Origin of the sequence: Nocardia sp. AB354 (assembly GCF_049538315.1) — a bacterium.
Taxonomy (GTDB): domain Bacteria; phylum Actinomycetota; class Actinomycetes; order Mycobacteriales; family Mycobacteriaceae; genus Nocardia; species Nocardia nova.
Window position 1 is genome coordinate 111,375 of record NZ_JBMVFU010000015.1, and the last position, 57,671, is coordinate 169,045.

The 57,671-nt window shown below is 67.8% G+C and carries 42 protein-coding genes, 1 tRNA gene and 3 pseudogenes (1 of these 46 only partly in view); 25 read left to right on the forward strand and 21 right to left on the reverse strand.

Annotation, left to right across the window (positions count from 1 at the left end):
• Positions 1-174: 174 nt before the first annotated feature.
• From ACPCUW_RS21860 to ACPCUW_RS21900, 9 genes are all read right to left on the reverse strand, one after another.
• On the reverse strand, positions 175-1,818 hold the full coding sequence (locus ACPCUW_RS21860) for a flavin-containing monooxygenase (RefSeq protein WP_423426761.1): 1,644 nt from the start codon (positions 1,816-1,818) through the stop codon (positions 175-177).
• Between the two features lie 255 nt (positions 1,819-2,073).
• Positions 2,074-3,243, reverse strand: a complete 1,170-nt coding sequence (locus ACPCUW_RS21865) for a cytochrome P450 (protein WP_423426763.1) — start codon at positions 3,241-3,243, stop codon at positions 2,074-2,076.
• A gap of 416 nt (positions 3,244-3,659) precedes the next feature.
• Positions 3,660-4,676, reverse strand: coding sequence for an LLM class flavin-dependent oxidoreductase (locus tag ACPCUW_RS21870; protein ID WP_423426765.1), 1,017 nt, complete (start codon positions 4,674-4,676; stop codon positions 3,660-3,662).
• Positions 4,677-4,765: 89 nt separating this feature from the next.
• Entirely contained in the window at positions 4,766-5,707 is a 942-nt protein-coding gene (locus ACPCUW_RS21875; protein WP_423426767.1) for a PIG-L deacetylase family protein, read from the reverse strand.
• A gap of 30 nt (positions 5,708-5,737) precedes the next feature.
• On the reverse strand, positions 5,738-6,184 hold the full coding sequence (locus ACPCUW_RS21880) for a hypothetical protein (protein ID WP_423426768.1): 447 nt from the start codon (positions 6,182-6,184) through the stop codon (positions 5,738-5,740).
• A gap of 93 nt (positions 6,185-6,277) precedes the next feature.
• The gene (locus ACPCUW_RS21885; protein WP_423426770.1) at positions 6,278-7,543 is read right to left on the reverse strand and encodes a cytochrome P450 family protein; all 1,266 of its coding nucleotides are present in this window, start codon (positions 7,541-7,543) and stop codon (positions 6,278-6,280) included.
• A gap of 302 nt (positions 7,544-7,845) precedes the next feature.
• Complete coding sequence (locus ACPCUW_RS21890) at positions 7,846-8,262, reverse strand: hypothetical protein (RefSeq protein ID WP_423426772.1); 417 nt, start codon at positions 8,260-8,262, stop codon at positions 7,846-7,848.
• Positions 8,263-8,325: 63 nt separating this feature from the next.
• The gene (locus ACPCUW_RS21895; protein ID WP_423426774.1) at positions 8,326-8,757 is read right to left on the reverse strand and encodes a pyridoxamine 5'-phosphate oxidase family protein; all 432 of its coding nucleotides are present in this window, start codon (positions 8,755-8,757) and stop codon (positions 8,326-8,328) included.
• Between the two features lie 28 nt (positions 8,758-8,785).
• Positions 8,786-9,679 (reverse strand): alpha/beta fold hydrolase, encoded by an 894-nt coding sequence (locus ACPCUW_RS21900; RefSeq protein WP_423426775.1) that lies wholly within the window; start codon positions 9,677-9,679, stop codon positions 8,786-8,788.
• Between the two features lie 378 nt (positions 9,680-10,057).
• Here ACPCUW_RS21900 and ACPCUW_RS21905 point away from each other — a divergent pair.
• The 9 genes and pseudogenes from ACPCUW_RS21905 to ACPCUW_RS21945 all read left to right on the forward strand — a co-directional run.
• A tRNA-Pro gene (locus ACPCUW_RS21905) sits at positions 10,058-10,131 on the forward strand.
• A 1,232-nt stretch (positions 10,132-11,363) separates the two neighbouring features.
• Positions 11,364-13,640, forward strand: a complete 2,277-nt coding sequence (locus ACPCUW_RS21910; RefSeq protein WP_423426777.1) for an ATP-binding protein — start codon at positions 11,364-11,366, stop codon at positions 13,638-13,640.
• Positions 13,641-13,722: 82 nt separating this feature from the next.
• On the forward strand, positions 13,723-14,931 hold the full coding sequence (locus tag ACPCUW_RS21915) for a PucR family transcriptional regulator (protein ID WP_423426779.1): 1,209 nt from the start codon (positions 13,723-13,725) through the stop codon (positions 14,929-14,931).
• Between the two features lie 190 nt (positions 14,932-15,121).
• Positions 15,122-15,820, forward strand: coding sequence for a cutinase family protein (locus ACPCUW_RS21920; RefSeq protein ID WP_423426780.1), 699 nt, complete (start codon positions 15,122-15,124; stop codon positions 15,818-15,820).
• Between the two features lie 502 nt (positions 15,821-16,322).
• Positions 16,323-16,529, forward strand: a complete 207-nt coding sequence (locus tag ACPCUW_RS21925) for a VOC family protein (protein ID WP_423426781.1) — start codon at positions 16,323-16,325, stop codon at positions 16,527-16,529.
• Positions 16,530-16,563: 34 nt separating this feature from the next.
• Entirely contained in the window at positions 16,564-16,863 is a 300-nt protein-coding gene (locus ACPCUW_RS21930; RefSeq protein WP_063016039.1) for an ArsR/SmtB family transcription factor, read from the forward strand.
• 111 nt (positions 16,864-16,974) lie between these two features.
• The gene (locus ACPCUW_RS21935) at positions 16,975-18,810 is read left to right on the forward strand and encodes a phosphoenolpyruvate carboxykinase (GTP) (protein ID WP_423426782.1); all 1,836 of its coding nucleotides are present in this window, start codon (positions 16,975-16,977) and stop codon (positions 18,808-18,810) included.
• Positions 18,807-20,426, forward strand: a complete 1,620-nt coding sequence (locus ACPCUW_RS21940; protein ID WP_423426784.1) for a SulP family inorganic anion transporter — start codon at positions 18,807-18,809, stop codon at positions 20,424-20,426. The genes ACPCUW_RS21935 and ACPCUW_RS21940 overlap by 4 nt, the downstream gene beginning before the upstream one ends.
• Before the next feature lie 163 nt (positions 20,427-20,589).
• Positions 20,590-20,940: pseudogene (locus ACPCUW_RS21945) on the forward strand (class I SAM-dependent methyltransferase); the annotation flags it as partial.
• 423 nt (positions 20,941-21,363) lie between these two features.
• On the opposite strand, the gene ACPCUW_RS21950 reads toward ACPCUW_RS21945, so the two are convergent.
• The 4 genes from ACPCUW_RS21950 to ACPCUW_RS21965 form a co-directional block, all read right to left on the reverse strand.
• On the reverse strand, positions 21,364-21,786 hold the full coding sequence (locus tag ACPCUW_RS21950; protein ID WP_063016037.1) for a DUF7144 family membrane protein: 423 nt from the start codon (positions 21,784-21,786) through the stop codon (positions 21,364-21,366).
• Positions 21,787-22,071: 285 nt separating this feature from the next.
• On the reverse strand, positions 22,072-23,442 hold the full coding sequence (locus ACPCUW_RS21955; protein ID WP_423426785.1) for a hypothetical protein: 1,371 nt from the start codon (positions 23,440-23,442) through the stop codon (positions 22,072-22,074).
• A gap of 180 nt (positions 23,443-23,622) precedes the next feature.
• Positions 23,623-23,994, reverse strand: a complete 372-nt coding sequence (locus ACPCUW_RS21960; RefSeq protein WP_104393830.1) for an ArsR/SmtB family transcription factor — start codon at positions 23,992-23,994, stop codon at positions 23,623-23,625.
• An 8-nt stretch (positions 23,995-24,002) separates the two neighbouring features.
• On the reverse strand, positions 24,003-25,247 hold the full coding sequence (locus ACPCUW_RS21965; RefSeq protein ID WP_423426846.1) for an MFS transporter: 1,245 nt from the start codon (positions 25,245-25,247) through the stop codon (positions 24,003-24,005).
• A 195-nt stretch (positions 25,248-25,442) separates the two neighbouring features.
• On the opposite strand from ACPCUW_RS21965, the gene ACPCUW_RS21970 reads away from it, so the two are divergent.
• The 4 genes from ACPCUW_RS21970 (at position 25,443) to ACPCUW_RS21985 (ending at position 29,089) form a co-directional block, all read left to right on the forward strand.
• A complete protein-coding gene (locus tag ACPCUW_RS21970) occupies positions 25,443-26,810 on the forward strand; it encodes a DUF2254 domain-containing protein (RefSeq protein WP_423426787.1) in 1,368 nt (455 codons plus the stop codon).
• A 135-nt stretch (positions 26,811-26,945) separates the two neighbouring features.
• Entirely contained in the window at positions 26,946-27,527 is a 582-nt protein-coding gene (locus ACPCUW_RS21975) for a dihydrofolate reductase family protein (protein WP_064907216.1), read from the forward strand.
• Positions 27,528-27,537: 10 nt separating this feature from the next.
• Positions 27,538-27,882 (forward strand): YciI family protein, encoded by a 345-nt coding sequence (locus ACPCUW_RS21980; RefSeq protein WP_063025817.1) that lies wholly within the window; start codon positions 27,538-27,540, stop codon positions 27,880-27,882.
• Between the two features lie 4 nt (positions 27,883-27,886).
• Entirely contained in the window at positions 27,887-29,089 is a 1,203-nt protein-coding gene (locus tag ACPCUW_RS21985; RefSeq protein WP_423426789.1) for an RNA polymerase sigma factor, read from the forward strand.
• Positions 29,090-29,093: 4 nt separating this feature from the next.
• Here ACPCUW_RS21985 and ACPCUW_RS21990 read toward each other — a convergent pair whose 3' ends face one another.
• Positions 29,094-29,903, reverse strand: coding sequence for a class I SAM-dependent methyltransferase (locus ACPCUW_RS21990; RefSeq protein WP_423426791.1), 810 nt, complete (start codon positions 29,901-29,903; stop codon positions 29,094-29,096).
• 132 nt (positions 29,904-30,035) lie between these two features.
• Here ACPCUW_RS21990 and ACPCUW_RS21995 point away from each other — a divergent pair, with 132 nt between their 5' ends.
• The gene (locus ACPCUW_RS21995; protein WP_423426793.1) at positions 30,036-30,677 is read left to right on the forward strand and encodes a winged helix-turn-helix transcriptional regulator; all 642 of its coding nucleotides are present in this window, start codon (positions 30,036-30,038) and stop codon (positions 30,675-30,677) included.
• Positions 30,678-30,776: 99 nt separating this feature from the next.
• Here the strand turns inward: ACPCUW_RS21995 and ACPCUW_RS22000 are convergent, their stop codons facing one another.
• Positions 30,777-31,808, reverse strand: coding sequence for an alpha/beta fold hydrolase (locus ACPCUW_RS22000; protein WP_423426847.1), 1,032 nt, complete (start codon positions 31,806-31,808; stop codon positions 30,777-30,779).
• Positions 31,809-31,936: 128 nt separating this feature from the next.
• A complete protein-coding gene (locus ACPCUW_RS22005) occupies positions 31,937-34,648 on the reverse strand; it encodes an ATP-binding protein (RefSeq protein WP_423426795.1) in 2,712 nt (903 codons plus the stop codon).
• A 451-nt stretch (positions 34,649-35,099) separates the two neighbouring features.
• Here ACPCUW_RS22005 and abc-f point away from each other — a divergent pair, with 451 nt between their 5' ends.
• From abc-f to ACPCUW_RS22020, 3 genes are all read left to right on the forward strand, one after another.
• Positions 35,100-36,755 (forward strand): ribosomal protection-like ABC-F family protein, encoded by a 1,656-nt coding sequence (gene abc-f / locus ACPCUW_RS22010; RefSeq protein WP_305781033.1) that lies wholly within the window; start codon positions 35,100-35,102, stop codon positions 36,753-36,755.
• A 507-nt stretch (positions 36,756-37,262) separates the two neighbouring features.
• Positions 37,263-38,903, forward strand: coding sequence for an MFS transporter (locus ACPCUW_RS22015; protein WP_423426797.1), 1,641 nt, complete (start codon positions 37,263-37,265; stop codon positions 38,901-38,903).
• On the forward strand, positions 38,900-39,598 hold the full coding sequence (locus ACPCUW_RS22020) for a TetR/AcrR family transcriptional regulator (RefSeq protein WP_063018788.1): 699 nt from the start codon (positions 38,900-38,902) through the stop codon (positions 39,596-39,598). The genes ACPCUW_RS22015 and ACPCUW_RS22020 overlap by 4 nt, the downstream gene beginning before the upstream one ends.
• On the opposite strand, the gene ACPCUW_RS22025 is transcribed toward ACPCUW_RS22020, so the two are convergent.
• Positions 39,584-40,138 carry a nuclear transport factor 2 family protein gene (locus ACPCUW_RS22025; protein WP_423426799.1) on the reverse strand — a complete coding sequence of 185 codons (555 nt, stop codon included), beginning with the start codon at positions 40,136-40,138 and terminating at the stop codon, positions 39,584-39,586. The two genes, ACPCUW_RS22020 and ACPCUW_RS22025, sit on opposite strands and share 15 nt — an antisense overlap.
• A 391-nt stretch (positions 40,139-40,529) precedes the next feature.
• Here ACPCUW_RS22025 and ACPCUW_RS22030 point away from each other — a divergent pair, with 391 nt between their 5' ends.
• The 7 genes from ACPCUW_RS22030 to ACPCUW_RS22060 are packed head-to-tail and all read left to right on the forward strand — an operon-like array spanning position 40,530 to position 54,099.
• Positions 40,530-46,829 (forward strand): SDR family NAD(P)-dependent oxidoreductase, encoded by a 6,300-nt coding sequence (locus ACPCUW_RS22030; RefSeq protein ID WP_423426801.1) that lies wholly within the window; start codon positions 40,530-40,532, stop codon positions 46,827-46,829.
• An 8-nt stretch (positions 46,830-46,837) separates the two neighbouring features.
• Positions 46,838-48,208 (forward strand): aminotransferase class I/II-fold pyridoxal phosphate-dependent enzyme, encoded by a 1,371-nt coding sequence (locus tag ACPCUW_RS22035; RefSeq protein WP_305781030.1) that lies wholly within the window; start codon positions 46,838-46,840, stop codon positions 48,206-48,208.
• Positions 48,205-50,214, forward strand: a complete 2,010-nt coding sequence (locus tag ACPCUW_RS22040) for a CRTAC1 family protein (RefSeq protein ID WP_423426803.1) — start codon at positions 48,205-48,207, stop codon at positions 50,212-50,214. Before ACPCUW_RS22035 ends, ACPCUW_RS22040 begins: the two co-directional genes overlap by 4 nt.
• Positions 50,211-51,251, forward strand: a complete 1,041-nt coding sequence (locus ACPCUW_RS22045; RefSeq protein WP_104364348.1) for an RnfABCDGE type electron transport complex subunit D — start codon at positions 50,211-50,213, stop codon at positions 51,249-51,251. The genes ACPCUW_RS22040 and ACPCUW_RS22045 overlap by 4 nt, the downstream gene beginning before the upstream one ends.
• A 37-nt stretch (positions 51,252-51,288) precedes the next feature.
• Positions 51,289-52,260 (forward strand): DUF1702 family protein, encoded by a 972-nt coding sequence (locus ACPCUW_RS22050; protein ID WP_064908460.1) that lies wholly within the window; start codon positions 51,289-51,291, stop codon positions 52,258-52,260.
• A complete protein-coding gene (locus ACPCUW_RS22055; RefSeq protein ID WP_169812476.1) occupies positions 52,257-53,057 on the forward strand; it encodes an SDR family oxidoreductase in 801 nt (266 codons plus the stop codon). The genes ACPCUW_RS22050 and ACPCUW_RS22055 overlap by 4 nt, the downstream gene beginning before the upstream one ends.
• Positions 53,058-53,085: 28 nt before the next feature.
• A complete protein-coding gene (locus ACPCUW_RS22060) occupies positions 53,086-54,099 on the forward strand; it encodes a hypothetical protein (protein WP_423426806.1) in 1,014 nt (337 codons plus the stop codon).
• Positions 54,100-54,170: 71 nt separating this feature from the next.
• Here the strand turns inward: ACPCUW_RS22060 and ACPCUW_RS22065 are convergent.
• From ACPCUW_RS22065 to ACPCUW_RS22080, 4 genes and pseudogenes are all read right to left on the reverse strand, one after another.
• A pseudogene (locus ACPCUW_RS22065) lies at positions 54,171-54,281 on the reverse strand (IS30 family transposase); the annotation flags it as partial.
• Between the two features lie 59 nt (positions 54,282-54,340).
• Positions 54,341-54,643 (reverse strand): annotated as a pseudogene (locus tag ACPCUW_RS22070) (IS30 family transposase); the annotation flags it as partial.
• Positions 54,644-54,720: 77 nt separating this feature from the next.
• Positions 54,721-55,155: a protease inhibitor I42 family protein gene (locus tag ACPCUW_RS22075; RefSeq protein WP_146098785.1), complete on the reverse strand. Its 435-nt coding sequence runs from the start codon at positions 55,153-55,155 to the stop codon at positions 54,721-54,723.
• 47 nt (positions 55,156-55,202) lie between these two features.
• Positions 55,203-56,009 carry an SAM-dependent methyltransferase gene (locus ACPCUW_RS22080; RefSeq protein WP_423426809.1) on the reverse strand — a complete coding sequence of 269 codons (807 nt, stop codon included), beginning with the start codon at positions 56,007-56,009 and terminating at the stop codon, positions 55,203-55,205.
• Between the two features lie 116 nt (positions 56,010-56,125).
• Here ACPCUW_RS22080 and ACPCUW_RS22085 point away from each other — a divergent pair, with 116 nt between their 5' ends.
• A protein-coding gene (locus ACPCUW_RS22085; RefSeq protein ID WP_063018168.1) for a putative bifunctional diguanylate cyclase/phosphodiesterase crosses the window boundary here: on the forward strand, positions 56,126-57,671 show its 5' portion. The gene runs 623 nt beyond the window's last position; 1,546 of the gene's 2,169 nt are visible here — the first part of the coding sequence; it begins with the start codon at positions 56,126-56,128; its stop codon lies beyond the right edge, outside the window.

A 57,671-nucleotide genomic window follows, 5' to 3' on the forward strand; every position in this document is an offset into this window, starting at 1 on the left:
TTCCCGCTGTTCGGCGGCGCGGCAATTCGTCATATGTCGTGGCGGCAGTGACACATTCTCGTGCGGCTTGGGCCGTGGACCGATCAACCGCCACGTGCTCGGCGCCCGCACCGTATCCGCCCCCACCGCCACAGGGGCACGCGGTGCCGTGTCCCTGCACCGGCAGTACCTTGCTCACCGGGTCAGAGTGAAACCGTCGTAGTCGTCGGCGGCGACATGGTCGCACTTTTCGCGATACGCTCCCACGCCGCCGATGTAGGCGTACATCACCCTCGGTTTGCCCGGCACATTCGATCCCACATACCAGGAGTCCACCTTGGGATAGAGCGTCATATTGCCGACTTCGTCGACGTGCCGAGTCCATTCCTGCTCCGCCTCGGCCTCGGCCTCGATGGTTGTGATGCCTTTGGATCGCAACGCGTCGATCGCGGCCGCCACCCAGTCGACGTGCTGCTCGATCGACACCATCATGTTCGACAGGACAGACGGGCTACCCGGGCCGGCGATCACGAACAGATTCGGGAAGCCTGCCACGGCAAGACCGAGGTAGGTGACGGGCCCGGCGGCCCACTTCTTCCGCAGCGACGCGTCATTCCGGCCGCGAATATCGATCGCGTTGAGCGCGCCGGTCATGGCGTCGTATCCGGTGGCATAGATGATGTCGTCGAACTCGAAACTCTCCTGCGTCGTCACGAGACCGGATTCGGTAACCCTGGTCAGCGGGGTCGCGCGAACATCCACGAGCCGGACATTGGGACGATTGAAGGTCTCGTAATAGTCGGTCCCCAGGACCGGACGCTTGACGCCGAAGAGGCCGGTGGGCTGAAGGAGCCGGGCGACAGCGGGATCTGACACGGTCTCGGCGATCCGGTCGCGGATGAACTGGGCTGCGGTCTCGTTGGCGGCTTCGTCGGCGAGCAGGTCCGTGAATCCGACCAGCATGCTGACCAGTTCGCTGTTCTTGTCTTCCCATACCCTGCGATAGAAGGCTGTTCGCTCTTCCTCGCTCACCTCGAGAGCGCCCTTGGTGGCCTCAGGCTGGGCGATTCCGAAGGACGATTCCCGGTTGGCCTTGCGCACTTCGCGATAGCGCGACTTGATCCGGGTCTGGAATTCGGGATCGATCGGGTGATTGCCGGCGGGAAGAACATAGTTCGGGGTCCGCTGAAACACAGTGAGGTGCTGGGCTGTTTCGGCGACGAGCGGAATGACCTGCACCCCAGAGGAACCGGTGCCGATCACGGCGACCCTCCGGCCGGTGAAATCGACCTCCTGCTCGGGCCATTCGCCGGTGTGGAAACTGCGGCCCCGGAACGTCTCGATGCCGGGAATCTCCACCATCTTCGGCACCGACAGGCAGCCCGTCGCCATGATGGCGAACCTCGCTGAGACGACCTCGCCCCGATCGGTCGTGATGCGCCACCGCGCGGTGGACTCGTCGTAGACCGCGGCGGTGACCCGGGTCCGCAATTGCACGTCCTTGCGCAGATCGAAACGGTCCGCGACGTGATTGATGTAGCGGAGCAACTCTGGTTGCGGCGGCAGCTTCTCCGTCCACTCCCACTCCTGCTCGAGCTCCGGGTCGAAGGAGTAGTTGTAGTACATACTCTTCACATCGACGCGTGCGCCCGGATAGCGGTTCCGGTACCAGGTGCCACCGAGTCCGCCGCCTGCTTCGTATACCTGCACCGAAAGCCCGAGCTCGCGCAGTTTGTGCAGCATATGAAGCCCGGCGAATCCGGCTCCGACGACGACCGCGTCAATCTCGCGGGCCTGTTGCCCGGTCGAGATTTCGGAATGCTGCGAGGTCGTTGTCATTGTGGGATCTGCCTTTCGATGAGTAGCCATGGGAGGCTCTGACAGCGGTGCGGTCGGACGGTGCACACCTTCTCCAGACCGCTACAAGCTGCAGATTATCCGAACATCTACGCGACCACTTGTTTTTCGGCGCAGAACAACATGAATTCGATTGCTGCGCAATACAACCACGATTGCGTTACCTGCATGCTGTTGCGGCACAGAGAGTGCCGATACTGACACATCGAATAACCATGCAGGACAACGTTCGACCCCTCAGGCCAAACGCATCGGCGGGCAGGCCGGAAACCGAACCGGTAGCGACGCCAAGGCACGATGGAACTGACCGGGCCGCCAATCCAGTTGCCGCACAGGTTTTTGCGGACGGATATCCGGCAAAGCGTCGAGGAGTACGTCGATGCACTGCGAGGCGATCGTCAGGGCGAGCGACTGCGCCGGGCAGGTATGGGGACCGGCCCCCCATGCCAGGTGCGACCGGTTGCCTTTGCGGTCGCCGCTCACAGCGGGGTCGTTGTTGCAGGCGGCCAGGCTGATCACCACCGGTTCATCGGCAGGCAGCCACACATCGCGGACGAGTTGGGGCTGTTTGGGGTAGCTCACGCACCAGTTCGCCAGCGGCGGGTCCTCGAACAACACGGCATCGATGGCATCCCGGGTAGTCATGGCGCCGCTGAGGACCTCGCCACCGTATTGGTCGTCGGTCATCAACAGCAGCAACGCGTTGAGGATCAGATTGCAGGTCGGCTCCGTGCCCATCGAGAACAGCAGCGCCGACTGGTTCACCATCTCCATGAGATCGAGCTTGTCCGGATGCCTCAGCAACTCCGAGGTCAGATCGTCGCCGGGTTCGACCTGCTTCTGGCGGACCACTCCGATCAGAGCCTCGACGAATCGCTGCTGTCCTTCCTCGGCGCCTACCCCCTCCAGCATCGCGGCCATCCCCTGATAAGCCTCGGCCGCGGCGCCTTCGGGGAAACCCATCAGTTCACTGAGGACACGAAAGGTCAGTGGATAGGCGTAGTCCATCCGCAAATCCGCGGTACCGCGCTCACAGAAGCTGTTGATCAGCGACTCGGCGGCCCGCGCAACCGAGCCGTGCATCTTGTGCAGGTTGACGGTTTCCAACGCCGCGAAGATGGTCCGCCGGTATCGCTCGTGTTCGGCGCCCGCGGTTCGCAGCGCATTCTGGCGGTAGCCCAGCATCGGCAGTAGCGGGCAGTCCGACGAGACGTTCTTCTCCCATCGGCGAGAATCGGCCGGGAAATGGTGCTCGTCGTTGAGGAGCTGCACCGCCACCTGGTAGCCGATCACCAACGTCGCAGGCACACCCGAAGCGAGCTCGACCGGTACCAGCGGGCCGTGTCGTCGCATGTCTTCGTAGGCCCGGTGCGGATCGGCCGCGAACGAGGGGGCATCCAACCGCACGCGTGAGCCACCGGATTCCCCGGAACCGTACGCGATCCGAGATGCACCCGGGTCTATGTCGTTCAACGCGTTCCCCTCTCGCGCGGTGCGGGAACGTGTCCCCTTCCGCCTGCTGCGAGACGGCCTGCCATTCGTGGTGTGGGCACGCCAGGTGACCCTACCGTAAATCGTTGCAGTCCAACGTCTTCAGAGAAAACCAGCACGGTAGCTTACTTCCGGACCGATGCACGGTCCCGAATACGGAATCCGCGCCGCAAACGCCGGATGCCGCGGCATCGGATTCCGCTCCCACCACTGATACTGCTGGTTGCCACCCCCCTGCCGATCTCAAAAGGAGCCCACAGAGCCCGAACCCGAGGAACCGGAAACGAGCGCGGAGCAGTCAACTGGACGCAGACGATCCGCTGGCTGGGCTGCTACGGGGTTTGCCTGTGACAGAGCGCGAGAAAGGCATCGGCCAGCAGCTTGAACGACTCGCCCCGGTCGCTCGGGCGGTAGAGGTCGGTCTTGATCAGAAGTTCATCCGCTCGAGTGGCCTCTGCCAAGTCCTGCAAGCGCGTCACCACAGTCGACGGCGATCCGACGAAGACGCCCTCCAGTTCGTCCGCGGCCGCTCGCCGGGTCGCATACCCATAGCGTTCGGCGGTCTGCGGGCTGGGTAAACGTATCGGCTGTCCCTCTTTTCGCCGTGCGGTCTTCATCCTCAATGGTCCGGAAAGCCACTGCGCGCGCTCGTCGGTTTCGGCGGCGATCACTGCCACGCTGATCATGGTCCGCGGCGCCGGGCACAATGTCGACGGCTGAAAAGCTTGCCGGTAGACGTGGGTGGCCGCGATCGTGTCGTGCGGTTGAAGGTGGTGGGCCGCGGCGAAAGGAAGACCGAGAGCACCCGCGACCCGCGCGGTGTAGTCGCTGCTTCCGAGCAGCCAGATTTCGGGCCGGTTTCCTTCGGCCGGCACTGCCGCGGCGCGGTCCTCGCTCTGTTCGTCGAACAGCTCCAGCAGCTCCCGGATCTGGTCTTCGAAGGGCGTGGCTGCCCGATCGTGGGGGCTGCGGATGCGGTCGGTGACCTCGCGCGGCCCACCCAGGGCCCGTCCGAGTCCGAGGTCGATCCGCGCAGGGTGGAAGGCCTCCAGCGTGCCGAATTGTTCTGCGATCACGATGGGCGAGTGGTTCGGTGTCATGACACCACCGGCTCCTACCCGCATGTGGTGGGTCAGCGATGCGACGCGGTCGATGACGACTGCCGGTGCGGCACTTGCTACTCCGCGCATTCCGTGGTGCTCGGGTATCCAAAACCGGTGGTAGCCGAGACCGTCGACGAACTGTGCCAGCTCGACGCACTCACGCAGCGCCTGGCTCGCGTTCGATCCTTGCACGATCGGCGCAGTATCCAGGACCGAAAACCTAAGCGCGCTCGTCTGTTTCGTCATGAGGGGTACCCTTCCGCCGTGCGACCCGCAAACTCGACACCTCTCGACTGGCCTCGGCCCGGTCAGCGTGTCGGTTCCTTGTTCGGCGCTCAGATGAGCCCGGCGAAGAGATCGTCTTCCGGTGTCGGCGCCCCGGTGACATCGAATGCGCGAATGTACTCTTCCACGGCGAAGACGGTGGGCCAGAGTTCCTCCGGAACTTTCGCGGTCGTGGAGGTATGGATCTGGCTGGCATGGGAAAACAGTGCCGACCGCTTCCTGGACACGACCGAGCGGATGTCGACGCGCGCGGCCACGTGTTCATCGATACCGTCGGTGACCGCGCGCCGGCTGCGGTCGGGTTCGGGATAGTCGATTCCCGCCTCGCGCAGAGCATTTCGCAACCGCGTCCAATACAGGGTCCCGTGCGCCGCGTAATACAACTTCGCCGCCACGCCACCCGCGCGAACGGCAGCTTCTGTCGCGCGCGCGGTATGAATGTGGTCCACATGCCGGGTGCCGGTCGGCTCGTGAGTGACGACAACCTGCGGGCGGTGTTTTTCGACGAGCGCGCCCAACTCCTCGGCGACGGTCTGCAGTGGTATGTCAGCGAAGACGGTGCACGCCGGACGCACCTGATCGATCGAGCCCGAATCGTGGTGAGAAAGAAGTTCGAGTGTGCCGACACCGAGATGCGCACACGCTGTCCGCAACTCCACAAGACGTGTTCGGGCAACCCGCTCCGCATTGTGGCCCGCGGAGCCAGGTTTCGCACCGTCGATTCCGTCACCGTACTCGCCGTTCGTGCAGGTGACCAGAACGGTACGCACCCCCCGCCGTGCATACAGGCTCAAAACGCCTCCCGCGCTGGTGGATTCGTCATCCGGGTGGGCCATGACCGCCATCAAAGTCGGGGCTGAAGCTGAGCCGGACGTCATCGAAGGTCCTTTCCGTCGTTCACCCGCCGCGGGAAACGACTGTGGGTCGGCATCGGCCTTGCGATCATTGTTGCTTACGCCCAGACGGCGACCTACGACACCAGGAATCGACATTAACCTCCAAAGTTCATGTCTCACAAGACTCTAGGCAGCCCTGCCAGCAGGTGGAGAGGCCTCGGCCACAGCTCTGAGCTGTACGTGCGGCGAGACTGCGGTGGTCGACCAAGCGAACTTCCGCAGACGGATCGCGTCGCCCGACTTCCACGGCAGCTGACGTTCAGCGAGGTCGTTGAATTGGCGAGCATTGTGCTCAGGGTCGTCGTCGGCGGGCCAGGTGGCGAGCATGACGCGGAGGCGTTGCCGGCGGCACATCAGCGCCGGTGATGGCGTGCAGGTGTCATGGTCAACGACATGGACCATAACCGTCTGGCCTGCCGTATCGAATACCTCGGCCACGGCCAAGCTACCCAAGAGCTCGACGAAGTCGCGATGCTCGCCGTAGCGAGTGGGCAGCGGGTCGAAAATGACGTCGACCGCCTCACCGAGCGTTCGTGAGACCGGTTGCGTCACAGGCCGCGTGGTGCCCGTCACTCTCCTGGCACCCTCACGGGTGAGTGGTACATCGCTGGGGCCGAGCCGGAATGGGATTGCCGCGATGTACCACTCGTCGTGTCGACGGCCGGGTCAGGCCATGACGGAGACGCGGTCCGTGTCGGTCACGGGCCCGGTGCGAGATTGCGTGTGTGCGGCCAGCCGGACCGGCAGGCTGGTCAAGCCGTGAATCAGCAGGCTCTTTCGCCAGGTCAGGTTACTGAATTCGCCGTCGAGCGACAGATCCGGGAACGTGGCCAGCAGCCTCGAGATCGCGGTCGTGGCCTCCATTCGTGCCAGGGCGGCACCGAGACAGTGATGGATGCCGTGTCCGAAGGCGATGTGCCGGTTCCCGGGTCGTTCGAGGTCGATGCGGTCCGGCTCGGCGAACCGGGCGGGGTCGCGGTTGGCGGCGGCGAGCGAGATGAGGATGAATTCGTCCACGTCGATGTGCCGATCGCCCAACGTGATCGGGGCGGTGGTGTAGCGGGCCGTGGCCAAGTGCAGCGACCCCTGGCAGCGCAGGATCTCCTCGACGTAGGCGGGTATCGCCTCGGGGTCCGCGCGCAACCGCTCGGCGATCGCGGGCTCGCGCAGTAGCTCGAGTACCGAGTTGCCGATCAGATTGACCGTGGTCTCATGCCCCGCTATCAGCAGCAGGAGCAGCATGGCGATGAGTTCCTGCTGGTCCAGCCGGTCCTCATGGTCTTTCGCGATGATCAGGTGGGACAGCAGGTCGTCACGGGGGTCGTCGGTGCGTTCGGCGATCAACTTCGTCAGGTAGGTGAAGTATGTGACCCCGGCGGCGGCGCGTTCCTCGTTCGTGGCCGTGTCGCCGACGACCACGGCGGTCCACGAGCGGAAGTCTGCCTTGTCGTCGTCGGGCACCCCGAGCAGCTCGCAGATTACCGCGATCGGCAGCCGGAACGCGTAGCTGTCGATGAGGTCGACAGTCGTTCGCGCGCTGATGTCGGCGAGCAGGGTGTCGGCGATCGAGGTGATTCTCGGTTGCAGATCGCGGATGGCGGGGCCCGCGAACGCCTTCGCCACGAGGCGGCGCAGACGCGTGTGCTGTGGCGGATCGGCGAACAGCATGTTGTCGCCGATGGCGGTGTTGAACATCTCGGCCGCACCGTTTTTGGCCAGCACGGCCTGTCCCTCGGGCGACCCGATGCGCTTGCTGATGGTCGGCTCCGCCAAGGCTTGCCTGGCCACGTCGTGATCGACGATCAACCAGCCGACCACACCGTCCAATCGAATGCGATGCAGGGGACCGCGCTCGCGCAGCGCCCGATAGGTCGCATGCGGATCCTGGTAGAACTCGTCTGTCAGTTCGAGGATCTCCATCTCGGCTGTCACCGGCCACCACCGGCCGACGAAACCATGGCCGAGCTCGAACATAGGTAATGCACTGTCCCTCAGTCCTTTCGACGAACATTCTGACTTGCGGCCGATGCGGTCCGGAACGAGTAATCGATCAGGGGTGCATCGGTGAGAGGTCGAGCAGTTTCGATCGGGTGAAACAGGGAGGCCCCCGCCACGAATTAGCCATGGCTACCGTTCAGTAAACATCTGAGTGCCCGAGTGGCTTCCGCGTGAACATCGCATCGAAATGCGCTGCTCGCACGCCAGGGCTGGTCGGAAGTCGTTGAAGCGGAGTCTTATTCGGAACCGGAGAGCGAAACAGATGGTAGCCCGGCGTCATCGGCGAACGCTTCCGTGCCGCTCCCTTCTATCAGCACGGTGTGATCACGACTTCGTGGCGAAACATCACGACGCCCGCAGTCGCCGGCGTTCGACACGGTGGATGACGGTGGTATGCGGGCGTCGACGAATTCGGCGGCAATAGTTCGGTCGGACAGCTTGATTCGCTTGGCCGAGTTCTCCAGTGCCGCTACCGCTGCCTCGGTCAGGCGGCGGACGATACCGCCCGCGCCGCGCAGTCGTCGAGGCCGACGGCCTGTCCGGCGGCAAGAAGAATCATGTGGCCGGCCACCGAATTCTCGCGCGTCGCCTGCGCCGTCGCCGAGTCGATCCTTCACGACCCACCGGCGGACCGAGAACGAACGGGCGACCACCGCCGGCTGAACCTGCTCATGTCGAGCAAACTACTTCGCCGACCGGACGCCCGAACAGTGCTGTCAGAGATCGCCCGAGTAGTCCTGGCTGATCCAGCGGTCGGGGCGGATGGTGAACAGTACGGAGTCGTTGCCGTCCATCCGGTCCGCGAAGGCGCGGCCCTCCTCCGGACCGAGATAGCGGCTGGCGATGCTCACCCGCGCCTCCCGGGGCGAGGGGGTGGCGGCCTCCACGACCGTGCCCTCGACGATGACGTACTGATAGGGCAACTCTTCGCGCTGCACCGTCAGTGTCACCACGCCGGCTTCCCGCACCAGCCTGGCCTTGCGGCGCGCCGCGCCGGTGTTGATGCGAATATTGCCGCCCGGGGTGTAGTCGTACCAGATCGGCGCGGTGGCGGGCGGACGCCCGTCGCCAGCCGCGACCGACAGCACTCCGATGTGCTTGCCCGCCAGGAATTCTTGACGCTCGGCTTCCGAGAAAGGTTTCGGCATAAGACGTCGAACGGAGCAGGCTGCGCCGTTATTCCGGTCGAACGCGCGAATCCCACTGGGCGAGGACGGTCCGTAAGGTCGCCACCAGCGCAAGCGGTTGATCCATCATCGGGTGATGACCGGCCTCGGCCAATTCGACCACCATCGCGGGCCGCCCGAACAAGCTCGCGATCTCCAGCGCCCGCTCCCGGGTCACCACACCGCGTTCGCATCGGATGTACAGCACGGATGCGTCCACGACCCGCAGCGAGCCCAGCGGTGGGATACGCCCGTCCTCGAGGCGCTTGCGCAACATCTCGGGATCGAACTTCCAGCCCCACCCGGCACCGGTGTCTCGCACCGATTCCTCCGCCACGTGCCGCGCGACGTAAGGAAGCAGAACCGCCTGATCCGGAATGGTTCGAAACCGGCCACAGATCTCGTCCCGCGTCGGGTACGTCTTCGGCCGGTGGAGCAACTGCCGGACGATCGACTCTTGCGACGGCTCCTGAAACGGAGAATCGATGACGACCAGACCCGCGAGCGATTCCCGATGCCGCGCAGCCGCCACGGCGCTCACTCGCCCACCCATGCTGTGCCCGATGACGTACGGCCGTCCGGCTATCCCGCCGGCCTCGGCAGCGGCTATCACCTCGTCCGCCCAGCCCTCGATCGGATATCGGGATCGCACGGCGCTGTCACCGTGCCCGGACAAATCCAGCGCCACCACACGATGCGTACCCGCCAACAGCGGAGCGATGTGGTCCCACCAGCCCGAATGCGCCGATCCGCCGTGCACCAGCACCACACCGGCCGTCCCCGCCCGGCCCCAGCACCGCAGATGAACGACACCGCCCCCGACGTCGACCTCACGATGTTCGGGGAGTTCCGCAATGGCCCGCGTAAACCATCCCGGTGCCGCGACACCCGCCGTCACTACCATCGCCGCCTCCTTCGCCCGGGCCCGCTCCTCGGACCATATCGGCAGGCGTATGTAGCGGTGGCGCCACCGGTGGTGCAACAAGGTTTTGCTCGATCCCGAGCACAATATCCGCCACGTCCGAGACGGATCGGCGCTGACATGCGATCGCTGCAGGAGCGATCCCGAGCCGCAGCAACAGCAAACTGCGGCAGTTTGTCCTGCAACTCAACTTCTCTGTGCCGCAGTACAATCGGAAACCGAACCAGCAGTGCGGCGTCGAACGTGCATCAGGGACCGCGCCCTGCCTGCGGCCCCGGGCCGGATTGCCCACAAGCAGCCGATTTGCTCCAACAAGGGGGTAGTGAGGTAATCTCTTCGAGCACCCGCAAGCGGGAGCAACGGGCTGTGGCGCAGCTTGGTAGCGCACTTGACTGGGGGTCAAGTGGTCGCAGGTTCAAATCCTGTCAGCCCGACCGAGAAAATCCCCTCCGACCAGGGTCGGAGGGGATTTTCTGTTTCGGTTGAGAGTCATTGTCGACCGCCAGTGTGCCCAGAGTGTGCCAACGCGCAGAATGCTGCGTGCGAACTTCGCAAGGGTGCCACCGTCCCGTGGCTGGTGGGCTCGTCCCACGGTTCCTTCGGTGCATCGAACCTCTTTCGCGCGGACCACTCGGAGTCGCCACAGGCGTCGTCGACCGCCGTGCTGACCACTCAGCGGAACGTTGTGGCGTCACCCAGACGGAAAATTTCGCCTCGCGCGGCCTGCCGCACCGAGCGGTGGTGGCTCGTCTGGCCGGCGCCAGCCGAGTCGGACGGCGGCCACAAGTCAGCGGCGGCAGGGTCGCTTTTCGCCGATGCGCCGGCACGATGACGAGCCGAACCAACTTGCCGCTCTTCCGAAGTCGCCGTGTGGCGGCCTGGAAGTTCGTTCCACGAGCGTCGCGGGGGGCTGCCGTGGGCTACTGGTTCGTGGCCATGGTCTTTCTCTGGCGTGGGGTGGGTGGTCTGCCTCTGAGCGCCGAGGCGGCTAGGTTCGGTCTGCGCTTCGCTCGGGACGAGGCCGTGGTAGCGGGGCGGATCGTCGCCGTCGAGCGTAGTCACCGGACGGTTCCCGACAGCGATGGCACCGAAACGACCGTGGAGTTTTCGTCTCCGGTGGCCGCCTTCCGCACCGTCGACGGCCGGGAAATGCGGGAGTCGGCCATCGTCGCGCGAGCGCGCACGATGGCCGGCCACTACGAGGACCGGTTCGTCGCCGTCTCGCAGCGTGGCCAGTGGCAGGGCCGGACGTGGACGCCGGGTGGGCCGTCCGGGTCAGGTATCTACCGGACACGCCGGAGCGGTTCCGCATCGAGGGCAAGCCCGGCACTCATCTCCTCTGGTTCCTGCCGTTGTCGCCGGCCCTCCTGATCACAGTCATCGGGTGCACCCTTCTGGCCGTCGAATTCTTTTGTCCCTGAACACATTTGGCGCGCCACCGCTACCGAGGCTCCGGCGTCCAGTCCTGCCGGCGCGGCAGCCACCAGTAGTCGCCGCGTCCCAATGCCGAAGCGACGCGCTCGGCCTCCACGCACACCATGTCGGCCTCCGCAGGCGTGAGGGGACCGCAGTCGACCTGCCCGAATCATGGGCACGGTGACAAAGGTGCTCAGTAGGATTGCCGAGAGCTGACAATGCGGGTGCTGGGACGAAAGTGGACGACCGGATGGTGCGTACCGGGCTGGTGTCGGAGTTGACCAGCTATGTCGGGCGGCGCGGCGAGTCCGCGGATGTGCGGCGGTTGCTCGGGTCGGCGCGTCTGGTCTCGCTGACCGGGCCGGGCGGGGTGGGCAAGACGCGGCTGGCGTTCCGGGTCGCCTCGGATACCGCACGCGCGTATCGCGACGGGGTGTATTTCGTCGAACTGGCCGAGATGCGCGAACCGGCGCTGCTGGCCGACGTCGTCGCCGACCGACTCGATCTGCAGCTCCGCTCCGAACAGCCGGCGATCGACCGGGTGCTGGGCTATCTGCGCGAGCGCGAGGTCCTGCTCGTGCTGGACAACTGCGAGCACGTCCTCGGCGCGTGCGCGGAATTCGTCGCGGCGCTGCTCACCCAGTGCGGCAAGGTCACGGTCCTGACGACGAGCAGGCAGTCGCTGGCGGTCCCCGGGGAGAGGACGTTGCGGGTGCCGCCGCTGCCGGTACCACCGGATACGGCGGAACCGTCGGAACTGCTGCGGTACGACAGCAGCCGCCTTTTCGCCGATCGGGCCGCCGCGGCGCGGTCCGATTTCGACGTCACCGCGCACAACGCCGCCGATGTGGCACGACTGTGCCGCCAGTTGGACGGAGTGCCGTTGGCTATCGAGTTGGCCGCGGCGCGCATGCGTTCGCTGCCACTGCACCAGATCTGCCGGCGCTTGGACCGGAGGCTGGCGCTGCTGACCACCGGTTCACCGGTCTCGCCCGAACGACAGCAGACCCTGCGCGCCACGATCGTCTGGAGTTACGAGTTGTGTTCGCGCGCCGAACAACTCGTCTGGTGCCGGGCGTCGGTGTTCACCGGATCGTTCGACCTCGAGGCGGCGGAATTCGTCTGCGGCGGTAACGGTGTCGACCCTGCCGCCGTGCTCGACGTGATCGACGCGCTGGTCGACAAGTCCGTACTGGAGCGAGACGGCACCGACGACGCCCGGTACCGGATGCTGGAGACCCTCCGGGAGTTCGGGCAGGAAGAACTCCACGCGGCTGCCGACGACAACCGGATCGCCCGCAGACATCGCGACTGGTTCGACCGGCTCACGGCGCGGGCGGATGCCGAGTGGATCGGTCCCGCCCAGTCGTCGTGGGTGTGGCGGCTGCGGCGCGACCACGCGAATCTGCGCGCGGCGCTGGAGTGGTCGCTCACCGAGCCCGGTGAGGCCGATATCGCCCTGCCGATGACTCAGCGGATCGTCGAATACTGGACGTTGCGGGGCGCGAACCGCGAGGCGCGCACCCGGCTCGACCGCGCCCTCGCCGCCACCTCGCCGGACCATCCCGCCCGCGCCTACGGACTGGCGACCAGCGCTCAGTTCTCGGCATGGCTGTCGGATATCCCCGGCACGCTGCGCAGGCTCGATGAAGCCGACAAGATCGCCGCCGACCGCGGCGACCGGTTGGCCGCCGCGTGGTCCGATGTGGTGCGCGCGCAAGTGGCGAAGATCCGCCTCGAGGACCGGCTCTCGGCCGATCTGGCCGGTGCGGCGGTGCCGGTTTTCCACGCCCACGGCGACCGGCGAAACGAACTGCGCGCCCGGTTGCACCACGGCATCGCCAACACCGCTAGCTCTCCCGCGGAAGGTCTACGCCTGCTGCGGGAAATGACGGCGCGCAGTGACGAACTGGGCGACACCTACTACCGCGATATGGCGCTGTTCGGCATCGCCATGATCGAGGTGATGTCCGGCTGCCTGGACGCCGCCGAATCCGCTGCCCGCACCGCGCTGGCCTCGACTCGATTGCGCGACAGTCGTTTCGGCGACGCCTACCATCTGGAGACGCTGGCCTGGTGCGCGGCCCGGCGCGGCGAAGGCGAACGGGCGGCGACATTGTTCGGTGCCGCCGCGACAGCGTGGAACCTGCTGGGCTCCGACCCGGCCGCGATCATGCCGCGGCCGCACGAGAGATTCCGGGAGCTGGCCACCACCGCGCTGGGCGCCGACGCATTCGACAGCGCGCATGCCGCCGGGCGCGCCATGCCCCGCGAGCGGGCGCGTCGCTACGCCCTGCGCGAAGATGCCGAGGACGTCGCGATCCAGGAGCCGCAGTCACCGCTGACGGCGCGCGAGCTGGAAGTCGCCCAGCTGGTCGCCCAGGGGCTGACCAACCGCGAGATCGCTGTTCGGCTGGTCATCGCCCCACGCACCGCCGATACCCACGTTCGCCACATCCTCACCAAACTCGGCTTCGGCAAACGGGCGCAGATCGCCGCGTGGATGGCCGCCCGAGCACACCCGTAAGGCGCGATATACGTCGTTTCGCCGATGCGGGCAAACCCGCACGCCGTGCACGCTGGCACTCCCGGCAGATGGGAGTGAGCCAATGTCCGAACCGACCACCGACCACCTCGTTCGACCGCGACAGAGCGTCCGCACCGTGGCGAACCGTCCGGCTCCGGTCGCACCGGTGGATGCTCGCGACACGGCGCGAGCGATGATCGGCCGGCTCCTGGCCCGCGTCGCGGCAGACACGGCGCCGGCCGGCGCCGAGCGGGACTGCCTGCGGCTGGCGATCGAGATCCTGCACGCGCCCTCTCCTCGCGACGCCTCCGCGCGACTCGACGACGCCGCGCAGACCTGGGCACGCGACGGGGTGTCGATCGTCGTCGTCGGCGCCCTGCATGCCGCGCTACGGGAGGTGCTGAACCGGCTCGGCCGGGCAGATATGGCATCGGCTCGCCGGCACTACGACATCGCCGCCGCCAGGCTGGTCGGGGAGCTGCTGAACACCATGAGCACCACGATCATCGGCGCCTGCGTTCACCAGTTCGACCGAGCCGAGGACGGCCACCCCGCGTCGTACGAGGCCGCGCTCTCGGCTTTGCTGGAGGGGCAACCCGTGTCCGAGATCGAGCATCGGTACGGCGTGAGCATCTCCGAGCGCTATCGAGTCCTCGCGCTGGCGACACAGCCGGACCGACACTCCGGTGAAGACGACATCATCGGCAAAGACCTTCGAGCGCAACGGCTTCGACACGCGCTGTCGGCCCGGACCGGCCACGCGACGCTGTCGAAGTTGTCGGCGACCGGCGGCACGGCCCTGATCCCCGCGACGGAGGTGGCCGCAACCGGCGTCGAGCACCTGGTCGCCGAAATCGGCCGGGCAGCACACCTTTCGATCTCCGCCACGGTGGTGGAGGCATCCATCGCCGATATCGCCGCCGCCGCCGAGCGGGCGCACGAACTGCTGGACATCGCGCAACGGCTGGAGCTGCCCGCCGGGCTGTACGGATTCGACGAGCTCGCACTGGAATACCAGCTCACCCGGCCCGGACCGGCGGTGGCGCACCTCCGGGCTCTGCTCGCACCGCTCGACGACCACCCCGAACTGCTGGCGACATTGCGCTGCCACATCGCCACCGGCCTCAACCGGCGCCGCACCGGGAAGACGCTGAACCTGCACCCCAACACCGTGGACTACCGGCTGCGACGCATCGCCGAACTCACCGGCTTTCACGCGCACCGCTATCCGGACCTGTGGTACCTGCGGTCCGCGCTGGTCGTGCACAGCGTCCGGTCGGCCCGACCCTGAGACCGCGCTTGCGAGCCCGGCTGCTCGGTAGTTGCGGCCCCCTGTGCACCCGACCAGCGATGCCGGAGGGTCTTGGTGAAAATAACGGAGACCGTCGCCTCGGCTCTCCTGACCTCGCCGGCGGTTCTAGCGTCCGACCAGCATCGGTACCGCTCAGGTATCGGGTTGATCAGCAGAGGAGACCGCACAGATGGGACTGTTCGACAGGGAGAGGCCGCGCCACGTCCGCGAGATAGCTGCGGTCTCCGCAGTCGCGTCGATCGCCGCGACGTTCGCCGTGGTCGGGATCTCGGCGGCCACGCCCGCGGCGGCGCAGACGACGTGCACCGATGTCGACGTCGTCGTCGCTCGCGGCACCGGCGAACCGCTCGGCGCCGATCCCGGCCTCGGCGCGGTCGTCGGCAATCCGGTGTATCACGCACTAGCACAACGCTTGTCGCGCTCGCACAGCGCCTACCGTGTCCAGTACCCGGCCAGTCCGGTCGAGCCGTGGTCGGTGCAGCAGGGCAATCGCGACCTGGTGACACATGTGACCGATGCGGCGAAGGCCTGCCCTAACCAGCGCTTCGTCCTGGTCGGTTACTCACAAGGCGCGAACGTGGTCGACAATTCGATCGACATCAGCAGTGCGGGCGCGAAGGTCGGCGGGCCGATCGTGGCCACCCTGCCAGCGTCGGTGGCGCCGAAGATCGCGGCGATCCTGTTGTTCGGCAACCCGATCCGCGGTATCGGTCACAGCGTCACCGGCCCCTATGCGGACCGCACCTACGACACCTGCACCGCGAACGACCCGGTGTGCGACCCCAAAGGCACGAGCTGGAAAGTGCACCGGACCAGCTACACCGCCAGAGCGGATGAGGCTGCGGACTTCGCCGTCGCCCACCTGTGAGGCACCGAAGACGTTCCGGAAAAGGTCGCCGCGTCCGATAAGGCTTGTGCCGGTCAGCTTTCCGATCACGAGAGACCACCACCCGCCGAACCGCATCCTGTGCGGTTCGGCGGGTGGGGTTAGGGACCGGGGTCAGATGCCGATCACGCCGCGCATCTGGCCGAACCAGCCCACGACCATGTTCACGATCTGAGACAAATCACCGATAATCATCGGGTTCCTCCTTTCGGTAACACTTGCGGACTGCGCTTTTCGTCATACCCGGGAGGTCCGGGAATTAACGTCTTCTGTCCGCCCTCATCGGCACGGGTTTCGTCCTACTCCACGGAAACGAATAGACGGCAGTTGGACATTCGATCACCGGTCACCGAGCGTCCGCGCCGGTGGCAGCCAGAACCGCGGAAGAACAACCACTTTCGCGCCTGGCCGGAAGCGTTTGCCGTCGCGCTCCCACCCGAGGGTGGCTAGCCGGTCCGGCGCCGCGATGGTGACACTGGACGGTATGCGTCTGAACCAGGTCACCGTCGGCAGCACGGACCTCGATCGAGCCGAGCACTTCTATCTGCTGCTCGGCCTTCACCTGATCGTCAAGACCGAGCACTGGCCGACTGATCGGCGGCGGCGAACAGCTCGGCACTTTTCCTGTTTGCTAAACTCTGCAATCAAGAGCGACGGGGCAGGCCGTGGGGCCGCGTACCAAAAGGAGTGATTGCGTGCCCGGACTGAGCAGACCCCTCTATCAGATGAAAGCGGAGTTCTTCAAAACACTGGGGCATCCGATCCGGATTCGCGTGCTCGAACTGCTCAGCGAGCGCGAACAGGCGGTCTCCGAGATGCTGGCCGAAATCGGCATCGAGCCGGCGAATCTGTCCCAGCAGCTCGCGATTCTGCGCCGAGCCGGGCTGGTCGTGGCCCGGCGGGAGGGACTGTCGGTGACCTACGAGCTCACCTCCCCGCAGGTGGCCGAATTGCTGGCGGTGGCGCGGGCGATCTTGACCGGCGTGGTCGCGGGCCAAGCGGAGGCGCTGGAAGAGCTCGCCTGACGATCCGGGCATAGGGGGCCGGAACCAGCGGAGCGGGGGGCCCGAATGCGACCACTGTTTGCAGGTTTTCTAAACTAACTACATTGCAGCTTTATCAAGGAGGCAGGTCTCGTGTCCGACAGTTCACGTGTCATCGCACAGCTCGACGAGGTTCCGGTGGCCCACGAGAGCGTTCTGGCGTGGATCGCCGAGGTCGCCGAGCTGACGGCCCCCGAGCACATCGTCCTGTGCGACGGCTCCCGGGCGGAGTGGGATCGGCTGACCGCACGATTGGTCGACAAGGGAACCTTCGTTCCACTGACCGGTAAGCCGAACTCGTTCTGGTGTGTCTCCGATCCCGACGACGTGGCGCGCGTGGAGGATCGCACGTTCATCTGCTCCGAGCGCGAGACCGACGCCGGTCCGACCAACAACTGGGTCGACCCGGTGGATATGCGCACGGTGATGACCGAGCACTATCGCGGCGCGATGGCCGGCCGGACGATGTATGTCATCGCGTTCTGCATGGGGCCGCTCGATGCGCAGGACCCGAAATTCGGTGTACAGATCACCGACTCGGAATATGTCGCGGTGTCGATGCAGATCATGACGCGGTCCGGCGACGCCGTCTGGGAAAAGCTCACGACCGGAAGGGAATTCGTCAAATGCCTGCATTCGGTCGGCGCACCGCTGGGCGTCGGTGAGCCGGATGCGGCGTGGCCGTGCGATACCACCAAATACATCTCGCACTTTCCCGAGCGCCGCGAGATCTGGAGTTACGGATCCGGCTACGGCGGCAACGCGCTGCTGGGCAAGAAGTGTTTCGCACTGCGCATCGCCTCGGTACTCGGCCGGGACGAAGGGTGGCTGGCCGAGCACATGCTGATCCTGAAACTCACCTCCCCGCAAGGAAAGACGCGCTACGTCGCCGCGGCGTTCCCGTCGTCGTGCGGCAAGACGAACCTGGCCATGCTCGAACCCGCGCTCGACGGCTGGACCGCCGAGACGGTCGGTGACGATATCGCGTGGCTGCGCTTCGGCGCCGACGGCCGGCTCTACGCGGTCAATCCCGAGGCCGGATTCTTCGGTGTCGCCCCCGGCACCGGCGCCACGACCAATCCCAACGCGATCGCCACCATCGCGAAGGGCAATTCGATCTTCACCAACACCGCCCGCACCGCCGACGGGGACGTGTGGTGGGAGGGATTGACCGCCGAACCGCCCGCCCGTCTCGTCGACTGGCACGGCGAGAACTGGACGTCCGACTCGGGAACGCCTGCCGCGCATCCGAATTCGCGGTACTGCACACCGATTCGACAGTGTCCCTCGGTCGCTCCGGAATGGGACGATCCGGCCGGCGTGCCGATTTCGGCGATCTTCTTCGGCGGCCGTCGCGCCACCACTGTCCCGCTGGTCGCCGAGTCCTTCGACTGGGCCCATGGGGTGTTCACCGCCTCGGTGCTGTCGTCGGAAACCACCGCCGCCGCGGCCGGGACGGTCGGCGTCGTACGGCGCGATCCGATGGCGATGCTGCCGTTCCTCGGCTATCACGTCGGTGACTACTTCGCCCACTGGCTCCGGCTGGGTGCCGCCGCCGACCCGGCGAAACTGCCGAAGATCTTCCAGGTCAACTGGTTCCGACGAGGTCCGGAAGGCGAATTCCTGTGGCCAGGCTTCGGCGACAACGTGCGCGTGCTGCAGTGGGCACTGGAGCGTCTCGACGGCACCGCCGAGGCGGTCGAGACGCCGATCGGCTACGTGCCGGCGGTCGAGGCCCTCGATCTCACCGGGCTCGACGACGGGCAGCGGGCCCGGACGGCGGCATCGCTCGCGGTCGACATCGACGAGTGGGTGGCCGAGGTGGCCGACATCGACCACTGGTACGCCACCATCGGCGGCAATCGCCTGCCCGACGCGTTGCGGGAACAACTCGCCGCGCTGAAACTGCGTCTGGCAGCCCGGTTGTGAACATCGCAGCACTGCTCCCCCGCTGGTCGGATTGGCGTCCGGCCCTCCGCACCCCGGGCCCGGATCTGCTGTCGGGCCTGATCGTCGCCCTGGTGGCGTTGCCGCTGGCACTGGGATTCGGCATCAGCTCCGGACTCGGCGCCGCGGCCGGACTGGCCACCGCGGTCGTCGCGGGCATCGTGGCCGCGATATTCGGCGGCTCCCGTTTCCAGGTGTCGGGGCCGACCGGCGCGATGACCGTCGTGCTGGTTCCGATCGTCCACCAGCACGGCGGGGGCGGGGTGCTGGCCGTGGGCCTGATGGCCGGCATCGTGCTGGTGGCGCTCGCGGTCGCCGGGGCCGGGCGTGCGGTGCGATACATGCCGGCCCCGGTGATCGAGGGCTTCACCGCCGGCATCGCCGTGGTGATCGCCTTGCAGCAGTTCCCCAACGCTCTCGGCATCGCGCACGCGCACGGGGACAAGGTGTGGCAGTCGGCCTATGACGCTGTGTGCCAATATATTTCGCAACCCCATCTCGCGCCGGTCGTGATCGCCGTCGCGGTGGCCGCGGTGATGCTCGTCGGCGGGCGGTTCCTGCCGAAGCTGCCCTTCGCGCTGCTGGCCGTGGCCGGCGCGACCGTCGTGGTCGCGCTCTTCGACATCCCCACCGCGGCCATCGGCGCCCTCCCGTCGGGACTCAGTGCTCCCACACTGAACTTCCTCGACTGGGGCAGCCTCGGATCGCTGGTGGCGCCCGCGCTGGCGGTCGCTGCGCTGGGCGCCCTCGAATCGCTGCTGGCGGCGACCGCCGCGGATGCCATGGCCGTCGGCACCCGCCACGATCCCGATCGCGAACTGTTCGGGCAGGGGTTGGCCAATATCGCCGCACCGCTGTTCGGCGGCGTGCCGGCTACCGGTGCGATCGCCCGCACGGCCGTCAATGTGCGCTCCGGGGCACGCACACGCCTGGCCGCGCTGACCCACGCGGTGGTGCTCGCCGCCATCATCTACCTCGCCGCACCGCTCGTCGCCGATATCCCGGTCGCGGCGCTGGCCGGGGTGCTGCTGGCCACGACGGTCCGCATGGTGGAAACCGCGTCGCTGACCGCCATCGCGCGTGCCTCACGCGGCGACGCACTCATCATGGCCGCGACGTTCCTGGTCACGGTCGCCATGGACCTGGTGACCGCGGTCGGTGTCGGCGTCGCGATCGCGATCGTCCTGGCGCTGCGTTCGGTGGCGAAAGAGGCTCGGCTGCAACAGGTTCCGCTCGACGAGAGCGACCACCTCAGCGAGGAACACCGCCTGTTGCACGACCGTATCGTCGCCTACCGCATCGACGGACCGCTGTTCTTCGCCGCCGCGCACCGCTTCCTGCTGGAGCTGACCGAGGTCGCCGACGTCCATGTGGTGGTCCTTCGCATGGCGCATGTCACCGCCCTCGACACGACCGGCGCACTGGTCCTCAAGGACGCCATCGCGAAACTGCAGCACCGCAACATCACGGTCCTGATGTCGGGCTTGCGCGACGAGCATCGCCGTCGGCTCGCGGCGCTCGGCGCCCTGCCCGCGGGCGGCGAGACGCAGATCTTCGAGCAGACGCCCGAGGCGCTCGCGTACGCGCGCGCCATGTGATCACCGCGCGGCGAAACCGCCCGGCGCTGCGGCGATCTCGCCCGGCAGCCGCAGGGCGCGCGTAGCATCACCTGCCGTGAGTGGTGATCCGGGGCCGGCCGAAGGCGGGGACACGTCCTTCACCGGATCGATCCCGCAGATCTACGACACGCTGCTGGTTCCGATGATCTTCGCCGAACCCGCCCGGCTGCTCGCGCAGGCGGTGGCCGCGACGGACGCGGTCGACATCCTCGAAACCGCGGCGGGGACCGGGGTGCTGACCAGAGCGCTCGCCCGGCTCGACGGTCGCGACATCGTGGCGACCGACCTGAACGAACCCATGTTGACGACCGCCGCGAACCGCACGGCATCGGATCGAGTGCGGTGGCAGGTCGCCGACGCCCGAGACCTGCCGTTCGCCGAATGCTCGTTCGACCTGGTGGCATGCCAGTTCGGCGCGATGTTCCTGCCCGACAAGGTCGGCGGATACGCCGAGACCCTGCGAGTTTTGCGCCCGGGCGGCGTCTTCGTCTTCAACGTCTGGGACCGGCTCGAGACCAATGTGGTGACCCTGATCGTCACCGAGGCGCTGTGCGCGGCGGCACCGGACGAGCCGCTCGAATTCTTTCGCCGCACGCCCCACGGATACTTCGACATCGATCGGATTCGCGGCGAACTCGCGGCGGCCGGCTTCGAGCGGATCACCGGTGAGTACATCGACGGGTCGAGCCGCACGACGGCCGAGACCGCGGCGGTCGCCCTCTGCCAGGGCACCCCGCTGCGCGGCGAGATCGAACGGCACTCCTCGCTCGATCTCGAATCCGCGACCGCGATCGCTGCCGAGGCGCTGCGCCGGCGGTACGGCACGGGCGAATTCGACGCGCCGATGCGGTGGCTGCAGGTGAGCGCGCGTCGACCGGACCGAGTCCCCGAGACGCGGTCCGGCCGGCGCGAGATATCAGATTCTGCGCGGATCCCAGGTGGCGATCGCCCAGATCACCACGATGTCGAGGGCGATGACCAGGATCGACCACCACGGATAGTGCGGCAGCCACAGGAAATTGGCGATGATCGACAAACCCAGTAGCGCGATCGCCAACATCTGCCCCCAGGTCGAACGCGTGAACAACCCGGCGGCGGCCGCCACCATGAGGATGCCGAGGATCAGGTGGATCCATCCCCATCCGCTGATGTCGAACTTGTAGATGTATTGCGGTCCGGAAACGTAGACGTCGTCCTTCACGATGGCCGAAATGCCCTGCAGGATGGACACGATTCCGGTGACGGCCAGTAGGGCCGCCGCGGCCAGCGAGGTGCCGGCCGCCACCGCATTGCGGGTGTCGTTTCGCCCGTTGCGTGTTCCGTGTTCCGTAGCCGTCACGACGGCTCACCCCTTTTCGTGAACCTCGCCGGCGGATCCGCCGGCGCGTACCGACATGCGTCGGTTCCGGTGGGTTGTGACATGCGGCCCTGCGCTGCCTCCTGACCAGCCGCCGCGGCGGATGATGGTCCCGGTTCGCTCATCGACCTGGTACATCGCTCGATGGACGAATTCGGCGAGCCAACCGGGCATCTAACGATTCGTCGCGGAAAACGCCGCGGATAATCACGAACCGATGGACCGTGCGATCGACCCCGAAACGTAACCGAATCGCGGTATTCCGCGTCACCCGGTCGCCGTGGGCTTGGTCTTCGCGGTGGTTTCGGGCGCCGCCGCGGGCCGCGCGAGAATTTCGACGATCAGCAGCAGCGCTCCCGCGACCAGCACGATCCCCACCACGACCAAACCGGTCGCGTAGGGCCACAGCACCAGCACGAGCACCGCGCCGGCGAGCACGGCGAGGCGCAGCGGTGTGCGGTAGTGCGCGACGAACGACTCGACCACGTTGGGCGGGCGCCCACGCCGGCCGCGGACGGCGACCATGAGCCGCCCGAAGCCGGAACGCACGGACTGCGCCGAATGAGACGACCCCGCCAGATATCCCACCGCGGCCACGACCAGGCTGACGACCGCGACCGCGCGCAGCGACACCCGCATCGGGTGGATCACGGTATCGAACAGCGCGGAGGCGGCCGGTGGCGACAACGCGTCGGGCGGAACGGAATCGAGGTAGATGCTGCGAGCGATCACCACCCCGACGGCCAGCAGCACCATCGCGACCGCACCGGCGACGCCGACCAGTGCGAGGGTCCGCAGCCGCCGGCCGCGGGGAGCCAGCCACACCGCACCCGCCGCGGTGGCCAGCGCCACCCACGGCAGGATGTTCGCCGCGCGGTCGAGCGTGCGCAGCCATTTCTGGTACTTGGGCAGCTCGGTGGCATGGAAGATGACGAATTGCGCGTCGACATCGGGAATCTTGTCGGCGAAGCTGATTCCGCGTGCGTCGAGCCGTTCGCGCACGGTCGCGAGGATCGGCTTCAGCGAAATGCTCACGGTGCCGTTGTCGCTGACCTCGATTCCGGGTCTGGTCTCACCCTTGACCACATGGACCAGTGCGTCGTGCGCGCGGCGGTTGGCGGTGTCCCACGCCTCGCGGAATTGATCGCTGGTCACCACGGCCGTCGCGGCCTGGTGGATGTAGTTCTCGGCCTGGTCGGCCACCAGCGCGGGCAGACTGTTCAACGCCGCGACGGCACGGGGGCGATCCGACAATTGCCCGACGTTCTGCGTGAGCGCGTTGACCGCATCCGCCGTGTACGCCTTGATGTCGACGCGACCGACGATCGCATCGGTGATCTTGTCGGCCAGTTCCTTCTGGATCGCCGGATCGGTGGCCAGCGGTGCGACGGTCGTGACGTAACGGTCGGTATCGAAGATCTGGCTGCGCACGAACCGCGTCGTCACCGATCCGATGATCAGTAGCGCGGTCAGGATCAGCAGCAGCACGACGCCGGTCCAGCGCCAGGCGTGCCGATGAGAAGTGCGCGGTGGATGCGCTGCGACATACGCGCGCAACCGCTCGAGTTCGGCGCGATCATCGGTGGACAGTTCCGGATTCGACGCCGGCGGGCGAGCATCTCGATCTTCGGCGGACATGATGACTCACACCCTTCCGGGCCGATCGACACGGCCCAGAACTGATTCGGCGCCGCTGCCCTCGGGGGGACAACGCATTCGCCGCCGACCCCGGATCGATCCCACACCGTGACCCAACGGTGCTGCCCCGGTACGGATCAGACGGGTCGCTCGCGAGAAGCACCGCCCGCGAACCGCGCCTTATTCGTGGGGCAGCTCGCCGGTGACGATGTGGTCGGCGAGATTGAGTCCTTCCCGGACGAGGCGGGCGAGGTGGCCGTCGCGGATGCGGTAGATGATGCGGCGGCCTTCGCGGCGAGTCTCGACCATGCCGGTGAAGCGGAGTTTCGCCAGGTGCTGGCTGACCGCGGTGCGGGAGCCGCCGCAGGCCTCGGTGAGGGCGGTGACGTCGGCCTCGCCGTCGGCGAGAACCCAGAGGATGTGCAGCCGGGTCGGGTCGGCGAGCATCCGGAACACCGAGGTGGCGGCTTCGAGACGGGCCGGGTCGGGTTCGACGATGTGCACCAGGCTGGGCGGCAGGGCGCCGACTGCGGGGGTTTCCTCACCGGTCATGAGCTGGTTCACCGACTTCCTGCTGTGGCCATCTGCGCACCCGACGATACGTGCACCGGCCACATTCGCGCGGCAACCACGGCGGCCACGGCCGCCAGGACCATCAGGGTCAGCGCCGCGCCGGCCTGTCCGGCGGCGGCGCCCAGCCAGCCGGCGATCGGATAGGTCACCAGGAAGCAGGCGTGCGAGAGCGAGAACTGCGCGGTGAACACGGCCGTGCGGGTGCTGCCGTCGGATTGGGCGCGCAGCAGTCGCGCCGAGGGCGTGTTGATCAGCGAGGTGCCCACCCCCATGATCGACCAGGCCACCCCCAGCAGCACCCAGCCCGCGCGTGGTCCGGGCTCGAGCGCCGCGAGCGTCGCGGCACCGGCGAGGCCGACGGGCAGGATCGCGCAGCCGACCAGCATGAGACGCCGATCGGGAATGCCGGTGAGCAGTCGCGGGATCGCCAGCGCGGCGATCATCGAACCGCCGCCGAAGCAACCCAGCGCCACCGCCACCGCGGGTGCCGGCCCGTGCAGCAGGTCGCGGACGTAGACCACGGTATTGACCACGACCAGCGAAGTCGCCGCGGCGACAGCGACATTCATCGCCAGCAACCCGCGCAGCACCGGGCTCGCCGCCATGAGCCGTGCGCCCCGGGTGATCCGGGCCGGCAGCGAGCCGGAGCGGTCGGCGGGCACCGATCGAGGGAGCGCGGTGCGCACGACCATGATCGCGGAGGTCGCGAAGCCTGCCGCGGTGCCGACGAACAGCAGGTGGTAGCCGACCACGGTCAGCAATGCCGCCGCCAGTACGGGACTGAGCAGCGATTCCAGGTCGTAGGCCAGCCGTGAGAGCGACAGCCCGCGGGTGTAGTCCTCCTCGTCCGGCAGGATCGACGGGATGACCGCCTGGAATGCCGGGGTGAAGGTCGCCGAGGCCGCCTGCAGCACGAAGATCAGGACATAGATCTGCCAGACGTGCGTGACCAGCGGCAACAGCAAGGCGATGACCAGCCGAACCACATCGGCCGAGACCAGCAGCATCCGCCGCGGCACCCGATCGGTCAGCGCCGAGACCACCGGTGCCACGCCGACGTAGGCGACCATCTTGATCGCGAGTGCCGTGCCCAGCACCGCACCGGCATCGGATCCGGCCAGATCGTAGGCCGCCAAACCCAGCGCGACCGTGAGCAGACCGGTTCCGACGAGGGCCACCACCTGTGCGGTGAACAAGCGCCGGAAACGGTCGTGTCGCAACACCTCCAGCACGTCGGGCCTCCAGAATCCGCGGGACGCATCGAACACGGCCAGTTTAAGACAATAGGTGCGCAATTGCGAACTTATTGTCTCTTCAACGGGCTGCGCCCGCGCCGCGCCACGATTCGATCTCCGCCGAGAGGTGGAGGTAGGTTCGGGTCGACAGGCCGGAAATTCGCCGTCGGCGAGAGCGCAAGGAGGTCCAGCGTGCAAGGGATCTCGCTCGAGGCGGATCGGTGGCGGGAACGGCTGCGCACCAATCTGTGGTTCGTCCCGACGCTGGAAGTACTGGCCGCGGTGGCGCTGTTCGCACTGACCTTCACGCTCGACCGCGCGGCCTACCACAACGGCACGAGCCTGCCCACCTGGGTGCTGGGCGGGACGCCCGATGCGGCACGCCAGGTTCTCACCGCCATCGCGGCCGCGATCATCACCGTCGTCGGTGTCGTCTTCTCGATCACGATCCTGGCGCTGACGCTGGCCTCCACTCAGTTCGGGCCGCGCATGCTGCGCAACTTCATCCGCGACCGCGGCACCCAGCTGACGCTCGGCACCTTCGTCGCGACCTTCGTCTACGCCATCGCGGCACTGGTGTCGGTCGGCGAGAATTTCGTCCCGCACATCAGCGCGACGGTGTCGATCGGCTCGCTGGTGGTGGATCTGGCGGTGCTCATCTACTTCATCAATCACATCGGCGGGCAGATCCAGCTGCCGAATGTGGTCGCTGACATCGCGCGCGAAGTGCGCACGGCGGTCGACGCCAATGCCGACACCACCGCGAGCGGGGCGAAACATGGTCCGTCGGCGCGGGAGCTCCGCGATCTGCTGGCCCGCTCCGGTGGCGAGGTGCGCACCTCCAGCAGCGGATATCTCCAGTACATCCGCTACGAGCGGCTGGTCCGGCTGGCCGCCGAAGCGGATGCGGTCATCCATTTACCTTATCGCCCAGGACATTTCGTGACCGAGGGGCAGGTGATCGCGCGGGTGTGGCCGGTACAGGCCGCGAAGGGGATCGAGAAGAAATTCTCCCGTGGCCACGTCACCGGCTCGATGCGCAGCCTGGTGCAGGACGTCTCCTTCGGCGTCGATCAGATCGTCGAGATCGCACTGCGTGCGCTCGCCTCCGCGACCAACGACACCTTCACGGTGCTGACGTGTATCGATTGGCTCGGCGACTGCCTGTCGCGGATCGCGGTCACCTGGGAGCCGAATCCGGTGCGCCGCGACAAGGACGGTCATATCCGGGTGCTCGCCGCCCAGGTCAGCTACGAGCGGCTGGTCCAGCGCGCGTTCGAGAAGATCCGCCAGGCCGGCGCCGGGCAGCCGGCCGTGATGATTCGCCAGCTCGACGCGCTGGCACAGATCGCCGACCGCGTCACCGACCCCGATCGGCTCCGGGTGATCCTCGAACAGGCGACGATGATCGAGCACGCCGTCCCGCTCATCCCGGAAGAACCCGACCGCGCCGACGTCCTGCGCCGCTGCCACGCCCTGCGCGGCCAGATCGCGGCGGAGCGCTCGGCGCTCGCCACGCGATCGCGAAAGACCACGCTCACACCGAATCCGAAGCCGTAGCTCGGCGGCGCTCAGATCGGATCGCCGCCGGCGACTCGACAATTCTTCGCCCGAGGTCGATTCCGGCGGCGGCCGTTCGTATAGGAGGTGAGGGGCGCGATCGTGCGCGTTCCCGGAATCGAGAGGAGCAGGGCGATGCGAGCGATCACGGTGACCATGAATGTCACGCTCGACGGTGTCGTACAGGGGCTGGGACGCGCGGACGAGGACACCCGGGGCGGTTTTCCGTTCGGCGGCTGGGGGCAGCGATTTCAGGACGAGGTGCTCGCCCGGGAGATGGGCGGGGATATGGCCCGGCCCGGCGACATGCTGTTCGGGCGGCGCACCTGGGAGGACTTCACCACCGTGTGGGGGCGGGCGGACGACAACCCCTACAGCGAACATATGAATGCGGCGACGAAATACGTCGCATCGACCGGCCTCGACGACGTCGACGCGTGGCAGAACTCGATTCTGTTGCGCGGCGACGCGACTCGGACCGTGCGCGAACTGAAGGCACGTCCGGGAAAGGATCTGTCGATCATCGGCAGTGCGGCCCTGGTGCGCAGCCTGCACGCCGCCGGGCTGATCGATCGGTACACGCTGGTGATCCACCCACTCACCCTCGGTGCGGGGACCAGGTTGTTCGAGGGCGCGGCGCCGTTGACCGAATTTCGCCTCCTCGGTAGCGTCGCGACCACCGCGGGTGTGATCATCGCCCGCTACGCCCGGCGCTGAGGAGAGGGCCGTGCCCGAGTATCTGCTCTCGATCTACCAACCCGACAGTGGTGCGCCCGATGCCGAGACCATGGAACGGATCGTCGCCGAATTGCACCGCCTCAACGAAGAATTGCGCGAGAGCGGGTCGTGGGTGTTCACCGGCGGCCTGCACGCGGCGGACAGCGCGACCGTGGTGCGCGCCGACGGGCTGATCACCGACGGGCCCTATCTGGAGGGCAAGGAGCATATCGGTGGCATCTGGGTGATCACCGCGGCCGATCTGGACGCGGCGCTGGCCTGGGGACGCAAGGCCGCGGCGGCCACCACGTTGCCGATCGAAATCCGCCCGTTCCGGGATGTTCCGCCGTTCTGACGCGATGACGCCGGATCGGATCGCCGCCGTCTTCCGCGCCGAATACGGCCGGGCCGTCGCCGTGCTGATTCGCACGCTCGGCGATATCGACCTGGCCGAGGACGCGGTCGCCGACGCCTTCGCCACCGCGCTGCGGCGCTGGCCGCAGGACGGACCGCCGCCGAGTCCGGCCGGGTGGATCATCACCACCGCCCGGCGCCGAGCCATCGATACGCTGCGCCGCGAATCCGCCAGGGCCGGCAAGTACGCCGAGGCGGCGATCGTGCACGCCCCGCCCGACGACGCCGAGGAGACCGCCGTGCCCGACGAGCGCCTCCGGCTGATCTTCACCTGCTGCCATCCGGCACTGAACCGGCCCGCGCAGGTCGCGCTGACGCTGCGGCTGCTGGGCGGGCTGACAACGCCCGAAATCGCGCGCGCGTTCCTGGTCCGGGAGGCGACGATGGCGCAGCGACTGGCCCGCGCGAAGGCCAAGATTCGCGACGCCCGTATCCCCTACCGGGTGCCCGGCGAGGCCGAGTTGCCCGAGCGGCTCGATTCGGTGCTCGCGACCCTGTTTCTCATCTTCAACGAGGGATATATCGCCTCGTCGGGCACGGAACTGCTGCGCGCGGACCTGTGCGAGGAGGCCGTGCGGCTCACGCGCGCACTGGTCGAGTCGATGCCCGAGGAGCCGGAGGCGGCGGGCCTGCTCGCCCTCATGCTGCTCACCCACGCTCGCCGCGGCGCCCGCACCGATGCGACCGGCGCCTTCGTCCGGCTCGCCGACCAGGACCGCGGCCGCTGGGATGCCGCACTGGTCGCGGAGGGCCGGGCCATCGTCCGCACCTGCCTGCGCCGCAACCACCCCGGCCGGTATCAGCTGCTCGCCGCGATCAATGCCGCGCACACCGATCCGGTCACCGACTGGACGCAGATCCTCGCGCTCTACGACCGGTTGGCGCGCCTGGACCCGAATCCCGTTGTGGCACTTCATCGAGCGGTGGCGGTGGCCGAGGTCGACGGGCCGGCCGCGGCACTGAGTCTCGTCGACGGCCTGGACCTGACCGAGCACTACCTGTTCCATGCCGTCCGCGCGGATCTGCTTGCCCGCCTGGGCCGGACGGACGAGGCGAGACGCAGTTTCGAGACCGCGGCCCGCCTCACCGGAAATCAACGCGAACGCGACTACCTGGCCATCCGAAGTGCCGCGCTCACACCCCGCTGACCGGTCACCGCGCCCGCGCCACCGCGCGAATCGCGCGCAGCCGACCGTCGGCCAGCGCATCGGTGAGATGTGCTGCGCGCGTGGCGAAGTCGGGCACGAAGGCGTGCAGGCCGAGCGGACTCGGCGGTAGCTGTCGCACCATGCGCATCACGGCCACGGCCTCGTCGGTGCGGTCGTCCCATCGCTCGACGGCGAATCCGGCCGCCTCGATCGTCGTCCGCAGAGTGGCAGGCGTCGTGAGGTGACCGAAGCCGGGGCCGTCGGCCCACGGGAGCGGATAGTCGGGTTCACCGGCGCCGGAGGTGGTGATATCCCAGAGCGCGAGCCGTCCCCCACGCGCCAGAACTCGGCGCATTTCGTGGTAGAGGCCGTTCTTGTCGGCGATATTCATCTGGACGTGCTGACTGAATACGACCTGGAAGGCGCCGTCCGGAAACGGTAGTGCGGTGACATCGGCGCACCGCACGGTGATGCGGTCGTCCAACCCGACGAGCCGGTCGAGCCAGCGAGCGATCTCGCAATACTCCTCGACCAGATCGACTCCGGTGACCCGGCAGCCGAATCGGCCCGCCAGGTATCGGGCAGTGCCGCCGATACCGGTGCCGGCGTCGAGAACCTCGGTGGCGGAAGAGATGTCGACCAGATCGGCCAGTTCACCGGTGGCGATGCGCCCACTGGTGTGGAAGTCCTCGAGCATCGCCAGATCGTCGAGCCGCAGGCGGCCGAGATCCTTTCCGGCGGCCAGCAACGCCCGTTCGATATCGGCCCGGGCCGCGCCGGTGGCGTACTGGGCGGGGATCTGGCTGCGAGTCATGCGCTTGCTCCGATACAGAGGGAATTCCCGGCCACTCGGCGACCGACCTTGCCATTTCATGCTAGGACGAGAAAGTAGAGTTTTTCAACTAACAAATTCAGAATCTCTACTTCAGGTCGGTATAGTGGACGCATGCGAAGCTACGGCCAGTACTGTTCGATCGCCCGCGCGCTGGATGTGGTGGGCGATCGCTGGACCCTGCTGATCGTGCGCGAGCTGCTGATCCTGGGGCCGTGCCGATTCACCGATCTCAAGAACGGGCTGCCCGGCATCGCCGCGAATCTGCTGTCCACCCGCCTCCGCGAACTGGAGGACGCCGGATTGATCGCCCGCGACGACGCGCCGCCGCCCGTCGCATCGGCTCTCTATCGGCTCACCGATGCGGGCCGGGAACTGGAACCCGCACTGCGAGCACTGGGACGCTGGGGACTGCGGTACATGGACACGGTCGACCCGGACGACGCGTTCCTCCCGCAGTGGCTGGCCTACGCAGCCGGATGGTTCACCGCCGACGCCGATCCCGCGGCCGCACCGGTGGTGATTCAACTCGTCGTCGACGAGGTGCGTGCGGTCGTCGACATCGGCGCAGGTCGCGTCGAGACCCGCGTGGGCAGCACCGACGCCGCCGACCTGACCCTCGACGGACCCGCCAATGCGGTCCTCGGCCTGCTCACCGGCGTGATCGATCTGAATGTGGCACAGCAGCTCGGCCTCGCCGCACGCGGCGACCATGACGCACTCACCCGCCTGCGGCCCGTCACGCAAGACTCATAACCTCCACAGGCGAGACCGCGGACGCGGACATCGGCACAACAGCGCAAGACCCGCGCCGCTACATCGTGGCGCGGGTGTTGCGTTGTCTCCCAGCGGGTTTCAGAGATGGTCGGCGTCGATCACGGCCTGCGCGAAGGCCGCGGGCGCTTCCTGCGGGACATCGTGGCCGACCCCGGGCAGCGTGCGGTGTTCGTACTTGCCGGTGAACTTCGCGCGGTAGCTCTTGCCGTCGGCATTGGCGCCGTCGAAATCACTGCCGATGGTAATGGTCGGGACGGTGATCGCCGGGCCCTGCGCCAGCGCGGTCTCCTCCGCGGCGTACTGCGGTTCGCCGGGGACCAGGCCCAGACGCCAGCGGTAGTTGGAGATCACGACGTCGACATGGTCGGGATTGTCGAACGAGCCGGCGCTGCGGTCGTAGGTGGCGTCGTCGAAGTTCCACTTCGGCGAGGCGGTCTTCCAGATGTACTTGTCGAAGTCGTGGACGTTGCGGCGATAGCCCAGCACACCGCGGTCGGTGGCGAAGTAGTACTGGTACCACCAACCGGCCTCCGCGGCCGGCGCGAGCGGCTGCTGGTTGGCCGCGACATCGGTGATCAGGTATCCGCTCACGGCAACCAGCGCCTTCACCCGCTGCGGCCACAGCGCGGCGATCACATCGGCCGTCCTTGCCCCCCAGTCGTATCCGCCGAGGATCGCCTTGTCGATGTGCAGCGCGTCCATGAGCGCGACGATGTCGTGCGCGACCGCCGCCTGCTCACCGTTGCGCGCGGTATCCGGGGACAGGAATCGCGTGGGACCGTAGCCGCGCAGATACGGCACGATCACCCGGTAGCCCTGGGTGGCCAGCCGCGGGCCGACGTCGATGTAGCTCGCCGGGTCGTAGGGCCAGCCGTGGATCAGCACGACCGCCGGGCCGTTCTCCGGACCGTATTCGACGTAGGCGGTGTCGAGGACACCGGCAGTGATGTGCTTGATCGGCCCGAGCGTGGTGTGTTCGCCGGCGCCGACGCCCGCGGCGGTCGCCGGAGCGGCGGGAGCCTGCGCATCCGTACCCGACGAGCACGCCGTCAGCGACGCCGCTACCGCTGCCGCCGCGATGATCTGCGCGAACCGCTTCTTGGTGAACATCTGCTCATCTCCCGTGTTCTCGTCCGCCGCGCCCACTGCCACGGCTGCGATACGAGAAACGGTAGGCGGCACGGGTGTGCTGTCGCGCCCGTCGGATGACGGTATGTGCGTACGTCATCGCGCGCGGGCTACGTCACCGGATCCGTCGCGGTGCGCAGTGCGCCGGCCAGTTCGGCACGGGAGGTGACACCGAGTTTCGGGAAGATGCGGTGCAGGTGGGTGCTGACGGTGCGATGCGACAGATACAGCCGCTGCCCGATCTCCCGGTTGGTGAGCCCTTCGGCGGCCAGCTGCGCGATACCCAGTTCGTGCGGGGTCAGGCTGTCGCGTGCGTCGGGGTCGCGGCGCGGGCTGGTCTCCCCCGCGCCCCGGAGTTCGCGCCGCGCGCGATCGCCCCAGGGCCGCGCGCCCAGCGCGTCGAAGGTGTCGCGGGCCGCTCGCAGCTGTGCCCGCGACTCGACGATGCGCCGCTGCCGGCGCAACCACTCCCCGAAGGCGAGCTGGACGCGGGCGCGTTCGAGCGGCCACCCGTCCGGTTCGGCGTCGAGAGCAGCGGTGAACAGGTCTTCCGCGGATTCGGCCGACGCGAGCAGGGCGCGGGCGTAGCGCAGGCCGACATGCAGGGCCGGTGACGGGCTACGCCGGGCCGGCTCCTCGAATTCACGCACGATCTCCTCCGCCTCCGCGACGCGCCCGGCGCGCACCGCGGCCTCGACCAGATCGCCCACGACGTAGGCGCGCAGGGCGAGCTGATAGGCCGGGTCGGCGGGGTCGAGAATTCGGCGCAGGTCGGCGAGCGCGTCGTCGTAGCGGCCCTGTCCGAGCGCGACGAGAGCGCGGGCCCGTTGCACGGTGGCCAGTACCGGTCGCGCGCCGGCGGCCGCGCCGATCCGTTCGGCCTCCTCGGCGCGCTCGACCGCTTCGTCGAAATCGCCTCGTAGCGCGGCGATTTCGGCTCCGACAGCGACGGCGAGACCGTACATGAAGTGCTGGCCGGTTTCCGGTCCGAGGCGCCCGGCCTCGGCCGCTGCCGCCGCACCGCCCACCAGATCACCGGTGCGCGCACAACTCCAGGCCCGCACCGCCAGCGCCCTGGTCAGCAGGCCGAGCCTGCCCTGTTCCCGCAGGCCGGTGATCGCCGTGGCGGAGAAGCGGCCGGCCAGCGCGAAGGCGCCGATCTGCAACGCCGCGCTGCCGAGACAGCGGTCCACCTCCGGATCGGCGCCGGTTCGCCCGGCCAGTGCGCGCAGTTGCTCCGAGACCGTCGCGCCGCGCTCGAACGGGGCCACGTAGGCGGTGATCGCCACGATCCGCGGATCGCCGGCGGGCAGACCCGTACCGTCGGCGACGGTCAGCAGGGCGCGGCGCGCGTCCGGACCCGGCTCGGACCAGAAACAGCGCATGGCGGTCCCCCACAGGATGCGCATCGCGAGGTCGCGATCCCCTTCCGCCGCAACGGTTTCGGCCAGTTTCGCGAGTTCGGTGGTGCGGGCCGGATCCTCACCGACGCCGTCGTCGAATCCGCTGACCAGCCAGGTCGCCAAGGCGCGCTGACGCGAGTCGAGATCCTGGCGACCGGCTTCCCGCAGCAGCCGATCCACGGTGTCGCGCTCGCCGGATTCCACCGCCAGCTCGGCGGCGCGCAACAGTCGTCCCACCCGCGCCGCCGGCGTGTCGGTCAGGCGCGCGGCGTCTTCCAGGGTCGTGATCGCCGCCGCCACCCCGCCCCGGCGCAACGCCCGCTCGGCCGCGGCCTCGAGTTCGGCCGCGGCGGCGTCGTCCGGTCCGGTGACGGCGGCCGCGTGATGGCGGGCGGCGCGGTCCGGCTGCTCGCGCAGGGTCGAGGCCAGCGCACGATGGGCAGCACGGCGGGCGGCAGGCTGCGCCCCGGCGGGGATCGCCGACCGCATCAGCGGATGACGGAATCGCACTGCGCCGGAATCGATCTCGATCAACCCCGCGGTGACGGCGGGGGTCAGGTCCGCGTCGTCGACCGGGCCGCCGACCAGCAGTGCGGCGGCCGCGAGCGTTTCCGCTACCGACAGTTCGTCGAGCGCGGCGAGCAGCAGGACGGTGCGGGTCGTCTCGGGCAACTGATCGGCCCGCAGACCGAACGCACGTTCCAGCCGCTCGGTGAGCGGCAACGCCGCCTCGGGCCGGTCGGTGGCCGAGGGTAATTCCTTCAGCGCCAACGGGTTTCCGGCCGCGGCCGCCAGGACCCGTTCTCGCCGGTGATCGTCGAGGCCGGGCGCGGCGGTGTCGAGCAGCTGCCGCGCCTCCTCCTCGTCCAGTCGCGAGAGCGCCAGCGTCGGGTGCCCGGCCTGCGACAGCGCCGCCTGCGCGTCCCGGGTGGCGGCGACCAGCACAATCGGCTCGGATTCCAGCCGGCGGGCGAGGAAGCCGAGCACCCCGGCGGTGGCGGCATCGAGCCAGTGCAGGTCCTCCACCACCAGCAGCAGCGGCTGTTCGGCCGCCCGATCGCTGAGCAGGGTCAGCAGCGCCGCACCGATCAGATATTCGCTCGGTACGGCCACGTCGACGAATCCGAGCGCGGCGTTCAGTGCCGCGGCCTGGGTAAGCGGCAGCGCATCGATGCCGGTACGCAGCGGGAACACGATCTGATGCAATCCGGCGTAGGGCAGCTGCTGTTCGGCCTCGGTCGCTGTCACGGTCACGACCCGGACGCCCGCCAGCCTGGCCATCGCCGCGACCTCGTGCAGCAGCGCGGTTTTACCGATCCCCGCTTCACCCGCGATGACGACGACGCCGCCGCGCTCGGCGATGCCGGTGATCGACTCGTCCAGATATTTGAGTTCCGATTCCCGTCCGACCAGCGACATCCGTGAGCACTCCTGTCCGGTCCCGGCACCGGCCGGCGCCGGTCACCGCGGGGCGATAGCAACACACCGAGCGAACTCGGCATGCCGTCGACACTATCGGTTCCACGGGCGAACCAGCGGACTCCGGGGCGCGATCCCGGCCGGGAACAGGCTCGGAATGCCGCCGCGGGCGGCGGCGATGAACACCACCTCGCCCGGACCGCCTGTCAACGCACGAGCGGCAACCCGACCTGGCCTTTTCCGTGCGATGGGGCCCCGGCTGTTATCGTCGGGCGGAGTCGGTAGATCAAGGAGACCAGACATGGTTGGTGAACTCGACATCTCCGGATAGACCCGGAAGTCACGGCCACCGGTAGGCGCGCGCGGCGCCGCCGACGTGGCCATGTCGTCGTTCACCCGATCACCCTGCGGCGCGATCGCACCGTGCCGCAACGACTTTCGAGGTCTCACCATGTCCGATGCCTTCATCGTCTGTTCGAACCTGTCGTTCACCTGGCCCGACGACACCCCGGTGTTCCGGGATCTGTCCTTCAGCGTGCCGGGCGGACGGACCGGCCTGGTCGCCCCCAACGGCGCCGGGAAGACCACCCTGCTGCGCCTGATCGCCGGCGAACTGACCCCCTCGGCGGGCAGCATCACCGTCGACGGCGTTCTCGGATATCTGCCGCAGAATCTGCCCCTGACCGGAGAGCTGACGGTCGCCGAAGTTCTCGGCATCGCACCGGTGCTGGCCGCCCTGGCGGCCGTCGAATCCGGCGACACCGACGAGCGGCACTTCACCACCATCGGCACCGACTGGGACATCGAGGAACGCACGCGCGCTCAACTGGACCGGCTCGGGCTGGGCGCGTTGCCGCTCGACCGGCGGCTGCACACCCTCAGCGGCGGGCAGATCGTCTCGCTCGGACTGGCCGCGCAGCTCCTGCGGCGACCGGATGTGCTGCTGCTCGACGAACCCACCAACAACCTCGATCTCGAGGCGCGCCACCAGCTCTACGACGTGCTCACCGACTGGAACGGCTGCCTGCTGCTGGTCAGCCACGACCGGGCCCTGCTCGACCGCACCGATCGCATCGCCGAACTCTACGACGGCGAAATCCGTTACTACGGTGGCAGTTTCACCGACTACGAGCAGGCGGTGCAGGCCGAGCAGGCGGTGGCGGAGAAGAACATCCGCACCGCCGAACAGGAGGTCAAGCGCGAGAAGCGGGAATTGCAGCAGGCTCGCGAACGCGCCGCGCGCCGGGCGAGCAACGCGCAGCGCAATCTCGGCAACGCCGGACTGCCGAAGATCTTCGCCGGCACCATGAAACGCAATGCCCAGCAGTCGGCGGGTCGCGCGAACGAAACCCACGGCGCCCGGCTGGACGCCGCGAAGAACCGCCTCGACGAGGCCGGGCGGGCGCTGCGCGAAGAACAGCGCATCGTGCTGAACCTGCCCGATACCGAGGTCCCGGCCGGCCGCACGCTGTTCGCCGCCGAGCACATCCGGTTCCGCTTCGGCGAGCGCGAGTTGTTCGCCGGCGAGGGCGCCGATCTCACCGTCCGCGGACCCGAGCGCATCGCCTTGACCGGACCCAACGGCGCGGGCAAGTCCACGCTGCTGCGCATCGTGCACGGCGACCTCACCCCCGACAGCGGTACCGTCACCCGCGCCGACGGCCGGATCGCCTACCTGTCCCAGCGGCTGGACCTGCTCGATGCCGACCGGACCGTGGCGGAGAATCTGGCCGCCGCCGCCCCGCACCTGCCCGCCGCGCAGCGGATGAATCTGTTGGCGCGCTTCCTGTTCCGCGGCTCGCGCGCCCATCTGCCGGTCGGCGTCCTCTCCGGCGGGGAGCGACTGCGGGCCACACTGGCCTGCGTGCTGTTCGCCGAACCCGCGCCGCAACTGCTGCTGCTCGACGAACCCACCAACAACCTCGATCTGGTGAGTGTCGGACAGCTGGTCGGCGCCCTGGAGTCCTATCGGGGCGCGATCGTGGTCGTCAGTCACGACGAACACTTTCTCGCCGAGGTGCGGGTGAGCCGGCGCTTGCGGCTCGCGGACGGCCGCCTGGCCGACGACAACGCCGCCGTATCCGCCGAACCCCCGTCTCCCCGATAACACCCGACGGCTCCGAAACCGAGCGTGGCGGCGGCCGAATCGAGCGTTTCGTCCGCCGCCATCGGGGTACGACCGGTTTCGGTGTCACGCGGCTCGCGCGTCGGGGCGGCTCGCGCGCTCACGCCCCGGCACCGACCGTTCCCACCACTGGCAGGTATGACCTTCTGCCCGCCACTAGAATCGGCGTGTTGTCGTACCTACCGCAGCGATCGGTAACCACCGATTAGCCCGAGTCGCACACAATCCGAACCCCCCTGCGCGCCGGCGCCATCCGCCCGGCGCCGGATTTCCGCAAAACTGCTGCTGACGCGCCCCGCTCGGGGACATCGGCGGTAGGCCCGCGCCCGCTCGCCGATACCCCACGCGAAAAGTATTTCCGGAGAAGGCTTTTCACATTAGATCTTCCGAAACAGGCCATCGATCTGCACGTTTCGTGTGTAGGCTACCGCCCGGTAGCTGTTCGACGGCCGAGGGGTGGCGGCTGATGTAGTAGACGAGGATCCGGTGATGCAGGGCAGGGAATCCGTCGAATCTCCCCATTTACCCGACACACTCGGCGCCGGCCGGCGCACCTGGGCGTTCTGGCTGGGCCTGACGGCCACCACCGGCGGAGTGCTGCTGCACCTGCCGATGTTCCGGATGGCCCGGGACATGGGCTACCGCATGGCGGGAATGCCCATGGACACCGCGATGATCTGCGGTATGGCGCTGATCGTGGCCGGATTGGCGCTGACCACCTACGGACTTTTCCCGGCTCGGTCGGTGCACCACCGGGTGGTCGCGCTGCGGGTGCGCGCCCTCGACGACGCCCCCATCAACCGCGTGCATGTGGTGCTGATGCTGGTGATGGCGGCCGCGATCACCATCGATGTGATGAAGCCGACGACACTGTCGTTCGTGGTACCCGGAGTCGGCGCCGAATACCACCTGAGAACATCGGCCAACCCTCATGTCGACGCGCTGCCGGTCGCGTTGCTGCCGCTGTCGGGCATCGCGGGCACCGTACTCGGCTCGTTCCTGTGGGGCTGGCTCGGCGACCGGATGGGACGCAAGGCCGCCATCCTGCTGGCCGGAATCTTCTTCGTGGGCACCTCGATCTGTGGCGCGATGCCCAGTTTCGAATGGAACGTGGCGATGTGTTTCGTCATGGGGCTGGGCGCCGGGGGGATGTTGCCGATCGCGTTCACGCTTCTCTCGGAGACCATCCCGGCCCGGCATCGCGGCTGGTTGCTGGTGCTGATCGGCGGTGACATCGCCGGCGCCTACATCGTCACCAGCTGGCTTTCGTCGACCATCGGGCACACCTACAGCTGGCGCAGCCTGTGGCTGCTCGGGTTGCCGACAGGATTCCTGCTGGTGCTGCTGGTGCGCTGGATCCCGGAATCGCCGCGCTACCTGCTGGCCGTCGGCCGTCACCGCGAGGCCGAAGACGTGCTGCGCACCTACAACGCCGAGATCGTCCCGGTCGAGCACAGCGAACTGGCCGCCGAGGACGGTGTGCGCGACGGGTTCGGACAACTGCTGCGGCGGCCGTATCTCGGTGTCACCGTGGTGTTGTCACTGATCGGGCTCGGGGTCGGCTTGGTCACCTACGGATTCCAGTTGTGGTTGCCGACCAACCTGCGCAATCTCGGGTTCAGCGATGTGACCGCCGATCGCATCCTGCGCGATTCCGCCCTGATCGGATTCCCGCTGAACTTCGCCGTCGCCTACTGCTATCACCGTTCCACCAAATGGACCCTCATCACGCTGGGCGCGCTGCTGGCGGTGACCCTGGCCGGATTCGTGATACTCGGCGACCATGTGGCCGACCACCGGCTGCTGCTCAATATCCTTCTGGTAGTGCCCATCTGGGGTTCCAGCTCGATCGTGGCGGTGATCGTCGCCTACGGTGCGGAGATCTACCCGACCCGGATCCGCTCGCGCGGCAGCGGTGTCGCGGCGGCCATGACGAAGGCCGGCGGCGTCGGTGTGATCGCACTGGTGGTGCTGGCGGTGGCCGCGCCCTCGATCAGCGTCATGGCCGTGATCAGTGCGGTGCCGATCGCGCTGGCGACGATCGCGGCGGTGGTCTACATCGTGGAGACGCGGCGCCGCTCCCTGGAGGACATCACCGCCGCCGAACTGCGAACGGTGGCGGCGGCATGAGCGCGACTGCCTGTGAATCCGGTGCCGCGGTGGCACAGTCGTTACGAGATCGCTTGATCCACGCGACTATTCAACTCATCTCCGCGGAGGGCCTGACCTCCCTGACCGTGCGACGAGTGTCGCGGATCTGCGAAGTGTCGACCATGGCGATCTACTCCAATTTCAGCGGAATGCCCGGACTGCTGCGCGCGGTGGGCTCGGCCGGATTCGCCCAGCTCTCGGCCCGGCTGGCCGAGTGTGGGTGCACCGACGACCCGATCACCGACATTCTGGTACTGGGCTTCGTCTTTCGCGACGAAGCGCTGCGCAAACCCGAACTGTTCCGCCTGATGTTCGCCACCGAATCACCCAGGGCGGAGGTGAAGCTGCATCGCGGCAACATCCTGTCCGGTACCGGTGATTCGGACTTCGACAACTTCGCCGAGAGTTTCGACCACGTGGTGCGGGCGACCCAGCGCGCCCTCGACGCCGGCCTGGTTCGCGCGGAGAACGCACGGGCGGCGGCGGCCCAATTCTGGACGGGTCTCTACGGTTTCATCCAGCTGGACATGGCCGGGCTCTACGGAGACGAGGGCGTCGGCGAGGTACTGCTGCCCTCGATCGTGAACATCATGATCGGCATGGGCGCCGATCCCGAGTGGGTGCAGCGTTCGGTGCACCGCGCGGTGGAGCGCGTGCTCTCACCCACGTCCTGACCGGCGGCGCAGCCGCACGCCGGCGCGCTGCATGCGAGCCATCGCGCGTTCGGCGAAACCGTTGCGCTTGGGTAGCAGTTCGAGTTGCAGCAACAGTTCGTTCAGGTCCCAGGTGGCCTTGCTACGCCAGATCAGCCCCTCGCGAAACTGCCAGATGTCGACCACGAACAGGTCGAACTTCTTGCCGGTACCGGCGAATCCGGGCGGATCGATCGGCCCCGTATTGGTGCCGGTCATCCGCCACGGCACGATCGCGGCCAGCCCGTCGGCGGTGACGGCGGGCTCGAACACGAGGCGATAGGCCACATCCGGAAACGAGCGCACGGTGTCGTCGACGAATGCCGCGACCGCGGACCGGCCGATCATGACACGTTCTTCGGACGGGTCGAGCCAGCGGGTGTCCTCGCTGACGCAGGCGGCGACGGCGGCGGCGTCACCGGCGTTCCACCCGGCGATGTAGTGGTCGACGAACCCGCGCAGCCAGGCGGGGTCGGTAATCGGGTCGGCTCCCGGATCGAGCGCGAATTCACCGGATTTCATGACGGCTGAATGTACCCGAATAACAATGTCATGAATCGCGGTGACATTGTTATTTCACCGGGCCCGGCGCGCACGCCGGCCGATAACGATGTCATTGTTCGATCATATGGCGCAGATGGCCGCAAATAACATTGTCATGGCTCCGACATAATCACTGTCGAGCTCCGGAAAATAACATCGTCAGCCCGAAAATAACACTGTCAGCAGGCCGGATGTCATTTCGAAAATTCAGCGCACCATACCCTCGGGTCAACTCGCACAACGACTTTCGACAATTCTCCAACCGCCGCGAGCGGTTCGTATCTATGCTCCCTGTTGTTCGTATATGAATGGTTCGACCGCTTCCGTGCACATGTGCACGACTCGGTGCAGACAATCAGAGGACCGCGCAATGTCCGATGCAGCAATCGTCGGGATCGGCTGTCGTTTTCCCGGCGGTATCGACGGTCCGGACTCGTTCTGGGATTTCGTGCTCCGCCGCGGCGACGGCGTCGTCGAGGTCCCGGCCGATCGGTGGAGTCTCGACAAGTTCTACGACCCGGATCCCGACGCCCCCGGGCGCATGTACACCCGTCACGGCGGCTTCCTGACGCAATCGCTGTGGGATTTCGACGCCGACTTCTTCGGCATCTCCCAGCGCGAGGCCGCCATCCTGGACCCGCAGCAGCGGCTGTTGCTCGAAGTGGCCTGGGAGGCACTCGACGACGGCGGGATGGCCGGGCGGGTCGGCGGGCGCGACATCGGCGTATTCGTCGGCGGCTTCATGATGGACAACGCGGTGAGCCGCAATGTCGTTCGCGCCTCGATCAATTCGCACACCCCGACCAGTTCCTCGCACACGCTGCTCTCGGCCCGGATCGCGTTCCTGCTCGATCTGCACGGGCCGACCATGACCATCGACACCGCATGTTCGTCCTCCCTGGTGGCGCTGCACCAGGCCGTGCGAGCGCTGGAGACCGGAGAATGTTCGGCGGCGATCGTCGGGGGCACCAACGCGATGCTGCAGCCGGAGACGTTCGTCTCCATGTGCAAGGGCCGGTTCCTGGCCGTGGACGGGCACTGCAAATCCTTCGACGCCGACGCCGACGGGTACGGCCGCGGTGAAGGTGCCGGTGCGATCGTCGTCAAACCGCTCGACGCGGCGGTCCGTGACGGCGACCGCATCTACGCCGTGGTGCGCGGCAGCGGGGTGAATCAGGACGGCCGCACCCTGGCCGTGCCGGTCCCGAATCCGGTTGCGCAGCAGCAGCTCGCCGAGCGGGTGCGGCAGCAGGCGGGGATCGCCGCGCACGACATCGGCTTCGTCGAGGCGCACGGCACCGGAACTCCGGTGGGCGATCCGATCGAGATGACCGCGCTGGGCGCGGTGTACGGGGCCGTGCCGGAACGCACGGAGGCGCTGCCGGTCGGGTCGGTGAAGAACAATATCGGGCACACCGAGGCCGCGGCGGGCGTCGCCGGCGTTATCAAGGCCGCGCTCACCGTGCATCACCGCACGATCGCCCCGCAGGCACGGCTGGACAAGCCCAATCCGGAGATCGATTTCGACGGCCTGGGCCTGCGGGTGCCGTTGCGCGCCGAACCGCTGCGACTCCCGGTGGTCGCCGTCAACAGCTTCGGCTACGGCGGAACCAACGCGCATGTGCTGATCGGGCCGGCGCCCGAGACGGCCGAACCAGCCCGCACCGCATCGTCTTTGCCCGTCCTGCCGTTGTCGGCGCGAAACGAGTCCGCGCTGCGCGTGCTGGCGGCCGAGCTGTGCGTGGCATCGGATGCGGTGCCGCCGCACCACCTGACCGCCGCGGCATGGGTGCGGCGCGCACACCACCCGCTGCGCACGGCCTTCGTCTACACCGACGGCGACGATCTCCGAGCGCAGCTGACCGAATTCGCGGCCGGTGGCGGCCGGACACCCGCACGAGCGATCTCCGAGGGGAGCACGGATCCGGTGTTCGTGTTCAGCGGAATGGGGCCGCAGTGGTGGGCGATGGGCCGGGCTCTGCTCGAAGCCGACGGTCCCGGCGCCGCCGCCGCTCGCGAGATCGATCGAGAGTTCCGGGCACTGGCCGGCTGGTCGGTTCTCGCGGAATTGCTCTGTGACGAAGACGATTCGCGGATCACCCGCACCGAGATCGCCCAGCCGGCGAACTTCGTCGTGCAGGCAGCGCTCACGGCCGAGCTGGCCGCGCTGGGGATCCGTCCGGCCGCGGTGGTCGGTCACAGCGTCGGCGAGGTGACCGCTGCCTACGTATCCGGTTCGCTGACAGCGGCGCAGGCGGTCGCGGTGAGCTATCACCGTTCCCGGTTGCAGGCCACCACCGCGCACACCGGCGGCATGCTGGCCGTCGGTCTCGCGGAGGCCGAGGCGCGGGAACTGACGGCAGACGCCTCCGGCATCGATATCGCGGCGGTGAACAGTCCCTCGGCGGTCACACTGGCAGGCGATGTGACGGTACTGCGCGACCTCGCCGACCGCCTCACCGCCGACGGCACGTTCGCACGGATGTTGCGGGTGGAAGTGCCGTATCACAGTCGCCGCATGGATCCCGTTCTCGACGAGCTGCGCACCGAACTCGCGGCCCTGTCCCCCGCGGCGGCCACGATTCCGGCCTACTCCACGGTCACCGCACAGCGCGCGACCGGTGACGATTGGGATGCCGACTACTGGTGCCACAATGTGCGCGACACGGTACGGTTCGCCGACACCGTCGCCACGATGCTCGCCGACGGGCACCGGGTGTTCCTGGAGATCGGTGCGCATCCCGTCCTCAGCGGCAGCATCCGCGAAATCCTGCTGGATCACGGCGTGACCGGGGCCGCCGTGCCGACACTGGCCCGCGGTGGTGACGACCACGCGAATCTGCACAACGCCCTCGCCGACCTCTACCGCGCGGGAACGCTCGACGGTGACCGGCTGCCGGCCGGAATCGACACGGCCACACCGCATCTGGACCTGCCACGCTATCCATGGCAGCGCCGGCGCATCTGGTCGCAGCAGCCGGAGACCGAACTCGACCGGCTCGGCACGCCCGGCGGGTACGCCCTGCTCGGCGACCGCACCGCGGCCACCGCACCGGAATGGGAGGTGCAGCTGTCGGTATCGAATCTGCCGTGGCTGCACGACCATGTGGTCGCGCAGGCGGTCGTGCTGCCCGGCGCCGCCTACCTCGACGCCGCGCTCAGTGCGGTCGCCGCGCGCACCGGCCGCGACACCTTCGGCCTGGAAGGGGTCGAATTCGTCAGCCCGCTGGTGATCGACGACCACGATGTACCGGTCGTGCGGATCGGCGTGGAGGAGAGCACCCGGCGTTTCACGATCCGATCCCGCCCCGCCACCGGCTCGGACTGGACGGTCAACGCCTACGGCCGGCTCGTCGAGGCCGATGTCGACTCCTGTCGCATCGACACCGATCCCGCACCCGATGCGGTCGAGATCGCCAGCGACACCGTCTACGAGCGAATGGCCGCACACGGACTCCGATACGGTCCCGCCTTCCGCCGGTTACGCCACATCGCCGTCGGCGCCGACACCGTCCTCGCCCGCGTCGACGGCAGCGATCGCGATCGCTGCCACCGCCATCTGGCGCACCCGGCCATCGTCGATGCCGCGCTGCAGTGCTTCGCGGCGCTGTACGCGAACAAGTCCGGCCCGCAGCCCGATTCGGACGACGATGTCGTCGTTCCCGCGTCGATATCGGGAGTCCGCCGACACGGCCCCCTGCCGGAGGATCCGGTGGTGGTCGTGACGCGCGATCCGGCCGACGCGCTGCGTGCCGACATCCGGATCGCCGCCCCCGACGGCACGGTCGCGATGAGCCTGCTCGGGGTGCGGTTCCGTAACCTCACCGCCACACGCTCACTCACCGAACGGCTCGACGAGCTGTTCTACGAACCGGTCTGGGAGATCGTCACCGACAGCGGCGACCCCGCGGCCGCCCCGGCTCCGGACGAGGCGTTCGTGGTGATCAATCTCGGGGCGCAGATCTGCCAGCGCGCCAAGGAGATCGCCACGTCGCGAACGGTCGAGCCGGTGACGGTCGGTGAACACTCCGGGGCGTACGACGCCGCCGCGCTCGCCGATCTGTTCCGGACCGCCGCGCGGGACTCGGGCAGCCTGCGCGTGGTGGTCGCCGCCGGTGAGGATCTCGACCCCGCCACCGGCGTACACGGCACGGCAGAGGTCGCCCGCGCGGTGAAACATCTTCTCGCCGAAACGGATTCGGGTGCGGTCGAGGTCCGGGGTGTGATCGTCACCGAGAACGCGTTGTGTCTGCCGATCGACGATTTCGCCCGCCTCGACCATGCGGCGCTCACCGGCGCCCGCCGCGAACTGCTCAACGAACTACCGGCCGGGCACTGGCGGCTCGTCGATACCGAACCCGGCACGCCCGCCGCCGACATCATCGAACGAATCTACGCCGACACCAGCATCGACGAGGTGGCGTTGCGGGCCGGTGCGTGCTGGACGATTCGCTGGCGGCACACTCTCCCGGCGCATATCCGGGAGTGGGAAACCCCTGCGCCGCTGGTGGATCCGCAGCAGTCGTATCGACTCGACATCCCGCGGTCGCGGTTGCTTCCCGATCTGGCCCTCGCCACCGCGGACCGAGTCGCCCCCGGCCCGGACGAGGTCGAGATCCGGATGCGGGCGGTGGGCCTGAACTACAAGGACGCGCTGAAGGTGCTCGGTGTGCTCACCGAGCGTGAACTCGAGGGCACCTTCTTCGGCACCGAGATCGGGATGGACGGATACGGCGTCGTCGAACGGGTCGGCAGCGCGGTGACCGGGATCGCGCCGGGCGACGAGATCTTCGTCGTCGCACCCGGAATCGTGCGCAAGTTCGTCACCCTGCGCACCGATACCGGCGCCACCACCGTGATGGACATCTTCGAGCCCGGCACCTTCGATCCGCTGCATTGCACCTCGGTCATGCCGCTGTTCACCGCTGAGATCGGGTTGCGGGAGCTGGCGCGCGTGCAACCGGGTGAGACCGTACTCGTGCACGGCGCGGCCGGCGGTATGGGTATGGCGGCGCTCCAGGTCGCGCTGCGGCTCGGCGCCCGGGTCATCGCGACCGCGGGCACCGCCGAGCGCCGCGAACGGGTGCGGGCGGCGGGCGCCCACGAGGTACTGTCCTCGCGGTCGATCGGATTCGTCGACGAGGTGCTGCGACTGACCGGTGGCGCGGGCGCCGATGTGGTCTACAGTTCGGCGCCGGGTGAGATCCTGCGGCAGAACTTCCGGGTCGCGGGAGAATTCGGCCGCATCGTCGATATCGGCAAGGCCGACATCTACGGATCGGGGACCATCGATCTGCGGCCCTTCGACCGCAACCTGTCGTTCTTCGCCGTCGATATCGACCGCATCCTCGCCCGCCGCCCGGAGCAGGTCCGGCGGGCCGCGCGGCGCGTGGTGCAGGCCCTGCGTGCGGGCGAGTACACGCCGCTGCCGAATACCGTCTTCGGCCTGGACGAGCTGACCGCGGCCTTCGAGACGGTCGCTCGCTCGGCGCAGATCGGGCGGGTGGCACTGGATCTGCGCGCGGACCACCCGCAGGTCCGGCATCTGCCCCGCGAGGTCGACATCGACCCGGCGGCGAGCTATCTCGTCACCGGCGGATTCGGCGCCTTCGGACTGGCGACGGCCCGGCAGCTGGTGCGTCGCGGCGCCCGCAATCTGGTTCTGGTGGGTCGCGGCGGCGCTCGCACCGCGGCCGCCCGCGCACAACTCGCCCGCTTCGCCGCCGACGGAGTACGGGTGCGCGCCGAACGGGTCGATGTCGCCGACTACGACGCCGTGGCGGCTCTGCTGGACCGGATCGCCGCCGACGGAGCACCGCTACGCGGACTCGTCCACGCGGCGGGCGTGGTCAACAACACCGAGATACCCGAGGTCACTCCGGAATCGCTGCACGAGATATTCCGGCCGAAAGTGCTCGGTGCGCTCAATCTCGACCGGGCCACCCGTGCCGCCGGACTGGACCTGGACCTGTTCGTCCTCTACGCCTCGGCCAGCGGAATCGCCGGGCTCTCGCCCCAATTGGGTTATGCCGCAGCGAATTCCGTCCTGGACACCCTGGCCTGGACGCGGCGCGCGCAGGGACTGGCGGCGATCTCGGTGGATTGGGGGTTCATGCGCGGCGACGGCGGGATGGCCGATTCGCGGGCGGTGACGCGCTATGCCGAGATGACCGGTTACGGCTCCCTGGACATGGATTTCGCGACCGCGCTGCTGTGGGAAACCCTGCGGCTGCCGGTCACCCAGTGCGCGATCCTCGACATCGATTGGAGCCAATGGGCGCTGGCGCACCGATCCTCGGCACGCGCACCACGCTTCGCCGAACTGGTCGCGGCCGCCGGGGGCGGCGCGGCCGGCGTCGGCGCGCTGCGCGCGGAAATTCTGGCACTGGATTCCGAACAGCGCGGCGAGGTGGTCGCCTGTCTGCTCGCCGAGCAACTGGCGATCGTGCTCGGCGTCGATGCCGACACCGTGGATCTGGCGACACCCACCAGCGAACTCGGCCTCGATTCGCTGATGGCCATGGAATTCGGCGCGCGTGTGGTGAAAAGCCTCGGCGTGAAGATGTCGGTGCTGTCCATCGGCGCCGGCCTGTCGCTGGCCGGTCTCGGGATGAAGATCGCCGCCCAGATCGCCCAGGAAGAAGCAACGTCCGACCGTACGGCAGCGTGAGGAGCCCGATGACGACCGACAGTATGGATGCGCGGGCGGTGGCCCGGGCCCTGATGTCCAAACACGATCCCGGCAGCGGCGGCGCGCAGACCGCGGCCACCGCGGCGGTCACCGTCGCGACGACGACCGAAACACCGGTGCGCCGCACCGATTTCCGCGACCACCCGGGCGTGGTCGAGGCGGCCGAGAAGTGGGCGCGGTTCGACAGTTGGGCCACCGCGGCCGGAGTGCTGAACCCGTATTACCTGCCGCACGAGGGTGTCAGCGGGGCGCGGACCCGCTTCGCGGGCCGGGACATGCTGAACTTCAGCAGTTTCGGATATCTGGATCTGGCCGCGGAACCGCGGGTGCAGGCCGCCGCGGCGGCCGCGATCGATACCTACGGCACCTCGGCGGCCGCGGTGCGGCTGGTCGCCGGTGAACTTCCGCTCTACCGTGAGCTCGAATCCGAGCTGGCGCGCATCTACGACACCGACGCGGCGATCGTGACCTCCAGCGGATTCCTCACCAACGCCGCCGCGGTGGCCTTCCTGCTCGGCAAACGCGATCTGGCGGTGTGCGATTCGCTGATCCACAACAGCATCGTCTCCGGCACCGAATGGGCGGGCTGCCGGCGGGTGACGTTCCGGCACAACGATCCCGACTCGCTGGAAGCGATACTGCGGATGTCGCGGCGGTCCTTCGACCGCGCGATGGTCCTGCTCGAGGGTGTTTACAGCATGGACGGCGACATCGTGCGGCTGCCCGAGATCATCGAGGTCGCACGGCGTTACGACTGTTCGGTCATGATCGACGAGGCGCATTCGTTCGGTGTACTCGGCGAGCGCGGCCTCGGCGCACGCGAGCTGTTCGACCTGCCCGGCGACGCCGTGGACGTGTGGATGGGCACGCTGTCGAAGGCGCTCGGCAGCGTCGGCGGGTATCTGGCCGCCAACCGGGAACTGGTGGACGGCTTCAAATACTCCGCCGCCGGTCTGAGCATGTACACCGCCTCACCCGCACCGTCGGCCGCCGCGGCAGCATTGGAAGGGCTGGCCGTCCTGCACGACGAACCGCAGCGGGTCGCCGCGCTGCGTCACAACAGCCGGTATTTCCTCACGCGCGCAAGAGAATTGGGCTTCGACACCGGCAATGGCGCCGGTACCCCCGTCACGCCGATCATCACCGGCGCCGACGAACCGGCGGTGCGCGCGTCGATGCAACTGCTCGAGCACGACGTGATGGCGAATGCGATCGGCCATCCGGTCGTCCCCGCCGGCCAGGCGCGCCTGCGATTCTTCGTCAACTGCCGCCACACCGAGGACCAGCTCGACGTGGCACTGAGCACCCTGCGCCGGATATTCGACGGCTTCACCACGGAAGAGGGCCCGAACTCGTGAAACTGCCCGTCTCGACCTCTCTGCTACGCAAAGCGCTGGTGCCGCTGGCATCCCTCGCGCTGATGGGAATTCTGCTGGTGCCCGCGCATTCGGCCATGGTCGCACCGGTATCCGACGATCCGAACGGAGCGGCGGCGCACCGATTCCACTTCACCGAGATGCCGATCGCGCTACCACCGGGGCTGCCCCAGCGCACGATCCGCCATATCGAGCCCCGCTACGAACACGTGGTGGCGTGGATGTCGTCGGTCAACTCGGCGGTGGCGATCAACGACATCGACGGCAACGGCAAGGCCGACGATCTGTGCCTGGTCGACTCGCGGTCCGATTCGGTGATCGTCACCCCGGCGCCCGACAGCGACACCACCCGCTACGCCCCCTTCGTCCTGAATCCGGCCCCGCTGCCGACCGACGACAAGATGGCACCGACCGGATGCATCCCCGGCGACTTCGACCATTCCGGCCGAATGGGCCTGCTGGTGTACTACGGCGGCCGCACGCCGATCGTGTTCCTGCCGCGTGCCGGCGCCGCGAAACTGGACAACAGCGCGTTCAAACCGGTCGAGCTGGTGCCCTCCGCCGCGGCTCCCGACGGGAGTTATCACGGGGCGCGCTGGTTCACCCTCGCCGCATCCGTCGCCGATTTCGACGGCAGCGGCAACCCGAGCGTCTTCATCGGAAACTATTTTCCCGACAGCGATTTCATCGGCCCGGACGGCACCCACAGCCTGACGCTCAACGAGTCGTTCTCCAAGGCGACCAACGCCGGCAGCGACCACCTGCTCACCTTCCAGCGCGCCACCGGCGGCGCCGATCCCACCGTGGATTACCGCGAAGTGTTCAACGCCTTCCCGGAGGGCACCACCAACGGCTGGACCATCGCGACCGCCACCCAGGATCTGACCGGCACCGGCCTGCCGTCGCTGTACGTGGCCAACGATATGGGACCCGACCGGCTGTTCGTGAACCGCTCGACCCCCGGTGCGATCAGGTTCACCCTCGCCGAGGGCACGCGCGGGCCCACCGATCCGAAATCCTTCGTGCTGGGCCATGATTCGTTCAAAGGCATGGGCGCGGACTTCGGCGACCTCGACGGTGACGGTATGCCCGACCTGTTCGTAAGCAATATCGCGCAGCGGTGGGGCATCGTCGAGGCGAACCTCGCCTTCATGAACACCGCCCGAAACCCGAAAGAAGCCGCGGAGAAGCTGAATTCGGGTGTCGCTCCCTTCCGCAACGAATCGGTGCGCAAGGGCCTGGCCTGGGACGGCTGGTCGTGGGACACCAAGATCGACGACTTCGACAACAGCGGCCGTCCGCAGATCGTGCAGAGCAACGGGATGTTCAAAGGCAAGACCACGCGCTGGCCGCAGGTGCAGGAGATGGCCACGATGAACGACGATCTGACGAAATATCCCTGGGCCTGGCCGAAGTACACCGCCGACTCGGATCTGGCCGGCAACAACCGGATGGGCTTCTTCGTCCAGGACGCCGACGGCAATTTCACCAACATCTCACCCGCTCTGAACGTCTTCGCGGCGACCCCGACCAGGGGTATCGCGGTGGGCGATTCCACCGGCACCGGACGGCTGAGCTTCGCCGTCGCGCGCCAGTGGGAGGCACCGGTCTACTACCGCAACGATTCTCCCGATCTCGGGCAGTATCTCGGCCTGCGCCTGTTCACCCCGCCCACCAACACCGCCTCGGGGGGCACCACGATCGCCGGTCAGCCGATCCTCGGCTCCCCCGCCCTCGGCGCGGAGGTCACCGTCACCACTCCGGACGGGAAACCGCATGTGGCCCAGCTCGACGGCGGCAGCGGCCACGCCGGCAAGCGCGCCACCGAAATCCACCTGGGTCTCGGCGAGATCGACGCCGCGACACCACTGCCGGTCACGCTGAGCTGGCGCGACAACCACGGCGGATTCCACACCCAGCAGCTGCAACTGCAGCCCGGCCGCCACACCCTGGTTCTCGATTCCGACGCGCGGGAGGTCACCCGGTGAGCGCACAGAATACCGATCACAGCGGCGACGCTCCCGATCGTTCGGAGCTGCCCCGGTGGCGAAGGATCATCGGCGTCGACAAGGAGGGGCGGGATCCGCGTTATCTCGCCCTGCGCAACTTCGCGGCCTCGCTGACATTCTTCAATATCCTCGGCTTCCTCTGGCTCGGTTTCGAGCAGCCGTGGTTGTGGCCGTTCCTGTCCGCGGCGACCGCTTACGTCGTCGAACTGTTACTGGAAACCCTTGCCGCGTGGGCCTATCGGCGGCGGCCGGGATATCTCGGTAACGGGTTACGCGGGCTGATGGTGTTCCTGATGCCGGCGCACATCACCGGCTTGGCCTTCAACTTCCTGATGTACGCGGCGGATCGATTTCTGCCGATCATGTTCGGCATCACCGTCGCCGTCGGCACCAAATGGGTGCTGCGGGCCAAGATCAACGGCAAGATGAAACACTTCATGAACCCGTCGAATTTCGGGATCGTCGTATCGCTTCTGCTCTTTCCGCAGATCGCGATCGTCGGTCCGTACCACTTCGTGGAGAACATCTCGGGAGCGGCCGACGCGCTGATCGTCCTGGGCCTGCTGATGGCCGGAACCATGTTGAACGCCAAGCTCACCAAGAAAACGCCGCTGATCCTCGCCTGGCTGGCGGCATTCGTCCTGCAGGCCGTGCTGCGCGGCCTGTTCGAACCGGATATCTCGATGATTGCCGCGCTGACGCCGATCACCGGTCTGGCGTTCGTGCTCTACACCAACTACATGATCACCGACCCCGCGACCTCACCCTTCGGCACCCGCAATCAAATCGCGTTCGGGGCATCGGTCGGCATCATGTACGGGATCCTGATGGTGCTGCACGTGTCGTTCGGGCTGTTCTTCGCCCTCGTGATCGTCTGTGCCGCCCGCGGCGTCTACTGGTGGTCGCGCAATATCCGCGAACGGCTCGCCCGCCGCGCCGAATTCGACCGCGATCCGGTTCCGGTGCCGATCCAGGAGCCACTGCCCGCACCCGAACCCGCGCCGGTCCCCTCCTGACCGAAAAGCACTTCGCAGCAACAGAATCGAGACCACCATGCCTTCCGTCTTCGGACCGGTCCGCTCCCTCCTGCTCGGCACCGGCTCCCAGGAACCGCCGCTGAACCGACCGGGATTCGCGGCCCCCAGCCCGGCCACCGCCGCCGAACTCGAACGTGTCGCCACCCATCTGGCCTCCAGTATCGATATGGCGGTGCGCAGCAAGAACAACGACGAGGTGATCGCCACGATCGCCGCACTGCCGGAGCAGTATCGAGGTTTCGCGTTCGAGGGCGCCGCGACGGGATTGGCCGCCGTCGACTCGATCACCCCGTTCGGCCGCCGCGCGCACGATTTGATCGCCGGTCCGGCCGCGAAACACGATCTGACCATGTACGTCGGGGTGGGCCTGGCGATGGGCCGGATCCCGAAAGCGTTGTGGCGCAAGACTCTCCCGAAACACGAGAGCTATCGATGGCTGGCCCTGGACGGGTACGGCTTCTACAACGCCTTCTTCCACACCGAGAAATGGGTCGGCCGCCACTACGTCGACAACCGCCTGCCGCGGTGGATGGGTGATCCGGCGCCCCTGCACCGCGCCATCGATCAGGGGATCGGCCGGGCGCTGTGGTTCATCGGCGGCGGCTCGGTCGACGGGGTGGCGAAGATGATCGAGGAATTCGACAGCACCCGCCACCCCGACCTCTGGGACGGCATCGGCATCGCCACCACGTTCGCCGGCGGGGTCGAGGTCGCCGATCTGGAGGCGATCCTGGCCCGCGTGCCGCAATTCCGGACCCAGCTGGCCGCCGGCGCGGCCATGGTCGCCAAGATCCGGCAGCAGGCCGACAGTGCCACCGCGCATACCCACGTCGCCGTGCGCACCTATACCGGACGCGGCATCGACGAGGCCGCCGCGCTCATCGATCGCGCCTTCGCCGACGTCCCGCAGGACGGCACGGCCGGCGCCTATGTGGCCTGGCGTGACCGGCTGGGCGTCCTCGCCGCAGCACCGGGAGACGACGCGTGAGCGTGGACTGGACCGGCCGTCATGTCATCGTGACCGGCGGCTCGGAAGGGATCGGCGCCGCCGTGGCGACTGCCTTCGCCCGCCGCGGCGCGCGCGTGTCGATCATCGCGCGGCGCGAAGCGGTGCTGGCGGCCACCGCGCGGCGCATCGGCGCCGAATGGGCCGTCGCCGATGTCACCGACCGGGCCGGGCTTGCCGCCGCGATCAAGGATCTCGAAGCGCGGCAGGGCGATTGCGCCGTCCTGGCGTGCTGTGCCGGGCTCACCCTGCCGGGCCGGTTCCTCGATCTGGCCGACGACGAGTTCGATATCCAGATGCAGGCCAATTACCTGGGCTCGGTATACGCCGTGCGTAGCGTCTACCCCGGAATGGTCGAACGCGGTCGCGGCAATATCCTGCTGCTCAGTTCCACCTCGGCATTTCTCGGCATCGTCGGCTACTCGAGTTACGGGCCGACCAAGGCCGGCGTACGACAGCTGGGCCTGTGCCTGCGCTACGAGGCCGAGCCGCACGGGATCTCGGTATCGGTGCTGTATCCGGCCGACACCGATACCCCCGGCCTGCTGCGCGAGAATCTGCGCAAGCCTGCCGAAACCAAGGCCATCACGGGGTCGATCGCGCCGATGCCGGCCGACCGGGTCGCCGAGGTCGCCGTGCGCGGAATGGAACGCGGCCGGGCCCACATCACCGTCGATCCGCTGACCGCGTTCTTCCTGCGCTGGGCCAATATCCCGGAAGATTTCGCGCGACCGTTCTTCCGCCGCAGCATCGCGAAGGCACGCGCGTCGCGGCCATGAGAACCGCCCCACCGGAAGGACATTCGCCGTGGCAGGCACCGTAGACTACGCCGCCGGATCGCTGCGCGCGCAGCTGCACCGCATCTTCAGTCCCGGCCCGGGCGAAGACGGCATCGCGCTGCCGGTCCCTCTGCGGCTGCATTACGCGCTGTGGCTGACCAGACCGGAGATCGCTCCCATGTCGGTGGGCATCATGGCCGCCGACGTCCTGTTCAGCGCGCGGTCGTGGGACGAGATCCTGACGGTGCCGATGCTGGTGGCCTCGCTCATGCTCGCCGCCGCGATCCAGCTGCTGCACGTCGCCAACTGCCTGGCCGACCGCTGGGTGGATGTGGACTACAAATCGAAGTTCTCGCGGATGGTGCGTGATCTCGGGGTGCGGTTCGTGGCCCGCCAGATCTACGCGACCACCGCATTCATCGGCGTGTCCGCGCTGTATCTGACGTGGGCGACCGGCCATCCGGATCTGCTGCCGCTGATCGTGCTCGGAACCGTATTGCTGCTGCAATATTCGCTGCCACCATGGCATTTCAAGGCCTCGGGGCTCTGGCAGATCCCCTTCACCTATCTGATGACGATGGTCTTTCCCGGCCTGGTCGTGCTGCGGCTCTACGACCGTGGCATCGAAGTCGCGGCACTGGTGGCGATCCTCGGAATGGGCCTGACGCTCACGGGGCTGTTCTCGATCAATACCGCCGAGGACATCCCCGAGGACGCCGAACACGACATCCTGACCTCCGTGCGGGCGCTGGGGCTGCGGACCTCGCTGATCGAGTCGTTCACCCGGGTGCTGGTAGGTGCGCTGATGGTGGCCGGCGGGACCCTGGCCCTGCGCGGTGGGATCTGGAGTCTGGTGCCCTACGGGGCCGGCGTGCTGATCGCGCTCGGGTTCGTGGGCAGCACGCTGGTGCGGGTGTGGTCGGCGGATCTCGATGCCGCGATGCCGGTGCTGCGGGCGCGAGCGAAGTTCTTCACCGCGATGGTGGCGTTGGTGTCGTGGGTCACGGTCGTTCCCGCGGCGGCCGTCTTCGCCGCGCGCTGAACGGTTCCGGCATGCGAACGGCCCGTCCCTTCCGGCGGATTCTTGGGGTCGTTGCAACACGTGGTGGGTTGTCAGGCCGCGAGTAGTTTACGCAAACGCTCGGCTGGGGTTTGCCAGCCGAGCGTTTTGCGTGGGCGGCCGTTGAGTTCGGTGGCGACGGCAGCGAGGTCGTCGCGGCTGTGTCGGGACGGCGGACCTCGCGACTGATTGTTGAGGGGTGACGCCCCAGCTCGGCCGCGATCACACGGATCGAACCGCCCTCACGCAGCCGGTCGGCGATGTGGATTCGGTCGGCTTCGTTGAGATATCTCCCAGGAACCGACGGCGGCGCCACCGAACGAATCGGTAGCGCCGCCCTGTTCCGGCCACACGCGTTGCGGCCGTTGCGCCATCGCCTGCCGGTCTTCTCGTTGATCCCGACAATCCGGCAGGCTTCCTTGTTGCCCAGCCCCTGCTCCATGAGACGCAAGTATTCGACGCGCTCACCAGTCAGCGGACGACATCCTCGCGACTTGCCCCGGTCAGGTCGAACCTCGAACTCCATTGCACCCCTTGAACTGGGGTGTCGCAACGACTCCTAGAACCCAAGCACGGCGCCGGGCCGTTTCGATATCGAACGTACTACCGCACGGTGACGGTCATCGAGAACCGCTGGCCCGGGTTGGCCTGATCCCACGGCCGCACCGACACCAGGCTCAGGCGGGTGCTGCCGGCGCGGGCGGCGGTGAAGGTCCACACACTGGTACCGGGCGCACCCGGCATCGAGCTGCCCGGCCGGAACACCGGGTCACCCTCCTGAGCGAGCACTCCGCGGTCGACTTCGCCGATCTGCCAGACGTATCCGGTCGTCGGGTTGTCGGGCAGGGCCACCGCCAGTTCCTGTCCGACGTCGAGGGTCGTGGTTCCGCCGTCGCCGTCGGTACCGACGATGATCGGCTCCGATACCGCCTGCACGGCACCGGGCACAGCGGGAATCGGGTCGGCCCCGGCAACCGCATTCGCGCCACCGGCCGTCAGCGCCAGACCGAACACAACCATCAGCAAAGGTGTACGCACCGCATTCCTTCCATATTCTAACGGGCGTCCACACCCTACAGTCGCGCTCAGTTCAGCAACGCCAAACCGCCATAGGCACCGGAGAATTCGGGATGGTCCCCCACGTCCGCCGGATTGTCGGGCCGCCACAGCGGCAGATGCACCAGTCCGGGTTCCAGCAGCGGCCAGTCGTGGAAGAATCCCGCGATATGGTCCTTGTCGCGCAGCACGATTTCGGTCGAGGTTCGTCCCGAGAGCTTCTGCGCCTCCAGCACTTCGACCGGCTGCCCGTCGGCGGTGGCATGGGTGATCGCGAGATAGCTGCCCGGGGCGACGGCTTGCTGCAGCCGTGCCACACATCCGGCCGGATCTGCCTCGTCCGGGACGAAATGCAGGACGCCCAACAGCAATACGGCGATCGGCCGGTCGAAGTCCAGCACCTCCCGCACCAGCGGATCGTTCAGAATCGTGTCCGGCTCGGCGACATCGGCCTGCACGACCGTCGCATGCGGGTTGCCGTCCAGGATCGCCCGGCTGTGCGCCACCGCCACCGGGTCGATATCGACGTAGACGACACGGGCCTGCGGATTGCGCGCCTGCGCCACCTCGTGCACATTGCCGACGGTCGGAATGCCCGAGCCCAGATCCAGGAATTGTGTGATACCCGCGTCGACCAGATGACGCACGCAGCGGCGCAACAGATCTCGGTTGGCGCGCATGGTTTCGGCGACATTCGGGGTGAACGATTCGATCTGGCGGGCCAGTGTGCGATCGATCTCGAAATTGTGCATCCCGCCGACGAAATAGTCGTACACCCGCGATGCGCTGGGCCGATCCAGGTCGATACCTTCCGGCGCCCAACTAGGTCTGGTCATCGCAACCTCTCTGGAATCCAACCCCGCCGGAAGGCGAAGCCACGCAATCGTATTCGACAGGTGTGCGAAACTCCCGCGGTTCACACGAAGTCCACGCCCCGGCTACCATCATCGACATGGCGTGGGATGGGTCCGAACACGACGGTCCGCACGCCGACCTGGCGCACCGATGGGCAGCGGCGCTCGGCGGCGGGGTCCGCGATCACGTCGTACCCATGAGCGTTTCCGAGGCCCGCCAGTTGCTGGTCACCCTCGCCCGGGGGTTGATCGACGCCGCCGACTCCGGCGGTACCGCGCGGGTCGCCGAACTGGGCGGCGATCTGGCCCGCGCTCATTTCGTCGGCGACGAGGTCCTCGGCCGCACCATGACGGTGCTGGCCACCTACTTCGCCGAACTCGACATCGCCTCCGGCCGGGCCGCGGAATTGATCGGCGCCTTCGCCGGCGGTTACGTGCGCGCCTTCCGGGCCTGGCTGCTCAGCGAACAGGAAAGTGTGCGCACCGCCGATATCGCGGCGCGCAGTGTGGTGGAGGAACAGTTGCGCGCCAGTGAGGCCCGATTGCGGGCCGTGTTCTCCCAGGCCGGGATCGGCACGGGTCTGTCGGATATGACCGGCCGGATCATCGAGGTCAACAACGCGTTCGCCGCCATGCTCGGCTACGAACCGGAACAGATGTACGAACTCGAGGTCACCGACCTCACCCATCCCGACGATCCGCCGGGCATGTGGGAGCTGTACGCGGGCGTGCTACGCGGGGACCACGATCACGCGCAGATGGAGAAGGCGTATCGCCATCGCGACGGGCACACCGTGTGGACCAATATCAACGTATCGCTGATCCGTGACGACCACGGCCGACCGCAGTACACGCTGGTGCTGGTCGAAGACATCTCCGAACAGCGCGAGTTGCGCGAGCGCCTGAGCTACCGGGCCCATCACGATCCGCTCACCGGCCTGGCCAACCGGTCCCGGTTCTTCGACGCGCTCACCGAGGCCTTCGCCGATCCGGACGCGCGAGTCGGCCTGTGCTACGTCGACCTCGACCATTTCAAGGCCGTCAACGACACCTTCGGCCACTCCATCGGCGACGAACTGCTCACCCGCGCGGCGGCGCGGCTGTGCGCGTGCGCGGTCGGGGAGAACAATCTCGTGGCCCGGATGGGCGGCGACGAATTCGTCATTCTGGTGCCCCGCACCCGCCGCCGGCGCGAACTGATCGATCTGGCCCGCACGGTGCTCGACGCGTTCACCGTGCCGTTCGACATCGACGGGCACCGTTTGCGGATCGGGGTGAGTATCGGCGTCATCTCCGAACAGGCCGCCGAAACCACCACGGAAGAACTGCTGCAGGCAGCCGATTCCACCATGTACTGGGCCAAGACCGACGGCCGCGGCCGCTACGCGGTCTTCGACCCCAGCCGGCGCCGCCGCGAGCACACCCGCGCCGAACTACTCGCCGATCTTCCGGGCGCGCTGGCCCGCGGCGAATTCTTCCTCGACTACCAGCCGATCGTGGATCTCGGCGACCACCGGCCGGTCGCGGTGGAGGCCCTGGTGCGCTGGCACCACCCGCAGCTGGGAATTCTGAGTCCGGCCCGGTTCATCGACCTCGCCGAGGGCGGCGGCCACATCATCGCGCTCGGCACGGTGGTGCTGGAGC

What these genes read in the sequence shown, in the direction of transcription:
- ACPCUW_RS21895 (WP_423426774.1), bottom strand. Translation starts at nt 8,757, where the DNA reads ATGCCGAAACCTTTCTCGGAAGCCGAGCGTCAAGAATTCCTGGCGGGC.
- ACPCUW_RS21925 (WP_423426781.1), top strand. Translation starts at nt 16,323, where the DNA reads ATGCGTCTGAACCAGGTCACCGTCGGCAGCACGGACCTCGATCGAGCC.
- ACPCUW_RS22020 (WP_063018788.1), top strand. Translation starts at nt 38,900, where the DNA reads ATGAGCGCGACTGCCTGTGAATCCGGTGCCGCGGTGGCACAGTCGTTA.
- ACPCUW_RS21955 (WP_423426785.1), bottom strand. Translation starts at nt 23,442, where the DNA reads ATGTCCGCCGAAGATCGAGATGCTCGCCCGCCGGCGTCGAATCCGGAA.
- ACPCUW_RS21915 (WP_423426779.1), top strand. Translation starts at nt 13,723, where the DNA reads ATGTCCGAACCGACCACCGACCACCTCGTTCGACCGCGACAGAGCGTC.
- ACPCUW_RS22000 (WP_423426847.1), bottom strand. Translation starts at nt 31,808, where the DNA reads ATGTTCACCAAGAAGCGGTTCGCGCAGATCATCGCGGCGGCAGCGGTA.
- ACPCUW_RS22015 (WP_423426797.1), top strand. Translation starts at nt 37,263, where the DNA reads ATGCAGGGCAGGGAATCCGTCGAATCTCCCCATTTACCCGACACACTC.
- ACPCUW_RS22025 (WP_423426799.1), bottom strand. Translation starts at nt 40,138, where the DNA reads ATGAAATCCGGTGAATTCGCGCTCGATCCGGGAGCCGACCCGATTACC.
- ACPCUW_RS21900 (WP_423426775.1), bottom strand. Translation starts at nt 9,679, where the DNA reads ATGGTAGTGACGGCGGGTGTCGCGGCACCGGGATGGTTTACGCGGGCC.
- ACPCUW_RS21860 (WP_423426761.1), bottom strand. Translation starts at nt 1,818, where the DNA reads ATGACAACGACCTCGCAGCATTCCGAAATCTCGACCGGGCAACAGGCC.
- abc-f (WP_305781033.1), top strand. Translation starts at nt 35,100, where the DNA reads ATGTCCGATGCCTTCATCGTCTGTTCGAACCTGTCGTTCACCTGGCCC.
- ACPCUW_RS21995 (WP_423426793.1), top strand. Translation starts at nt 30,036, where the DNA reads ATGCGAAGCTACGGCCAGTACTGTTCGATCGCCCGCGCGCTGGATGTG.
- ACPCUW_RS21910 (WP_423426777.1), top strand. Translation starts at nt 11,364, where the DNA reads ATGGTGCGTACCGGGCTGGTGTCGGAGTTGACCAGCTATGTCGGGCGG.
- ACPCUW_RS21975 (WP_064907216.1), top strand. Translation starts at nt 26,946, where the DNA reads ATGCGAGCGATCACGGTGACCATGAATGTCACGCTCGACGGTGTCGTA.
- ACPCUW_RS22005 (WP_423426795.1), bottom strand. Translation starts at nt 34,648, where the DNA reads ATGTCGCTGGTCGGACGGGAATCGGAACTCAAATATCTGGACGAGTCG.
- ACPCUW_RS22035 (WP_305781030.1), top strand. Translation starts at nt 46,838, where the DNA reads ATGACGACCGACAGTATGGATGCGCGGGCGGTGGCCCGGGCCCTGATG.
- ACPCUW_RS21985 (WP_423426789.1), top strand. Translation starts at nt 27,887, where the DNA reads ATGACGCCGGATCGGATCGCCGCCGTCTTCCGCGCCGAATACGGCCGG.
- ACPCUW_RS21960 (WP_104393830.1), bottom strand. Translation starts at nt 23,994, where the DNA reads ATGACCGGTGAGGAAACCCCCGCAGTCGGCGCCCTGCCGCCCAGCCTG.
- ACPCUW_RS22030 (WP_423426801.1), top strand. Translation starts at nt 40,530, where the DNA reads ATGTCCGATGCAGCAATCGTCGGGATCGGCTGTCGTTTTCCCGGCGGT.
- ACPCUW_RS22050 (WP_064908460.1), top strand. Translation starts at nt 51,289, where the DNA reads ATGCCTTCCGTCTTCGGACCGGTCCGCTCCCTCCTGCTCGGCACCGGC.
- ACPCUW_RS21875 (WP_423426767.1), bottom strand. Translation starts at nt 5,707, where the DNA reads ATGTCGATTCCTGGTGTCGTAGGTCGCCGTCTGGGCGTAAGCAACAAT.
- ACPCUW_RS21870 (WP_423426765.1), bottom strand. Translation starts at nt 4,676, where the DNA reads ATGACGAAACAGACGAGCGCGCTTAGGTTTTCGGTCCTGGATACTGCG.
- ACPCUW_RS21990 (WP_423426791.1), bottom strand. Translation starts at nt 29,903, where the DNA reads ATGACTCGCAGCCAGATCCCCGCCCAGTACGCCACCGGCGCGGCCCGG.
- ACPCUW_RS21920 (WP_423426780.1), top strand. Translation starts at nt 15,122, where the DNA reads ATGGGACTGTTCGACAGGGAGAGGCCGCGCCACGTCCGCGAGATAGCT.
- ACPCUW_RS22080 (WP_423426809.1), bottom strand. Translation starts at nt 56,009, where the DNA reads ATGACCAGACCTAGTTGGGCGCCGGAAGGTATCGACCTGGATCGGCCC.
- ACPCUW_RS21930 (WP_063016039.1), top strand. Translation starts at nt 16,564, where the DNA reads ATGAAAGCGGAGTTCTTCAAAACACTGGGGCATCCGATCCGGATTCGC.